This window comes from Streptomyces sp. NPDC014734, from assembly GCF_043083325.1.
Taxonomy (GTDB): Bacteria; Actinomycetota; Actinomycetes; order Streptomycetales; family Streptomycetaceae; genus Streptomyces.
Window position 1 is genome coordinate 1 of sequence record NZ_JBIBYN010000024.1, and the last position, 55,076, is coordinate 55,076.

Genomic DNA, 55,076 nt, shown 5'->3' on the forward strand with positions numbered 1-55,076 from the left:
GCCGATGGTACTGCAGGGGGGACCCTGTGGGAGAGTAGGTCGCCGCCGGACTCCTTTTGTGGGAAAGCCCCGTGCCCTTGTGGCACGGGGCTTTTCTGCGTTCTGAGCGTCTACTCTCGGACCATGCGCTACGAACTGGTCATCTTCGACAACGACGGTGTGCTCGTGGACAGCGAGCCGATCTCCAACACGATCCTGGCCGAGTACCTCACGGAGCTCGGTCACCCCACGTCGTATCAGGAAAGCCTGCGGGACTACATGGGGGCCGCCGTGCACCGGGTGCACGATCTCGTCGGGGAGCGGACCGGGGAGAAGCTGCCCGACGACTTCGACGAGACGCTGCACGCCCGGGTCTTCGCCGCGTTCCAGCAGGAGCTGGAGCCCGTTCCCGGCGTCACCGATGTGCTGGCGGAGCTGGTCGCCGACGGTGTGGCCTACTGCGTGGCCTCATCCGGCAGTCATGAACGGATCAGGGTCGGGCATCGCAAGACCGGGCTGGACCAGTGGTTCGAGGAGGACTGGATCTTCAGCGTGGACGACGTCGGGCGCGGCAAGCCGGCGCCCGACCTGTTCCTGTACGCGGCCGAACGGATGGGGGTCGCTCCCGAGCGGTGCGTCGTCATCGAGGACAGCCCGCTCGGGGTGGAGGCCGCCAGGGCCGCGGGAATGGATGTGTACGGGTTCACGTCGATGATGCCCGCGGACCGGCTCGCCGGGGTGAACGGGCACTTCTCGGACATGAACCAACTGCGTGAATTGCTCGCGTGATCCATCTACCCACGGGTAGAGACTGGCCTTACGCTCGCGGCCATGACAGTGGCCATGACAGACGCCCGGCTGCGGCACGGCAGGACCTCCCTCGCGCTGAGCTTCTTCGTGCAGGGAGTCACCTTCGCTCTGCTCGTGACACGGATACCCGCGATCCAGCACCGGTACGGGATATCCGGCGGGCTGCTGCCGGTGTTCCTGGCCGCGGTGCCGATCCTGGCCGGTGTGGGCAGCGTGGTCACCGAGAAGGTGGTCGCGCGGGTGCGGCCGGGCGTCGTACTGCGGTGGGCGCAGCCCGTGGTGATGCTCGCGCTGCTCGGTGCCGGGGCCGGTGACGCGCTGTGGGAGGCGGCGTTCGCGCTCGCGGTGTTCGGGCTCTCGGTCGGGGCGCTCGACGCGTCCATGAACATGATGGGAGTCAGCCTCCAGCGGGCCTACGGGCGTTCCATCATGCTGGGCTTCCACGCCGCGTACAGCCTGGGCGGGATCGCCGGGGCGTCCATGGCGTGGGCCGGGGTGCACTGGCACCTCTCGCTGCCGGCGTCGTACCTGCCGGCGGTGGTGGTGCTGCTGCCCGCCGCGTTCGTGGGCAGCCGGTGGTACACCGAGGGCGGGGTGCCGGGCGGGACCTCGACGCAGGAGCCGGGCAAGGGGGCCGCCGCGTCGGTGTCGTTCAAGCTGCTGATGCCGCTCTGTCTGGTGATGAGCTTCGCGTACATCGGGGATTCGACGGTCTCCAACTGGAGTGCCAAGTACCTCAAGGACGTGCTGGGCAGTTCGGAGCAGCTGTCGACCGTTCCGTACAACCTCTACATGGTGACGACGCTGCTGGGGCGGACTGTCGGGGACTTCGGGGTGCGGCGGTTCGGGGCGGTGGCCGTGGTGCGGTTCGGGAGCGTGCTGGCGGCCGCCGGGTTCGTGGTGGTGGCGGTGGCCGGCGGGGCGTGGGTCGGGATGCTCGGCTTCACGATGCTGGGGCTGGGGCTGTGCGTGATCGTGCCGCAGACCTTCGCCGCTGCGGGGCGGATGTTCCCGGGGGCGAGCGACACCGCCGTCGCGCGGCTCAACGTGTTCAACTACGTGGGATTCCTGGTCGGATCGCCGCTCGTGGGGGCGCTGGGGGACGCCTGGAGCTACCGCGGGGCGATGCTCGTGCCGATGGTGCTGGTGCTCGCGACGCTCGGGTACGCCAAGTCGTTCGGGGTGTCACCCGCCCGATACGGTGGCGGGCATGAGCGGCCGCGCACAGCTGATGTGGGATGACGCAGTAACGGGATACGACTTCGGGGAGAGCCACCCGATGGACCCGGTGAGGCTGGCCCTGACGATGGGGCTGGTGCGGGCGTTCGGTCTCGACCGGGTGGTCGACGTGGTGTCGGCCAGGCCCGCCGGGGAGTCCACGCTGCGGTTGGTGCACCGCGAGGACTACGTGGCCGCCGTGCGGGCCGCCTCTGCGGATCCGAGGCATGCCGACCAGAACTACGGTCTCGGGACGGTCGACGATCCGGCGTTCGCGGGGATGCACGAGGTGTCGGCGCTGATCGCCGGGCAGTCGGTGGCCGCCGCCGAGGCCGTGTGGCGCGGGGACACCACGCACGCCGTCAACTTCACGGGCGGGCTGCACCACGCCATGCCGGGTGGGGCCGCGGGGTTCTGCGTGTACAACGATCCGGCGCTCGCCATCGCGAGGATGCTGGAACTGGGTGCCGAGCGGATCGCGTACGTCGATGTCGACGTGCACCACGGCGACGGGGTGGAGGCGGCGTTCCGCGAGGACCCGAGGGTTCTCACCGTGTCGTTGCACGAGCACCCGCGGACGCTGTTCCCGCATACCGGCTGGCCGCAGGAGACCGGGGTGGGGGCGGGCGAGGGCAGTGCGGTGAACGTGGCGCTGCCGGCCGGTACGGGCGACGCGGGGTGGCTGCGGGCGTTCCACGCCGTGGTGCCCGAACTGCTCGCGGACTTCCGGCCGCAGGTGCTGGTCACGCAGCACGGGGCCGATACGCACTTCGAGGACCCGCTCGCCCATATCGCCGTGTCGCTGGACGCGCAGCGGGCGGTGATGGCGGCCTGCCACGACCTGGCCCACCAGTACGCGGAGGGCGGGCGCTGGGTCGCGCTCGGCGGCGGCGGTTACGCGGTGGTCGACGTGGTGCCGCGCTCCTGGACGCATCTGGTCGGGATCGCCGCGCACGCGCCGGTGGACCCCGGGACGGTGATCCCGTCGTCGTGGCGGGACGAGGTGTACGCCAGGACCCGGCAGCTCGGACCGGCCCGGATGACGGACGGTCGTACCCCCTCCTGGAAGCCCTGGGAGGAGGGGTACGACCCCGCGGACCGGCTGGACCAGGCGGTGCTGGCGACCAGGCGGGCGGCGTTCCCGCTGCGGGGACTGCTGGCCTGAGAAGGGCTCCGCCGGCCGGTACGGGCGGCGGGGGACGGCCGGTCGGCCCCGCTCCGTCGGGCAGTTGCCCACGGGCCCGTGTCCGCGTCGGGGAAACCGGTCCGCGACCCCGCCCGAGCCGGTGCCGTCCGGGACGGGGCACCGCACCGGGTGTCCTGTGTCTACGCAGTATCGGCAGACGCCTTGTCAGCGGCGGGCTGTGCCGTACTCAGCCCCACGCAGGGGCGATGTATCGACATACCGACCCGGTTCGGCGTACGTACGCGCCAGTTCGACTACGTACGGGGAGTCGCGATGGTGCGTGGGCGAGGCGCACGGGCTCCGGGTGGTCGCACCGGCGCACACGCCCACGCGCCACTGCCGGCACGAGGTGCCGCGGAGTCGGCCGCGGAGGGTTCCGGAGCCGGTGGCGGGGATCGTGGGTGGGCCTGCGGGCCAGGTCGGGCCGGGTGCCGGGGCGATCGGGCGGACGGGCAGGGGCGGCCCGGGGCCGTCCGTCGGGAAGCCGGGGGGCGGGTGCCGGTCGCCGTTTCGCCCGCGTCTCCATACCGTCCACGAGCCGACGGCCGCTCACTCGCTATGTACTCAATCGGGCGTGTCTGTCACAGTAGGCGGCCGATCATCTCTCCTCTTCCCCACTCGCATCACCCGCCCCTAACCTGGGGAGTGAGCGCACAACGACGAAGAGTCACCGGAGGGGAAGCCGGTGCGCGTCTCGTGCGAAAGGTACAGGTGAGTCATGGCTGCTGGCAGCGAGAGGCCTCTCAACGAGGTCAAGTTCCTGACCGTGGCGGAAGTCGCCGCGGTCATGAGGGTGTCGAAGATGACCGTGTACCGTTTGGTGCACAGCGGTCATCTGCCGGCGATCCGGGTGGGCAGGTCCTTCCGGGTTCCGGAGCAAGCGGTTCACGAGTATCTCCGCGAGTCCTTTGTAGGGGTGGAATCCGCCTGATATTCGCCTCGGATTACGTCCCTCACGCGGTGGCGGGTAGGCTAGGCCGACGTAGGTCGTGTGGGCCCAGACGCCCCGCACCAGTGAAGAGAAGTGAGCGAGGGTAGTCGTGGGCTCTGTTATCAAGAAGCGGCGCAAGCGGATGGCCAAGAAGAAGCACCGCAAGCTGCTCAAGCGCACGCGCGTTCAGCGTCGCAACAAGAAGTAGGCGAACGCAGTTCGTGAATCCGCAGCCCTCCCGCCGATGTGGCGGGAGGGCTGCGGTGCGTTGCGGCGGGGTGGGCCGTGGGGCCGGGTGCCCGCATTCGGGCCAAAGACTCGACGGCGGCCCGCCGAGAGGTCATCACAGGGCAACATCCACCCGCTACGGTGACGGCCAGGGGAAACCTTTCGACGGAGGGCGCTGATCTTGGGGAAGGTCGTGCTGGTCACGGGAGCGGCCCGGAAACTGGGCGGCCGGTTCGTGCGGCGCATCCAGCGTGATCCGGAGGTGGACCGGGTGATCGCCGTCGACGCGGTCGCGCCCGGTCATCGGTTGGGCGACGCCCGGTTCGTCGCGGCGGACATCCGCCAGCCCGCGATTGCCAGAGTCCTCGCGGAACACGCCGTCGACACGGTCGTCCACCTGGACGTCTCGGCGAAGACGGTCGGCACCGGGGGAGGCCGGACGACGGTCAAGGAGACCAACGTCATCGGAACCATGCAACTGCTCGGGGCCTGCCAGAAGGCGCCGAGCGTGCGGCGGCTGGTGGTCAAGTCCAGCACGAACGTGTACGGCTCCGCGCCCCGCGATCCGGCGGTCTTCACCGAGACCACCCCGCCCAAGTCGCTGCCCGGCGGAGGCTTCGCCAAGGACGTGGTGGAGGTCGAGGGGTATGTGCGGGGCTTCGCGCGCCGCAGGCCGGACGTCGCCGTGTGCGTGCTCAGGTTCGCGAACATCCTGGGGCCGGAAGCCGATTCGCCGCTCGCCGACTACCTTTCGCTGCCGGTGCTGCCGACGGTGTTCGGGTACGACCCCCGGCTCCAGTTCGTGCACGAGGACGATGTCGTCGACGTCCTGGGCATCGCCTCGCGCGAACCGAGGCGCGGGACGCTGAACAGCGGCACCTTCAACATCGCCGGGGACGGTGTGCTGCTGCTCTCGCAGTGCGCGCGGCGGCTGGGGCGGCCCACGATGCCGTTGCTGCTGCCCGCCGTCACCTGGGTCGGCCAGGCGCTGCGCAGGGTCGGCATGACGGACTTCTCGCCGGAGCAGATCCGGTTGCTGACCCACGGCCGGGTGGTCTCGACGGTCCAGATGCGCGAGACGCTGGGCTTCGACCCGGAGTTCAGCACCGCGGAGACGTTCGCGCAGTTCGCGCTCAGCCGGGGGGCCGGACTGCTGCCGCCGGAGGCCGTGGGCCGGGCGGTCGACCGGTTGGCCGCCGGGGTGGGCGCCGGGCCGTCCGGTGAGGTTGTGCGAACCACCGGGGCGGGCGACACGTCCCCGCCCCCCAGTGCCAGGTAGAGGAGCGCATCGACGATGGCGGACGCCAAGATCATCCCGTTCGACGACGACCGTTCGCGGCCGGGCGGTTCACCGCGTTCCGCGCGACGCCGCTCCCCCGCGCACTCCGCCGCCTCCGCGGTCGGTACCGCGGCCGTCAGCGCCCTTCCCGGGCAACTGGACGCCGAGCCGCCGGAGCAGGATCGCCCGGGTGCCGGAGAGGCCGACGGGACCGGGCCGGCCGGGGACGGCGGCTGGGAGCGGCGGATCGCCGGGGGACTCGCGTTCCTGCGGCGGCGGGTCACCGGTGAGTACGACGTCGACGAGTTCGGGTACGACGAGGAACTCACCGACCAGGTCCTGATGTCGATGCTGCGGCCGATGTACGAGAAGTACTTCCGGGTCGAGGTGAAGGGCATCGAGAACATCCCGTCCGAGGGCGGCGCGCTGATCGTGTCCAACCACTCCGGGACGCTTCCGCTCGACGGGCTGATGCTCCAGGTCGCCGTGCACGACAACCATCCGGCGGGGCGGCATCTGCGGCTGCTCGCCGCCGACCTGGTCTTCATGCTCCCGGTGGTCAACGAACTGGCCCGCAAGGCCGGGCACACGCTGGCGTGCACCGAGGACGCGGAACGGCTGCTGGGCCGGGGCGAGATCGTCGGGGTGATGCCGGAGGGCTTCAAGGGCATCGGCAAGCCGTTCGGCGAGCGGTACAAACTGCAGCGATTCGGCCGGGGCGGTTTCGTCTCCACGGCGCTGCGGGCCGGGGTACCGATCATTCCGTGCTCGATCGTGGGGGCGGAGGAGATCTACCCGATGATCGGCAACTCGAAGACCCTGGCCCGGCTGTTGGGCTTCCCGTACTTCCCGATCACCCCGACGTTCCCCTGGTTGGGGCCGTTGGGCGCGGTGCCGCTGCCGACGAAGTGGACGATTCAGTTCGGGGAGCCGATCTCCACGAGCGGGTACCCGCTGGAGGCGGCGGACGATCCGATGCTGATGTTCAACCTGACGGATCAGGTGCGGGAACAGATCCAGCACACGCTGTACAAGCTGTTGGTGCAGCGGAGGTCGGTGTTCTTCTGAGCCATGCGGTGCGTCGGCGCTCGACGATGCACGGGCCCCGATCGCCGGGCCGGCTCGGGGAGCCCGGCGATCGAGGAGCGATGTGATCGAGGTGCGACGTGTCAGTCGTTCAGGTTCTCGCTGTTGATTCCCAGACCGGGGAGCAGGCCGGGGAGGAGCGGGGGCAGGGTCACGTCCGGGGCCCCGGAAGGGCTGTTCCGGTCGCCGGCCGACGGGGCGGTGTCCGGGGGCGGGGTGCCGAGGAGGCCGTCCGCGCCGCCGGAGATCAGACCGTCGACCGGTGTGCTGCCGGATCCGGACGGGGCCGGAGCTGTGCTGTCGCCCGTACGGTCCTGCGACGGGTTCGGCGCCGAGGGGGCGGAGTGGCCCGTACGGGACGGCGTGCCGCGCCGGTCGCCGGTGTCCGACCGCTCCGCAGCGCTGCTGCTGCCCGGGGGCCTGGGCAGCAGCGATTGCAGTGGTCCGACCTCTTCGTCTATGGCGTCGAACACCGAGCTGACCTTCTCGCCGACATCGGTCAGCTGAAGGGGCAGCCGTTCGCGCAGACTGCTCCAGCTCTCGCGGTGCGAGCGGGAGAAGGATTCCAGGGTCTGGATGGGGCCGATGGCGCCGTCCCGCTGGTAGGCCGAATGGAGCAGGCGGTGGCCCTCGGTGGCGTCGTGCGTCATGCCGTTGAGCGCGCGCCGGATCTCGCCGAGCTGTTCGTGGTCGAGGTGGCCGGTACGGGCGCGTTCCATCAGGCGGCGGGCCTCGCTGAGCCGGGTCGAGGCCTGGTCGAGGTAGACCTCGCCGCGGTCGGCGTCGCCGCTGGCCATCCCGCGGTGGATGTCCTCCATGCCGCGCTTGAGCCCGTACAGCGAATCACCCGGGAGGGCGTCGGAACTGGCAGCGGCCACCCCGCCGAAGGCCCCCGCCGCGACACCGACGGTGAGCCCGCCGGCCGCGAGGCCCTTCGTCCAGCGCGAGCGCGGGCGCAGTTTCCGGAGCGGGGAGGCCCGGTGGGAGCCCTTCGTCCGCTGCTCGGGCACGGTAGGGCCCGCGGGCGCGCGGCCCTCGGCGAACATGGCTTCCATGGCGGCGACGAGCTGGGCTCGCTGCACCACTTTGACTTCGGGGTCCAACTCCGGTCGCGGTAGCTCACCGAGGCCGTTCGCCAGGGCCAACAGCGGTCCGTGGTCGGCCGGTTCGGCCGATTCCTCGGGCTGTGCGGACGCCGCACCGCGGGGCGGCGACTCCTCCAGGGCCTGGGCGAAGGCGTTCGCCCGCCGGTGTGCCGAAACGTTTGCGATCACTGGCGGCACCTCCTCTCGTCATGACGGTCGAGTCCCCTGGGGATCCGGAAGGTTGTACACCTTGAGCGCTTCCACACGAAAGAGTGAGTGTCGGCGGACATGGGTGACTACAGGGGGCCTGCAACCGACACAACGAGAGGCGCGGCACTTGGGTTACGCAAGAAGGGTGATCGGACTTTGCGTGAAGGCGGCGTCGCCGGGAGTGACACGTTCGGGTGTCGGGACGTGTGTTCGGGGCGTGTGTTCGGGGTGATCGGCCCGGGTGGTTGTCCGGGACGATCCGGGACGGGTGAGACGGGTGAGACGGTGGTGCGGGTGGTGCCGGGTGGAGGGGTCAGCGGGCGTCGTCCGGCAGGAGCCGGGCCAGGGTGCGGACGGCGCGGTATTGCAAGGTCTTGATCGCGCCTTCGTTCTTTCCCATGACGCGCGCGGTCTCGGCGACCGAGAGGCCCTGGAGGAAGCGCAGGGTGACGCACTCCTGCTGCTGGGGGTTGAGCCGCCGCACCGCTTGGAGGAGCGCGGCGTTGGAGAGGGATTCCAGAACGGAGTCCTCGGGGCTGCGCTCGACCTCGTTGGCGTCGAGCATCTCGCCGGTGGTCACCTCCAGCCGGAAGCGGCTTGACTTGAAATGGTCGGCGACGAGGTTGCGCGCGATCGTGACCAGCCAGGCACCGAAGTCACGGCCCTGCCAGGTGAAGGTCGAGATGCGGCGCAGGGCGCGCAGGAAGGTCTCGCTGGTGAGGTCCTCCGCCGTCGCCTTGCCGCCCACGCGGTAGTAGATGTAGCGGTAGACGGTGTCGCTGTACTGGTCGTAGAGGCGGCCGAAGGCTTCGGCCTCGCCGGCCTGCGCGCGCTCGACGAGCTCCATCATGCGCGCGCTGTCACTGTCGGCGGTGGGACGGCGGACGGTGGACGTGGTTGTTGCGCCGCGGTTGCTGCGTCTTCCGACCGCCGCACCGCGTTCGGCCATGGCGTAGCAGGGGCCGACTGGCGCAGGGGTGGCGAATGCGGGTACGGCGTACGCGGTGGGGACGAAGCCGCGCAAGCAGTCGGCGACCGTTGCGCGCAGCGTAGCCAGGCCCGAGGCGTCAACCCCGACGTGTGGGTACACGGGACTCCCAGAGGCAGAGCTTCCATCACGTTCAGTGGGGAAACCTCACTCGTCGTAGTGAGTGAGGGGTTTCGGAATGCGTCTGAGGAGAATAACGCTTCGTACAGGCAGTGCTACACCCAGTTGCACAAATCACCGATTACGTCGCTTCTGTAGCGAATAATCGATGCATCAAGTCGCACATCGTGACCGGTTATTGATCGGATTACTTCGTGATCTGTCGGTGGGGGCGACGGGTTGTGGCCGAGTGGGTGAAGGCCGACTGGCCGGAGCGGTCGGCGGGTATGGGGATCCGATCGGTGGCGGTGTCCGGGCGTGGCCGAGCGGCACCGGGCACCCGGGGGTGCGCGGCGCCGTTCGGTGAACAGGTGTGCGTCAGCGCCAGCGGCGGCGGTGCAGGGCGACGGCGGCGGCGGTGCCGCCCGCCAGGGCGCCGACGCCGGCCGCGGCCGGGATACCGACCTTGGCCGCCTTGCGGCCCGTCCGGTAGTCCCGCAGCCGCCAGTCGAGGGCGCGGGCGTGCTTGCGGAGCTTGGCGTCCGGGTTGATCGCGTACGGATGGCCGACCAGGGACAACATCGGGATGTCGTTGTGCGAGTCGCTGTACGCCGCGCAGCGGTCGAGGTCGAGGCCCTCGGCCGCCGCCAGGGCGCGGACCGCCTCGGCCTTCGCGGGGCCGTGCAGCGGCTCGCCCACCAGGCGGCCGGTGTAGACGCCGTCGACGGATTCGGCGACCGTGCCGAGCGCGCCGGTCAGGCCGAGGCGCCGGGCGATGATCGTCGCCGTCTCCACCGGGGCGGCGGTGACCAGCCAGACCCGTTGTCCGGCGTCCAGATGGGCCTGGGCCAGGGCGCGGGTGCCGGGCCAGATGCGGTCGGCCATGTACTCGTCGTAGATCTCTTCGCCGATCGCCATCAGTTCGGAGACGCGGTGGCCCCTGACGATCGACAGCGCGCTGTCGCGGGCGTCCTGCATGTGTTCCGGATCCTCGACGCCGGCCAGCCTGAACCACGCCTGCTGCCAGGCGAACCGGGTCAGCTCGCGGCGCTGGAAGAACTTCCGTTTGTACAGGCCGCGGCCGAAGTGGAAGAGCGCCGCGCCCTGCATCACTGTGTTGTCCAGGTCGAAGAAGGCGGCGGCCCGGTCGTCGCCGGCGACGGGGAAGGGGGGTTCCTCGGTCTCCTTCTCCTTGCCGGCCCGCTTCTCCGCCTGTTTCCCGGCCTTCTCCGCCTGCTTTCCGGCCTTCTCCGCCTGCTCGTCCGCGCCCGTTCGCGGCGCGGTGGCCTTCGCGGCCTTCGTCTTCTTCGTGCGGGCGGGGGCGGTGGGGTTCTCGGTGCTGGGGGACCGGTCGTCGGGGTGTTCGTTGCGCAGGGAGGCCTTCCGCGCTGCCTCAGCTGCGGCCTCGCCTGCCAGTACGCTCCGCGCTGTCGCGGGGCGCCTACGGGGTGTGAGCCATCCAAGAGCGGCCATGCCGTGAGCATAGCCACCCGGTCCGTTCCTTCCCGACCTGCCGGGATGCCGTGCCGTGAACTCTTGTGCGTGTGGTGTGCGCGTGCGTGTGGTGTGCGCGTGCGTGTGGTGGGTGTGCGGCGGGTGTGTGCGGGGCATTGTTGCGCCTCGGCGCAGAATGAAGGCATGAGCGCCTTGTTCCGACGTACGAAGAAGAACCCCGCCGACCGGATGGTGACGCTGGTCGGCAAGCCCGGGTGCCACCTCTGCGACGACGCCAGGGCCGTGGTCCGCGAGGTGTGTGCGCAGACCGGTGCGTCCTGGGAGGAGAGGGACATCACGCAGGACGAGGAGCTGCACCGGGCGTACTGGGAACAGATCCCGGTGGTGCTGATTGATAACGAACAGCACACGTTCTGGCGGGTGGACCCGGTGAGGCTGCGTGACGCACTGGGTTCGTGAGGAAAAGCCGGTTACCATCATGGGCGTTTTGAGTGGTCTCGGGGGAGCATCAGTGAGGAGTGTGTGCCGCTTTGTCCCCTTCGGGTCCGCAACGGGCCGATGCCGTCTTCGGTTCCGGAATTGCTCGACGAATGTGCGTGACCCCGGTCACGTTGACCGGACAAAACGGACACTATCTTTGTGCACGCGTTCACAAAGACATAGCCTGCATTCGACGGGGCGGTCATGTGACATACGGCCGCCTGCAGCCCCGCTCATCCCGCAGGAGCACCGTGGCAACTGGCCGAACTCACCGACCGGCGACCCGTAGCCGAGGAATTCCCGAGGCCACCGTCGCTCGGCTTCCGCTGTATCTGCGCGCGTTGACCGCGCTCTCCGAGCGATCGGTACCCACGGTCTCCTCCGAGGAACTCGCCGCGGCGGCGGGGGTCAACTCCGCCAAGCTCCGCAAGGATTTCAGCTACCTGGGCTCCTACGGGACGCGCGGGGTCGGGTACGACGTCGAGTATCTCGTCTACCAGATCTCCCGCGAGCTGGGGCTCACCCAGGACTGGCCGGTCGTGATCGTCGGTATCGGCAACCTCGGCGCCGCGCTCGCCAACTACGGCGGTTTCGCCTCCCGCGGTTTCCGGGTCGCCGCCCTGATCGACGCCGATCCCGCGATGGCCGGAACGCCCGTCGCCGGGATTCCCGTCCAGCACGCCGACGACCTGGAGGCGATCGTCCGCGACAACGGCGTGTCGATCGGCGTCATCTCGACCCCGGCCGGTGCCGCGCAGCAGGTCTGCGACCGGCTCGTCGCCGCGGGCGTCACCTCCATCCTGAACTTCGCGCCGACGGTGCTCTCCGTGCCCGACGGAGTCGACGTCCGCAAGGTCGACCTCTCCATCGAGCTCCAGATCCTCGCCTTCCACGAGCAGCGCAAGTCGGTCGAGGACACCTCCGAGGCGACCCCCGACCCGGCCGCGCCTCCCGCGCGCCCGGCTGTCGGCGACCGCAAGGGACCTGACGGGGACATGCCCGCCGTGATGCCGGCATGAGTCTTCTCGTCGTAGGGCTGAGTCACCGCAGCGCCCCCGTCTCCGTACTGGAGCGGGCCTCGCTGGCCGCCGAGACACAGGCCAAACTGCTTCAGGACACCCTCGCCGCGGAGCCCGCGGCCGAGGCCGCCGTGCTGGCCACCTGCAACCGCATCGAGCTGTACGCCGACGTGGACAAGTTCCACGCCGGCGTCGCCGAGCTGTCCACGCTCCTCGCCCAGCACAGCGGCGTCGGCCTGGACGAGCTCACTCCGTATCTCTATGTGCACTACGAGGACCGGGCCGTCCACCACCTCTTCTCGGTGGCCTGCGGGCTGGACTCGATGGTCGTCGGCGAGGGGCAGATCCTCGGCCAGATCAAGGACGCGCTGGCGCTGGGCCAGGAGCTCCACACCGCGGGACGGCTGCTGAACGACCTGTTCCAGCAGGCGCTGCGGGTCGGCAAGCGCGCCCACAGCGAGACCGGGATCGACCGGGCCGGGCAGTCGCTCGTCACCTTCGGCCTCGAACAGCTCGCGACCGGTGCGGACGTCGCCGACTGGGCGGGGGGCAAGCGCGCCCTGGTGATCGGTGCCGGATCGATGTCCTCGCTGGCCGCCGCCACCCTGGCCCGCGCCGGTGTCGCCGAGATCGCCGTCGCCAACCGGACCCGGGCCCGCGCCGACCGGCTCGTCGAGATCCTGGGTCAGCCCGGTGGCACCGGAGTGGTCGCCCGCGCCGTCGAGATGGCCGCGGTGCCCGATGAACTTACACGTGCCGACATCGTCGTCTCCTGCACCGGGGCCACCGGTCTGGTGCTGACCGCCGAGGCGGTCGCCGGGGCGCTCGGCCTGCCCTTCGATCCGGTGCGCGAGGCGCCCGTCGCGTCCGTCCCGGCGCCGCCCGCCGACCCCGACCGGCACGCGGCCTGGGTGGAGAACGGCTCCGACGGAACGGTCCGCCAGGCCGTGCGCCGGGCCATCGTGCCCGCTCAGAACGCCGGGCCCGTCCGCCTCGCCCTGCTCGACCTCGCCATGCCGCGCGACGTCGACGGCGACGCCGCCCGCCTCGACGGGGTGCGCCTCGTCGACATCGAGTCGCTCGCCGAGGCGTCCGCGGACGCCCCGATGGCCGCCGACGTGGACCGGGTGCGCACCATCGTCGCGGACGAGGTGGCCGCCTTCGGCGCCGCCCAGCGGGCCGCCCACATCACCCCGACCGTCGTCGCGCTGCGCACGATGGCCGCCGATGTGGTCGCGGGCGAGATCGCCCGGCTCGACGGACGCCTCCCCGGCCTCGACGAGAAGCAGCGCGCCGAGATCACCCAGACGGTGCGCCGCGTCGTCGACAAGCTCCTGCACGCGCCCACCGTGCGGGTCAAGCAGCTCGCCAGCGAGCCCGGCGGCGCCGGGTACGCCGACGCGCTGCGGGAACTCTTCGACCTCGACCCGCAGACGGTCGCCGCCGTCTCCCGGGCAGACCTGAACGACCCGAATCGAGGGCGGTCATGACCGACAACACACCCCTGGGCACGGATGCCGACCGGCCGCTGAGGCTCGGCACCCGGCGCAGCAAGCTCGCCATGGCGCAGTCCGGCCTCGTCGCCGACGCGGTCAGCGAGGTGACCGGGCGGGCCGTCGAGCTCGTGGAGGTCACCACGTACGGCGACATCTCCCGCGAGCACCTGGCGCAGATCGGCGGCACCGGCGTGTTCGTCGCCGCGCTGCGCGAGGCGCTGCTGCGCGGCGAGGTGGACTTCGCCGTCCACTCGCTCAAGGACTTGCCGACCGCCCAGCCCGAGGGCCTGGTCCTGGCCGCCGTACCGCAGCGCGAGGATCCGCGTGACGTACTGGTGGCGCGGGACGGGCTGACCCTCGCGCAACTGCCGTCCGGTGCCCGGATCGGCACCGGCTCGCCGCGTCGTATGGCGCAGCTCAACGCGTACGCCCGGAGCCACGGTCTCGACATCGAGACGGTGCCGATCCGGGGCAACGTCGATACGCGGATCGGATTTGTCCGAAGCGGGGAGCTGGACGCGGTGGTACTCGCCGCGGCCGGGCTCAGCCGCCTCGGCCGGACGGGCGAGGCGACCGACTTCCTGTCGTTCGACACCGTCCTGCCCGCTCCCGGCCAGGGAGCACTGGCGATCGAATGCGCTGAGACCAGCGCGGACCTCGCCGCCGCGCTCGGAGAGCTCGACGACCCGGTCACCCGGGCCGCCGTGACCGCCGAGCGTGCCCTGCTCGCCGCCCTGGAGGCCGGTTGCTCCGCACCTGTGGGTGCGCTGGCCGACCTCCTGGTCGACGGACAGGCTGTCAACGAACTGCGCCTGCGCGGTGTCGTCGGGTCCACCGACGGTTCCTCGCTGGTACAGATGTCCACCACCGGTCCCGTTCCCACGTCGCACGACGACGCGGCGGCGCTCGGTCGCGAACTCGCGGTCGAGATGCTTGCCAAGGGCGCGGCCGGTCTTATGGGGGAGCGAGCACTTTGAGCCCCACCGGCCCCGCCGCATCCGACTTTCCGGCCGTGTCCGCTTCAGGGCACGTCACCTTCCTGGGTGCCGGTCCCGGCGATCCGGGACTGCTGACCCTGCGCGCTGTCGAGGCGCTTGCGAGCGCGGACGTTCTTGTCGCCGAGCCGGACGTCCTCGGTGTCGTTCGCTGCCATGCGCGGGCGAGCGTGAGCGCACCCGAGCTGACGGTTGTTGACGCACAGTCAACAGCCGCCGGGGTCCCCGTTCTCAGGGATGCGGTCAATCTTGTCATGGAGGCAGCGAAGGGCGGCAGGCGGGTCGTCCGTGCGGTCTCGGGCGACCCGGGGCTGGACGGTGACGCCGGTGCCGAGATGCTCGCCTGCGCCGCCGCCGGGATTCCCTTCGAGGTCGTGCCGGGTGTCGCCAACGTCGTGGGCGTGCCCGCGTACGCCGGTGTGCCGCTGCGGGACGCGCAGGGCACCGACGTCCGGTTCGTCGACGCGCGTACCGCCTCGGACCGCTGCTGGACCGAGGTGGGCGCGAGCGATGCCACGGTCGTCGTCTCGACGACGTTGGACTCGGTGGCCGCCGCCTCCGGCGAGCTGGTCTCGGCGGGCCGCAAGCCCGACACCCCGCTGACCGTGACGGTGGCCGGTACGACGACCCGCCAGCGCACCTGGACGGCGACCCTCGGCACGATCGCGCAGATTCTGAAGCAGGCGAAGGTGCTGCCGTCGCCGGAGGGGCACCGGCCCGTCATAGCCGTGGTCGGTGAGCGCAGCTCCGCCGCCCAGCGCGACCAGCTCGCCTGGTTCGAGTCCAAGCCGCTGTTCGGCTGGAAGGTGCTCGTCCCGCGGACCAAGGAGCAGGCGGCGTCGCTCTCCGACCAGCTTCGTTCCTACGGTGCCGTGCCGCACGAGGTCCCGACGATCGCCGTCGAGCCGCCGCGCACTCCGCAGCAGATGGAGCGCGCGGTCAAGGGCCTGGTCACGGGTCGCTACGAGTGGATCGCGTTCACCAGCGTCAACGCGGTGAAGGCGGTCCGGGAGAAGTTCGAGGAGTACGGGCTCGATGCCCGTGCCTTCGCCGGGATCAAGGTCGCCGCCGTCGGTGAGCAGACCGCCGCCGCGCTCGTCGACTTCGGTGTGAAGCCGGACCTGGTGCCGTCCGGTGAGCAGTCCGCCGCCGGTCTGCTGGAGGACTGGCCGCCGTACGACCCGGTCTTCGACCCGATCGACCGGGTGTTCCTGCCGCGCGCCGACATCGCCACCGAGACGTTGGTGGCGGGGCTCATCGAGCTGGGCTGGGAGGTCGACGACGTCACCGCGTACCGCACGGTCCGCGCCTCGCCGCCGCCGGCCGAGACCCGCGAGGCGATCAAGGGCGGCGGGTTCGACGCGGTCCTCTTCACCTCGTCGTCGACGGTCCGGAACCTCGTCGGCATCGCGGGCAAGCCGCACAACGTGACGGTGATCGCGTGTATCGGCCCGGCGACGGCGAAGACCGCGGAGGAGCACGGGCTCCGTGTCGACGTGCTGTCGCCGGAACCCTCGGTGCACAAGCTCGCCGAGGCCCTCGCCGAGTTCGGCGCGCGACGCCGGGACGCGGCGAAGGAGGCCGGTGACCCGGTGACCCGGCCGAGCGAGCGGCGTCCGGGGGCGCGGAGGCGTCGTTCGACGACGTGATCCGCCCGCGAGGCGAATGAGGGGCCCGGTTGCTTCGGGGCGCCTGTCGGCCGGCAGTGTTCCTGCCGGCCGACGGTGTCCTCCGGCAGCCGGGCTCCTGTCCGTTTCGCTCGGTTTTTCCGGCACCGGTGTCGGTAAGTCGGTGATGTGTACGGGTCTAGTCTCGAAGCATGACTGTGTACGGAAACTTCCCCGGCTCCCGCCCCCGGCGGCTGCGGACGACCCCGGCGATGCGGCGCATGGTCGCCGAGACACGGCTCGACGCGGCGAACCTGATCCTGCCCGCGTTCGTACGCGAGGGCATCGATGCCCCCGTGCCCATCTCGGCCATGCCCGGCGTCCACCAGCACACCCTGGACACGCTGCGGAAGGCCGCCGTCGAGGCGGTGTCGGCGGGGGTTTCCGGGATCATGCTCTTCGGTGTCCCCACGGACGAGAAGAAGGACGCCCGGGGCACGGCGGGCACCGACCCGGACGGCATTCTCCAGGCGGGTCTGCGCGCGGTGCGCGAGGAGGTCGGTGACGACCTCGTCGTCATGTCGGACCTGTGCCTGGACGAGTACACCGACCACGGGCACTGCGGCGTGCTGACCGCCGACGGCCGGGTCGACAACGACGCCACGCTGGAGCGGTACGCGGAGATGGCGCAGGTCCAGGCCGACGCGGGCGCCCATGTGGTCGGCCCGAGCGGCATGATGGACGGCCAGGTCGGGGTGGTCCGGGACGCGCTGGACCAGACGGGCCACGAGGACGTGTCGATCCTCGCGTACACCGCGAAGTACTCCTCGGCGTTCTACGGCCCGTTCCGTGAGGCGGTCGGCTCGTCGCTGAAGGGCGACCGCAAGACGTACCAGCAGGACCCGGCGAACGCCCGCGAGTCGCTGCGCGAGCTGGCGCTCGACCTCGAAGAGGGCGCGGACATGGTCATGGTCAAGCCGGCCGGACCGTACCTGGACATCCTCGCGAAGGTCGCGGACGCGGTGGACGTGCCGGTCGCCGCGTACCAGATCAGCGGCGAGTACGCGATGATCGAGGCCGCCGCCGAGAAGGGCTGGATCGACCGGGAGGCGGCGATCCTGGAGAGCCTGACGGGCATCCGCAGGGCCGGTGCGCAGATGATCCTGACCTACTGGGCGACGGAGGTCGCGCAGCGGCTGGGCGGGCGCTGAGCCCGGCCCCGGTACGGGGGCCTTCGGACGGGGCGGCACGGGTGGAGTGGACGTGTGAGGCGTGCGGGTGCATGCCTCCGCGTTCGAGGTCACCACGTATCGCGCGGGGATCTGGGTGCTGCTCGCGGGGGTCGTCTCCCTGGTCACGGCGGCGGTGCTGTGGGTACGGGACCAGCTCGCGCCCCGGTGACGCGGCGGGCGGCCCCGGACGCGTCTCAGGCCGTGGGTCCTGCCGTGCGGCCCCAGGCGGTGAGGACGCGGGTCGCCGCGCGGCCGAGTTCGGGATCGTGGACCAGGGCGCGCAGGATGTCCGCGCGGGCGTCGTCCGGTCCCGCGCTCTCGACGGCGGCCAGGGCGTTGTGGCGGACCAGGACGTCTTCGTCCTCCGCCCGTACGACGGCGGCCAGCGCCTGGTGAACGGCGGGGTCGTCGGCGTACGGGCCGAGTGCCTCGGCGGCGTACTGGCGGACCAGGTCCTCGTCACGGTCGCCGAGCGCGGTCAGCAGGGCGCGGGCGACGGTACGGGCGGTGGCGGGGTCGGACGGGGGCCACAGGCGCAGGACCGTGGCGGCCTCGACCCGGGCCAGGTCGTACGCGTGCGGGTCGCCGACGACGGAGGCGAGGAAGGGCGCCGCGTCGACTGCGGTGTCGTCGGTGCCCAGTTCGGCGACGATCTCCCGGCGGCGGTCGTCGTCGGCGGGCAGGGCGCGGAACTCCTCGACGAGGCGGTGAAGGTCGTTCGGGGGCTGTGGCACGGGCGGTTTCCTTCTCCGGGGCTTCTGCGGGCTCCTGTCAGGGCCAGTCGACCATGCCCGTGAACAGCAACGCGGCGAGTACCACGATTGCGGGGGCGAGCACGGCCAGCCCGAGGCCGGCCGGTGGCCTGCGCCGCCACAATGCCCAGCTCGCCACCAGGGCGATCAGCGCCGACACCAGACCGCAGTTGAGCACCGTCCAGGCGGGCTCGAAGCTCGCGTCGAAGCGGTGGGCCGCGGCTTCCACGCAGGAGTCGCAGGCCATGGGCGAGAGCCCGGCGAAGAACAGCGTGAGGCACGACAGCGGAAGCGTCACGATCGTGGAGACCAGCGAGGCGATCCAGGCGCGTGGTGTACGGGCCGCGGTGCTCGTGGCGTTCCTGATGAGAGGGTCGGTCATGTGTGCGAGTCAACGCGGCTTATCTGACGGGTACATGAGTGCGCGTACCTATCGTTCTGCTGGTGGTCAGTCGGAGAAATGAAGCGCTCAGCGATCAGAGCCCGCGCCTCGACGGGGTGAGCACTGCGATGGGCCGGTAGGTTGACGATTCAGGTCGGCAGGGGGAAACGATGACTGGACCGGTACCGGACTTCAAGTTCATCGCGGAAGGCATGATCCGCGGGTCCATGGGACTTCTCGACACGATGCGGGGAGCTCGTGACACGGCCATCGCCTTGAGCCGTGAATTGGGACGGCAACACGGGATGGCCGGGGACGACGACGCAGGCCGGGCGTTCGCCAAGGTGTATGTATCGGCGGCCTCCACCACACTCGACAAGATGGGCTTCAGCTCGTACGTCCTGGGCGAGACGAGCAAGGGGTTGATGCGCAATGCCCGTGAGTTCATGGCCGAGGAGAGCCGATTGGCCGCCGCCTTCCTGGGGCGGCAGGCCGATCTCACTACAGGCATGGGAGACCCAGGGGCCGACTGCACGGAGAACTACCTTGGGCTGGGCCAGGAACTCCCCGAAGTGGTAGGGGAGACCGCATGGTACGACCAATACGCCCCCGTGGGGCGCGGTGATCGGTTTCGTGGCTCACCGGAGAAGATCCGGGACGTCGTCGGCTCCTGGCGTCATGCAGGCGTTCTCATGCAGCGCTTTCTGGAGGATGCCCAGACCTACGCTCTGACGGCGAGCAAGGCACACTCCGGTCAGGCCTCCAACGCTTTTCAGCAGTACGTCAAGTACTCCGTCGGCCTCACGTGCCCTCCGGCGAAGGCCCAGGACGATGAGCCGCTGGTGACCAACCTCGTGGCCGCCTGTACGCAGATCGCCAAGGCCTGCGACCGGTACGCCGACCATGTGTCCGAGGCGAAGGAGAAGATCACTCAGCACAAGACCGACCTCTTCGCGGTTGACATGCCCTGGGATCAGCCGATGTTCGGAGGCAACGGATACGACGGCGGACTGCTCGATGCCGTGCTCGGTGACTCCTGGATCAGGGACCTCGGCTCCGTGGGGCACGCGCTGGACTCCTCCGTCGCTCGCATCAAGCTCCCCAGCGCGGATGCGCCGTCGCCCGTCGTCCCGGGACTGCCGCTTCTGCCACCTCTCATACCCGTGCCCGCACCCATACCGGTTCCGGTTGTACTCGCGTCCTACGCAGGTCAGGTACCGGCCCTGGCACCAATGATCAACCCGGTCGACTCGACCATTCCCTTTGCTGACCCCATTCCGCCAGTTCCGGGTACGACCCATCTGCTCACGGCTCCGGAGCAGCGGCAATTCCGTGCGTGGATGAACGGCCTTCGGCCCGGTGGCCTCGCGGGCGGCGGTGGTCCTGGAGCTCCGGACAATGCATACCAGCTCCGAGTCGCCGGCTACCCCGAGAGGGAAGTGCCCTTGCTCGGGAGCAAGCGTGGACTGATGGTGGACGGCATACGCCCCCTCGACGGACACCTCGTCGAGGCCAAGCACGTGCGGGATCCGGATTGCACGAAGAAGAGCTTCCGCACTCTCGACCGCGTGGAGGAGACGCTGACCAAGCCCGTCAAGATCAACAAGCAGGGAGCGATCTCGTGGGACCCTGTCGTCGACTCCATGTACGCGGGAGACGAGAAAGAACTCGTCCGCTACAAGCAAGCCATGGCCAATCCCATGAACAGCGAGATAAGAGGACTGGAGATCGCGACCAACGGCAGGGACAACGCCGCCTACGGGCAGTCCATGATGGCGATGACGGGTACGCCTGGCTCGACACGCTATGTACCTTGAGAGCAAGGAAACCCATGGCCACCGAACGCAATATCCGGACGAATTTCGCTTTCTATCCCCCCGAGGGTGACGGCGGATCCTGGCACGCCACGCTTGAGTCCTTGGAAAGGGCTCTGCGAGGGGCGTTCCCCGAGCCGACCATTGGGTACCGGAGATCCGGCATTCACGGGATGAACGTGCTCGACTTCGAGATCGAATTGGCGTCCGACGTCTGGGTGGATGGGACCGCGGCGCTCACCGGTCCCGGATATGCCTACATCACCCTCACCGACGTGACCGCCGACGAGGCCGCCGTCTTCGCCCTCTGGCTCCGCGACTCCTTCGTCCCGGCACCACACGTCGTGCGCTTCGCGAGCAGCCTCGCCATGGCGAACGGGGAGGACACTCCTTCGCTGCTTCCCACTGACGGGGGCCGCGAGGCCATCAGCGGTCTGCTGCACCGACACCTTGCCGCCTTCGACTACTGACCGGTGTCCCCCTCCGGGCGGGCAGATCCGGTCGGAGGGGGGGGAAGAATCGTGTGAACCCGGGGGTCAGTCCCACCAGAAGGACCAGGTCGTCTGGTCGAGGATGGACTTCTCGGCGTAGTCGTCGAGGTCGTAGGGCGGGCTTTGGTTGATGTTGTCTGGGCAGAACGCGAAGTGTTCGGCGGCGAGCGCCCGTGCTTCGTCCATGGTGGTGGGCGGGCGGCCGACGGAGACCGTGAGGGTGTCGAAGCCGAGCATCAGGACGCGTATGCCGTAGCGGTCCTCCCAGGAGCGGAGGACGGCGCTGAGCTTGGCGGTGTCGTTCTCGTAGTTGAGCGGGCCGGACCAGCCGATGGCCGCCGGGATGTCCGCGCTGCGGCGGGCCGGGACGAGCGCCGCACGGACGGTGGGGAAGAAGCCCTCCGGGCCGGTGAACAGGGCGGCGAGTTCGGCGGCCTCGGCGTCGGGCGAGAGGGTGGAGCCGGTGTCGGCGACGGCCGGGGCCAGGCCGGGCCAGGCGGCGTGGGCGGCGTCGAGCTCCTCGGGGGCGCAGTCCGCCCAGTACTCGGCGAGGATTTCCTCGGCGTCGTGGTCGCCGGGGTAGGACATGTCCTCGGGGATGAGGTCCCAGTCGTCGGGCCACTGGTCGCGTCGTCCGCCGTCGATCAGCACGGGCAGCAGCCCGAGGGGCCGCCCTGCCGTGCGGAGCTGGTTCCAGGCGCCTGAGGTGGCGGGCGCGTCGGTGTACCAGAGCAGGGGTTCGTGCCAGGTGCCGTCGATGGTGGTGTCCACCAGGGAGCCGGGCGGGAGCTGGAGCCCTGAAGTGGCCAGGGACGGGAGCGGGTTCGGGAGCGTCGCCATGGTGGTGAGCGTACGGGCGGACACTGACATCGGGCTGTGCGCGGGGGTGGTGGGCCGGTCCCGTGGGCGGGTGGGGCCCGTGGGACCGGTTGCGCCGTTCAGTTGCCGACGTGGGTGGCGAAGGTCGTCCAGGTGGTGGGGGTGACGGTGAGGACGGGGCCGTCGGGGTTCTTGGAGTCGCGGATGTGGATGGCGGCGGGGTGGGCGGCGACCTCGACGCAGGCCCCGCCATCGTCGTTGCTGTGGCTCGACTTGTGCCAGTCGTAGGCGACTTCGAGGCACTGGCCGCCGTCGTCGCCGCTGTAGCTGGACTTGAACCACTCAAGTGTGCTGCTCATTGCTCTCCCAGCAGACGGTCCAACAGGCCCACGGTGTCTTCGGGGTTGAGGGCCTGAGCTCGCAGCATCGCATACCTCTGGGTGAGGATGCTCACCTCGTCGGGATCGGCGATGAGCTGGCTGCCGCGCTGGGTCTCGGAGTAGGCGAGGTGCTGGAAGTCCGGGGTCTCCAGGAGGGTGAAGGGGCCGTTGAGGCCCGCGTGGGTGCGGCTGTTCAGCGGGAGGACCTGGAGGCAGAGGCCGGGGAGTCCGGCGCAGGCCCGCAGATGCCGCAGTTGCTCGCGGCGCTTCCCGGCGTCGAGGAGCTGGAGCGTGAGGACCGGTTCCCAGATGACGAAGCTGGTGGTCGGGGGCGAGGGACGGTGCAGGATCTCCTGGCGCTGGACGCGGCTCGCGGTCTGGACCGCGATCTCCTCCTCGCTGTAGGCGGGGATGCGGTTGCGGAAGACCGCCTCGGCGTAGGCGGCGGTCTGGAGGAGCCCGGGGAGCACCTGGTTGTCGTACCAGGAGAGGGCGAGGGCCTCCTGTTCCAGGTCCAGGTAGCGCTCGACCCATGCGGGGATGAGGTCGACCTCCGGCATGTTGTCGACCGCCGTCTCCAACGCGCCCTGGGTGCGCAGGATTTCGTCCAGTCGCTGGGCCAGATCGAGCTTCAGGGGGCGTCGGCCCTGTTCGATGGAGGCGATGGTCTCCACCTGGTAGCCCACGAGTTGGGCGAGTTGGAGCTGGGTCAGTCCGTTCGCGATGCGGAACAGGGCGACCAACTTGCCCACGAGCTTCATTGCGGAGGCGTTCTTGCGCCTGCGCTTACCGGTGCTGGGGTGCATACGAATCGAACTCCCACCGATGCGCGTACGTCACGCGCGTATGACCCGTACAAGAGAACTGTACGTGTCACGGGCGCAGTTGGTGCGTCGTGTCGCTCCCCAGCCCGTTACTCAGCGGTCGACGGTCCATGACGCGTCCGGGGGCGGGGTGCCGTGGGCGAGGAGGTGGCGGATGATCCGGAACGCCTCGTCGAGCGGGACCGTGTCCTCGTCGGGGTACTCGTCGTTCTGGCCGTTCTCCAGGACGAAGCCCTCGCTCCAGTCCTCGGCCCCCGGGTCCGTCGCGTGTTCGCCGGGGTCGCCCACGTGGTCGAGGAGCATCACCATCGCCCGTTCGGTGTTCGTGACGACGGCGAGGCGCCGTCCCGCCGAGCTGGTCAGCCACGATTCGAGCTTTCCGGCGGCGATCCTGTCGGCGAGTTCGTCCACGGTTTCGGCTGCCGTCACCGTCACCGGCGCAGTGCCCTCGATGAAGGTCCACGTCTCGATCATGCGTACGACCTTCTCATGGGGACGTACAGGGGCAGGGCGGTGCCGCGTTCCGGAGATTCCGTGGGGTGCCGGAGATCGCCCGGAGTCCCGGAGAATTCGTGGGGTGCCGAGAACCCCGCTGGTTGGCTTCGTCCCGGAGCAGTACGTTGCGAAGCAGAGACGACGGAGGGGGTGGGCCGGTGCGCCCGACGCTGTTGGTGGATGTGGACGGGCCGCTCAATCCGTATGCCGCGAAGCCGTGCCGTCGGCCGCCGGGCTATGAGACGCACCGGTTGCTGACGCCTCGCTGGGTGGCCGCCGAGAGGCGACGGCTGATCGGGCGCGGGCTGCCGGACAAGCCGGTGAGGCCCCTGCGGGTGTGGCTCAATCCCGATCACGGGTCGGCGCTGACCGGGCTTCCCTTCGAGCTGGTCTGGGCGACGACATGGGAGGAAGAGGCCAACGTCTATGTCGCACCGGTTCTCGGGCTGCCGGAACTGCCCTACATAGCCTGGGATCCGGAGCGTCCCGAGCCGACGGCGGGCGGGGTGTTCTGGAAGACACCGCAGATCGTCGCGTGGGCGGAGGGACGCGTGTTCGCCTGGATCGACGACGAGATCACCGACGCGGACCGGGCCTGGGTGCGGGAGCACCACGACGGTCCGGCGCTGTTGCACCGGATCGACCCCCGGCGAGGACTCACCGTCGACGACTTCGACCTGCTGGGGGAGTGGGCCATGGGGCTGGGACGGAGGCTGGGGCGGGATCCTTGAGCGGATCCCGAACGGTGCGGCGAAGGTTCACGGCGCGGGCCGATCACCGGTCCCAGATCAGCCTGCCGTCCTGAACACGTCCAGGTGCGTCCCGCGCCCCCGCAGAAATCTGTTCCATGAGGACAACGGTCTCGCTGAACAGAACGGTCAGTGACTCGTGAACTCCGAAGGCCGGCGCATCTCCATCGCCGAATGAACCGATCTGACCGCTACGCGCATCCAGGAACTTGCCGTAACAAGCGTCATCGTCCGAGACGATCGGAATCCACTGCTCATGCCAGAAGGGAAACTCCGGATCGTCGGACGGGTCGTCGCGCTCGATCTCCATCTTGAAGTGGTACGTCCGCTCCATGGCCGCGAGTCCCAGCACATCGCGGTTGCCGGGCATGACCCCCTCCATGACGCCCTCGGGGTCCTTGTCGGCCCCGGACGCCTGGAGCCACGTCCGAAGCTCGGCCGGGAAGACGACGCACATGCGCTCCTCAGCCGCAGTGATCGCTGACGGCGGAGCGGGAGCAAGGATCGACGACGCAGTCTTCGGTGCATTCGTCTCCAGCCAGTCCACCAATCGCTGCCACGCCAACTGCACATCCCCCATGGTCGTTTCTTTCTCCGAAGGTCTGCCGCACGGCCTGCCGGTCCCGCACAGGAGGCGTATGCCTTGTGGGCGTGCACGCGATCAGGGCGGACACGTGGTCGTCCCGGCGGCGCGGACCTGTGCCCCTTGCCCTGCCTGGTTCGACCAGGACAGGAAGTCCGCCCAGAACGTTGCTGTGGCGTCAACGACCTGTCGTTTTGCCTCGGTTCCGCCCTGCGGGACGCCGAACTCCTGATGCACGTAATCGATGAGGTCGTATCCGTAGGGGATGACGTCGGCGCCGCGGATCGACAACACCGGGTGAGCAAAAGTTTCCCGACCGGCAGGCAGGTAGCGATGGGAGTAGACCGGAACCAGTTGCGGTACTGACGCCACATGCGCCCTCGCGCCCGCCACGGCGTCTGCCTGGCCGGCAGGGCGAGTACCCCAGGCCGGATACCAGAAGTCCGCCTCCGCCACCGCGAACAGTACGTCCTCCACCGGCCTGCCGAGCCAGGAACGGAGCAGGGCGGCATCGCCGTGGCGCCAGTCGGGCCACCCCTCTCCCGCGGGCAGGCCCACCACGAGGAAAGCGCGGTGGTCGTCGGCGAACGTGAACCCGAACCGCGCTTCGATGCCGGTCAACTCCGGCTCCGTCAGCCCTGGACGGATCTCGGTGCGCCCGAGCCGGGCCAACAGGCGCGCGGCCCCGGAGCCGAGTCGCACCCCGAACTCATTGACCATGTGTGCAGGCTACAACTCCATGATGTGCAACCAGGACCCACGGGCCGCGATCCCATCGACACGCAGAAGATGTACGACACCGCAGCGACTCAGCAGGACCACGCGTGTCCACCCTCGAACGGAACCGCTTCCGCTCGACGGCTGCGGCCGGGCGGTGATCACGTGCCGGTTGTCCGACCCGCCGTGCGGGCCCGCCCGATCACCTCCGTCGCCGGACGAACCCTGCCGCCAGTACGGCCAGGGCCGCGCCGAACGCGACGACGACCGGCCAGATGCTTCCGGTGAGCACGTACGCACCGATGCCGCCGACCACGACGAGAAGGCCCCACACCCAGCGCCCGGCGGTGGACCGCCCGGCGCTCCGACCGGATGACCGTCCACCCGCAGCGGTGGCGTACCGCTCGCGCAGCGCGGCGGTCGGCCATCCGTCGCCGATACCGGAGAGCAGCCAGACCGGGTCCGTGTGCTGCCACCGCCGGAAATCCGAGATCAGTCCCTCCACCCGTCCACCGGCCGCCGGGTCGTGACCGGCATCGAGGCGCTCGAAGTCGGCCAGGGTCTCCTCGAACAGCAGACGAACACCGCCTTCACCGCCATCGGCCAACGCCGCAGTCCGCAGCAGCACATAGGGGCCGAACCTGGCGTCGATGAGCGCGACGAACTCGTCGTAGAGAGGCGAGAACTGCGCGCCGAGCCGACCGACCAGTCCCTGCCGTCGGGCGCGCAGTCGTGACAGCGCCGTCCGCTGGTCGACCACCAGATACGGGTAGGTGGCGTCGCCCCACTCGCTCAGCAACTCCGCGTGCTCATGGGTACCGGCGTCCTCGGTGTCGGCGATCCGCGCCTCCAGGAGGTTTCCGGAGCCGAACATCGCCCACCACAGCAGCGGCGGCCAGTTCTTGGCCTCCAGTTCCATCGTCCCGTCGAGGAAATCGCCCCATTCACCCTTCGACCCGTCCGGCGTGCGGGGCTGCCGGACGCTGTCCAGATAGAGACGCAAACTCATGTCGGTTCCCGACCTTCACCTACGGATGTGCCGATACCCGCGTGTGCGCCGACATCCGCGTGTCTGCCGATATCCGCGTGTGCGCCGACCACGGAGCCGTGGTCCCTACAGCTTCTTGCCGCAGAGGACACGGTCGGCCTTCGAGAGGTTGGTGTCGAACATCGGCCTCTCGGTGAACACCGCGTCGGCCTTGTAGTCGCACGGGTCGTTGAAACCGCCCACCATCTGGTCCTTGAGTATGAGGATGATCCGGTGGGTGGCGCCGTTCTTCTTGCCCTTGGTCCGGCAGGCGACTTCCTCGACCACGTTGTTCTCCTTCCCGTCGCTGTGCACACAGTCGCCGACCTCGATGCGGGGGCCGCCGCCACCGCCGGGGTCGCCGGGGTGCGGCGGCTTCAGGTTGCGCATGCAGGCGTAGCCCTCGCCGGTCGGCCGGGTGTTCTCCAGGAGAGCGAGGCTGAGAGGCACGTCGATCACGAAGTCGGTGTGCTCGGCACAGACCGTCTCGGAGAAGGGCGTGGCGCTGCCGCTCTCCAGCCGGAGGGTGACCTGTGCGACGGCCTCGGGGCTCTTGCACGGGACCTCGCGGTAGGCGTCCTTCTGGCCCGGTTCGGGGGCAGCGCACTCGTGGTCGTCGAGGTACAGCGCGCCGTAGGACGGGTTCACGCTCGGGCTCGGCGGCGTGGCGGTCGGGGCGGCGGACTCCCCGCCCGAGGCGTCGTCGTGGTACCCGTTCGCCTTGCCGCAGCCGGTGAGGAGCGCCAGGGCGGCGACGGCGACGGCGGCGGCAGTGCCCGCTGCGGTGATGCGCGAACGTGGTGTCATCGGTCTGCCGTTCGTCCTCGTACGCACGCCGTTCCCCCTCGGGTCTCGATCCTTGGATCATAGGATCTACTGCCCTTGGGGGAACGGTGAGTTGTCATCCGGCCGCGCTTCCCGGTCTTCGGTCCGGCGCGCGTGCGGCGCTCGGCGGGTTCAGCGGGTTCAGCGGGTTCAGTAGGTGAGGGCGGCGTCCATCTCGCTCTGCCAGTAGGTGACGAAGCCGTTGTTGCCCCAGACGGTGTCGGCCGGGAGCTTCAGCTTCGTCGAGGAGCCCGTGGAACCCGTGTTGCTCTTCCCGGTGAAGAACACCTCCAGGTGCGTGCTCTTGTTCAGGTCCGTGCCGTCGGTCTCGCCGAACAGCCCGATCGCGGCGTAGGCGGACTGGCCCGGCTCAAGGGCGACCACGGCCTGCGGGATGCTGTCGCGGAGGACCGGGAAGGCGGCCTGGGCGTCGTCGAAGCGGAGCGACGGCGCGTGGTACGCGTAGCAGGCGCGGTTGCCCGTGTTGGTCGCGGTGAGCAACAGGTGGTTGATCGGGCGGCTCACCTTGGTGACGGTGACCTTGGTGTTGTCGCCGGTGCAGGTGACGGGGGTGCGGTCGGCGCTGCTGCCGCCGCTGCTCTTGCCGCCGTTGCCGTTGCCGGTGCTGCCGTTGCCGGAGCCGGAGCCGGAGCCGGAGCCGGAGCCCTTGGAGGTGCCTGCGGCGTTCTCGGCGGGGGCGTTGGGCTTGTCGCCGGAGTCCTTGGCGTCGTCGCTGCCCGTGGTCGTGCCGCTGTCCGTACCGGTGGTCGTGGACTGCTGGGCGCTGTTGCTCGCGGCCGGGGCGGCTCCTGCGGCGTCCTCGTCACCCGTGCAGGCGGTGAGGGACAGGGAGGCCAGGAGGGCGGTGGCGGCGAGGACGGCGGTGCGGATGCGGTTGCTGCGCATGGTGAAGGTACTCCCCGTGAAGTGATGTCGAGCGAAGTCGGGCTGAGGTCCGTGTGTGGGCTGAGGCCGTCTGCGGCGCGGTGGTGAGGCCGCTCAGTGACGGCAGCTCAGGTACACCACGATCGCGGTGGTCACGATCAGAACGCCGATGGCCACGGCATCGATGGGTTCGATGCGGAAGCGGGTTCGCATTGCGTCGTCCCGGTGGTTTCTGCGGTGTGGTCACAGATTGCGGGACGCCGGATTCCGGCCGCAACGCCGAACGGGCCATTGGGGAAGCTGGAATGCCTGCGCGTACGCTGACCTGGGCAGATTCCACGTCCCTGGAACGGTGTTCCGGGACGGACCAGGAGGGGGAACGCCGTAGTGGCGACGCCGGAGGCCGAAGATTTCGCGGCTCTGCTGAAGGAACTGAAGGGACGGTCGGGGCTCAGCTACGGGGTGCTCGCCGGAAGACTGCACGTCAGCACCTCGACGCTGCACCGGTACTGCAACGGCGACGCCGTGCCGAACGAGTACGCCCCGCTGGAGCGACTCGGGCGGCTGTGCGGGGCGAAGCCGGACGAGTTGGTCGAGCTGCACCGACGGTGGATCGTGGCCGACGCGGCGAGACGGCGTCCGACGCCGACGACGGGGGCCGAGTCCGCACCCGCACCCGAACCTACTTCTGCACCCGCACCCGCACCCGCACCCGTTTCCGCGCCTGCCGCTGCCTCCGCTTCCGCATCTGCTTCCGCTTCCGCTTCTGAACCCGTTTCCGTTTCTGGGCCGGTATCCGTGCCTGGGCCCGGTTCGGAGCCCGGTTCGGAGCACGGTTCGGAGGACGCTTCGGACGGCGATGTTCCGGACCGTGGCGCGACTCCGGCCGAGGGGCCCCGGAGGTTCCGGGCCTCGCCACGCATGCGCGTCCTGCTGGCGGCGGTGGCCGTCGTCGCGCTGACCGTGCCGACCACGATCATCGTCAGCAACCTCTCCGGCAGGGGCGACCCGGCGCTGACCAACGCACCCATGGTGGACGGGGTGGCGAACGACGACGCTGCCACCCGGTCCGGGGCGGCGGACGGGAAAGGGAGCGCGTCACCGGGTACCCCGAGCGCGTCGACGACGTCCGAGGCCTCGGGGAGCCCGTCCCCGGGGGCCGGACGGATGCCCTCCGGTTCCGCGTCGGCCGGGAGCGGCAAGGGCGGCGGGTCGGGTTCCGGCGGTCGGACGAGCAGCGGGGTGCCGGTGAGCGCCACCATCAGCTCGTACAACTGGGACGAGCCCTGCGGCAAGTACTACGTCCTGGACCAGAAGCCGGAGGACGTACCGCCGCCCCCCACCCCCCAGGTCACCCGGGGCTGGGCCAGGGCGCTCGGCGGGGTGGACGGCAAGGATCTGCTGCTCGAAGTGACCGTGCAGGGGAAGTCGGGCGAGGCCGTCGTGCTGAACGGGATGCACGTACGGGAGGTGTCCCGGAAGGCGCCGCTGCCCTGGACCGCGTACTCCATGGGGGAGGGCTGCGGCAGCGGCATCGTCCCGCAGTCCTTCGACGTCGACCTCGACGACGTGGCCCCGGCCCTGAAGCCCGTCGCGGGGCAGCAGGAGGACAAACGCGTGCCACCGAAGAACTTCCCGTTCCGGGTGTCGAGCACCGACGTGGAGGTGTTCGACCTGAACGTCCACGTCGAGGGCCACGACGTCAGCTGGTACCTGGAACTGGAGTGGAGCAGCGGCGGGCGCACCGGGACACTGCGCATCGACGACGGCGGGAAGCCGTTCCGTACGAGCGCCATCTCGGCACTGCCCCAGTACACGTACCGGTACGACACGGCTCAGTGGGTGCCCCACGACTGAACGGGCACGGCCGCCCACCAGATCGGTGGGCGGCCGTGGAGCCCGGGCCGTGGAGCTTCGGGCGTGGGCGATCCTCAGAGGCGCTCGGGCATCCTGATGCCGAGCAGCTCCATGCCCTGGCGCAGGGTGCGGGCGGTGAGGTCCGAGAGGAAGAGGCGGTTCTCCGCCACGTCCTGCGGGACATCGGACTTCAGCACCGGGCACTGGTCGTAGAACGTCGTGAACAGCGACGAGAGCTGGTAGAGGTACGCGGCCAGCCGGTGCGGCTCGTATGCGGCGGCGACCTCGGACACGACCTCGCCGAACTGGTCCAGGTGCAGGCCCAGGGCGCGCTCGGCAGGGGCCAGCGCCAGCTCCGGGTGCGCCTGCGCCTTCAGCTCGCCGGCCTTGCGCCGGATGGAGCAGGAACGGGCGTGCGCGTACTGGATGTACACGCTGGTGTCGCCGTTCAACGACACCATCTGGTCCAGGTCGAACTTGTAGTCGCGGGCCGCCGACGTCGACAGGTCCGCGTACTTCACCGCGCCGATGCCGACCTGCGTGCCGCGCTCGGTGATCTCCTCCTCCGTGAGGTCGTGCGCCTTCTCGCGCACGACGGCGGAGGCCCGGTCGATCGCCTCGTCCAGCAGGTCCACCAGCCGGACCGTCTCGCCCTCACGGGTCTTGAACGGCTTGCCGTCCTTGCCGAGCACCGTGCCGAAGGCGAGCTGCACCGCCTTGACCTCGTCGTTCAGCCAGCCGGCCCGCCGGGCCGTCTCGAAGACCATCCTGAAGTGCAGGGCCTGCCGCGCGTCCACCACGTACAGCAGGGTGGACGCCTTGAGGTTCTGGACGCGGTCGCGGATCGCGGAGAGGTCGGTGGCCGCGTAACCGAAACCGCCGTTGGACTTCTGCACGATCAGCGGCACCGGGTTGCCGTCCGGGCCCTTCACATCGTCGAAGAACACGCAGAGCGCGCCCTCGGAGCGGACGGCGACGCCCGACTCCTCAAGCAGTCGGCAGGTCTCGGCCAGCATGTCGTTGTAGCCGGACTCGCCGACGATGTCGGCGTCGCGGATCTCCATGTCGAGCTTGTTGAAGACCGAGTAGAAGTAGATCTTCGACTCGTCGACGAAGCGCTGCCACATGGCGAGCGTCTCCGCGTCACCGGCCTGGAGCGCGACGACCCGGTCCCGGGAGCGGGCCTTGAACTCCTCGTCGGAGTCGAAGAGTGCCCGCGACGCCTTGTAGAGCCGGTTCAGGGAGGACATGGCGGCCTCGCCCTCGGCCTCGGCACCCTCGCCACCGTGGCCGAGCTGGTCCGGGTGCTCGATCAGGTACTGGATGAGCATGCCGAACTGGGTGCCCCAGTCGCCGATGTGGTGCCTGCGGACCACGGTCTCGCCGGTGAACTCCAGGATCTGCGCCATCGCGTCGCCGATCACCGCGGAGCGGAGGTGGCCGACGTGCATCTCCTTGGCCACGTTCGGCTGCGCGTAGTCGATGACCGTGGTGCCCGCGGCGGCGTCGTACGGCACGCCGAGCCGGCCCTCGTCGTCGGCGTCCCGCGCCGCGAGGGTCTCGATGATCGACCGGTCGCTGAGCGTGATGTTCAGGAATCCGGGACCGGAGACCTCGATCTCCTGGATCGGCCCGCCCGCCGGGAGCGCGGCGGTGACCTGGGCGGCCAGCTCGCGCGGGTTGCCCTTGAGCTTCTTGGCCAGGGCGAGGATGCCGTTGGCCTGGAAGTCGGCCCGGTCGCTTCGTCGCAGCAGCGGGTCCGCGGTGCCGGCATCCGGCAGTGCTGCCGTCAGGGCGTTCGCGAGCTGCTGCTGGAGCGTGGAAGCGAGGGAATTGACCGAGGCCATGGGCTGGCTGCCGTTTCCGTAGGGGTGCAGGGGCATGATGACGCAGCGTGGAGGCTGCGAAGGATCACGCCCAGTATTCCATGGTGAGTAAAGCCAATATCGATTCCGCGGCGGAGCGCGGTGGAGCGCGGTGGGTCACGGCGGAGCTCGGCGGATCACGGCGGAGCTCGGTGGACAAAGCCGTTTTCGCGCTGCCGGTGGGACCTGGGAGAATGGGCGGAGCCCCGTTCGCCGGTGGACGGGGAGCGCCCCTCACCGGCTCAGGAGGGCTCCGAGGATCCCGACGGGGTTTCCCGCCCTACGAGTCCCACAAGAGAGAAGGACGTGCAGACCGTGGCTCAGAGTCAGAGCAGCACCGAGGCCGACTGGGTCTCCCGCTTCGCGGACGACGTGATCGCCGAGTCGGAGCGTCGTGCGCCTGGCAAACCGGTCGTCGTCGCGTCCGGTCTCTCCCCGTCGGGGCCGATCCACCTCGGCAACCTCCGCGAGGTCATGACCCCGCACCTGGTCGCCGACGAGATCCGCCGACGCGGGTACACCGTCCGGCACCTGATCTCCTGGGACGACTACGACCGTTACCGCAAGGTGCCGGGCGGCGTCCCCGGCGTCGACGAGTCCTGGGCCGAGCACATCGGCAAGCCGCTGACGTCGGTGCCCGCCCCGGCCGGTTCCGCGTACCCGAACTGGGCCGAGCACTTCAAGGCCGCCATGGTCGACGCGCTGGGCGAGCTGGGCGTCGAGTTCGACGGCATCAGCCAGACCGAGCAGTACACCTCGGGCGTGTACCGCGAGCAGGTCCTGCACGCCATGAAGCACCGGACCGACATCGACGCCGTGCTCGACCGGTACCGGACGAAGAAGGACCCGGCGGGAGCGGCAGGAGCCAAGGGTGCCAAGGGCGGCAAGAAGCCGCAGCAGCAGAAGAAGGTCGACGAGGCGGAGCTGGAGGCCGAGGAGGGTTCCGGTGCCGCCTCCGAGGACGACGGCAGCGGCGGCTCGGCCGGGTACTTCCCGTACAAGCCGTACTGCGGCAACTGCGAGAAGGACCTCACCACCGTCACGTCGTACGACGACGACAGCACCGAGCTGAACTACACCTGCACGGCCTGCGGCTTCGCCGAGACCGTCCGGCTGAACGAGTTCAACCGCGGCAAGCTGGTCTGGAAGGTCGACTGGCCGATGCGCTGGGCCTACGAAGGCGTGATCTTCGAGCCGAGCGGCGTCGACCACTCCTCCCCGGGCTCCTCGTTCGTCGTCGGCGGACAGATCGTCCGCGAGGTCTTCGACGGGGTGCAGCCGATCGGCCCGATGTACGCCTTCGTCGGCATCTCCGGCATGGCGAAGATGTCCTCCAGCAAGGGCGGCGTGCCGACCCCGGCCGACGCGCTGAAGATCATGGAGGCGCCGCTGCTGCGCTGGCTGTACGCGCGCCGCAGGCCCAACCAGTCCTTCAAGATCGCCTTCGACCAGGAGATCCAGCGCCTGTACGACGAGTGGGACTCGCTGGTCCGCAAGGTGTCCGACGGCTCGGTGCTGCCCGCCGACGCCGCCGCGTACGCGCGGGCCGTCGGCACGGCGGCCGGTGAGCTGCCGCGCACGCCGCGCCCGCTGCCGTACCGCACCCTCGCGTCGGTCGTCGACATCACCGGCGGGCACGACGAGCAGACGCTGCGCATCCTGAGCGAGCTGGACCCGGAGAACCCGCTGACCTCGCTGGACGAGGCCCGGCCGCGTCTCGACCGTGCCGAGAACTGGATCACCACCCAGGTTCCGGCCGAGGCCCGCACCATCGTCCGCGACGAGCCGGACAAGGAACTCCTCGGCTCGCTGGACGACCAGGGGCGCGAGTCACTGCGGCTGCTGCTGGAGGGACTGGACTCGCACTGGTCCCTGGACGGGCTCACCACGCTCGTCTACGGAGTGCCGAAGATCCTCGCGGGGCTGGAGCCCGACGCCAAGCCGACGCCCGAGCTGAAGGTCGCGCAGCGGTCGTTCTTCGCGCTGCTGTACCGGCTGCTGGTCGGCCGGGACACCGGGCCGCGGCTGCCGACGCTGCTGTTGGCCGTGGGCGCGGACCGGGTGCGGAGGCTGCTGGGGGCTTAGGGCCCCGGGCGTCCTGGGGCCGTAGGGCCCCGGCGTCCCCGAGTGACGTGATCGCCGGGTGGACCGTTCGTTCGGTCCGCCCGGCGATCTGTTCGGTGCGGCCGGCGAACTACTCGGTCCGGCCGGCGACCTTCCGGGGGCCTTGTTGTGCGCCGGGGATGCCCTGGTTCCGTGACGGTGCGGTTTCCATGACGGTGCGCCGGGGACGCGCATGTGTCCGTGACGGCGCGCCTCAGGCGATGTGGTTCTCCGCCATCTCGTTGTCGAAGCGCTGCTTGAAGCCGGGCAGCATGCGACGGAGCAGTGCCGCGCTGCGGGGGTGGCTGACGTTGTGCACGTCGGAGAGGTGTATGTCGAGGACCTCCGCACTCGGGTGGGCCTGGTGCGCATGGGTGTACTCGGCATAGACCTGGTAGGCGAACGTGCCGAACTCGGCCTCGGCCTCGGCCCACTCGGACGGGTCGGCCTCCTGCTGCCGTGCCGGCCGGGGTGCCCCCTCGGCCTCGTCCAGGGACTCGGGCCCGGGTTCCGGGGCCGGTTCCGGCTCGGGGCGGGGTCCCTGCTGGGGGTGTTGCTGCGGTTCCGGCCGGGGTTCCGCGGCGCGCGGGCCCGGAATGGTGCCGACCGTGCCCACGTTGCCCAGCGGGCGGGTCCGGCCGCCGGGGCCGAGCGGGACCATGACCGGTGTGGGCTCCAGGCCCTCGACGTACGTCGGGTCGTACGCGCTCTCGTACGCGTCGTTCGGCACCTGGGGAGCCGCGAACCAGGGACTCTCGTGCGAGCCGGGGCCCTCCTGGGGCAGTTGCTGGGCCGCCGCCGTTGCGGGGTCGGTCGGGCCGGCCGGCCCGGGATGGGTGTGCTGTTGCTCCTGGCCCTGTTGCCCCTGCTGGCCCTGTTGCCCCTGCTGAACCTGCTGGTTCTGCTGATTTGGTTGGGCCGGCTGAGTCTGTGGGTTCTGTTGTCCCTGGTGTTGCTGTTGGCCCTGCTGTTCGTCCTGGTGCTGCTGGGGGTGCGTCTGCGGGGCGGCATCGGCGTGCGGCAGCTCGGGCGGGAAGCCGTTCGTCTCCGCGGCGGACAGGGCGGGGACCGGGGGCAGCAGGGCCGGTTCGATGCCGGCGGCGGCGAGGCCCGCCCCGGCGGTTTCGGCGAGCGGGACGCCGTACTTCGCGAGGCGCAGCGGCATCAGGGCCTCGACGGGGGCCTTGCGGCGCCAGGCACGGCCGAAGCGGGCCTGGAGGCGGGCCTGGTAGATCAGCCGGTCCTGTTCGAGCTTGATGACCTGCTCGTACGAACGGAGTTCCCAGAGCTTCATCCGTCGCCAGAGCCGGAACGTCGGCACCGGGGAGAGCAGCCAGCGGGTGAGCCGCACGCCCTCCATGTGCTTGTCGGCCGTGATGTCGGCGATTCGCCCCACGGCGTGCCGGGCGGCCTCCACGGAGACCACGAACAGCACCGGGATGACCGCGTGCATGCCGACGCCGAGCGGGTCGGGCCAGGCGGCGGCGCCGTTGAAGGCGATTGTCGCGGCGGTCAGCATCCAGGCCGTCTGGCGCAGCAGCGGGAACGGGATGCGCAGCCAGGTCAGCAGCAGGTCCAGGGCGAGCAGGACGCAGATGCCGGCGTCGATGCCGATCGGGAAGACCAGCGAGAAGTCCCCGAAGCCCTTCTGCTCGGCGAGTTCGCGTACCGCCGCGTACGAACCCGCGAAACCGATCGCGGCGATGAGCACCGCACCGGCGACCACGAGTCCGATGAGTACTCGGTGGGTGCGTGTCAGCTGCATCGCGGCCACCCGCGTTCCCCTCCCGTTTCACGTATCCGACGCCTCGTCCGGCGTCCCGTTCCGACGCCGTGTTCGACGTGCTGCGCCGACTTCCGGCCGGGCACAGCCTGGCACATGGGGGTGGGGCGTGTTGCGTGGGGAGGGGCGGAAGCCCGGTACTCGGGGGAGTACCGGGCTTCCGGGAACGGCGCTTCGGAGAGGACGATCGGGGTGAAACCGCCTCCATGCCGGGCGGACCGGAGGCGTCGATCGGCCCGCCGGACTACTTCTTGTCGTCCGCGGCGGTCGTCTTGTCGGGCGTGGCGGTCTTGTCGGGGGCGGTGGTCCCGGCCGGTTTGGTGGGTTCGTCCGACGCGCTCTGCTGAGTGCCGCCCGAGGCGACCGAGGCGACGGTCTCCTTCACCGCCTTCTGGGCGCCCTTCAGGATGTCGTCGGCGGAAGGCGTCTTCGCTCCCGCGTAACCCGCGCCGTTGTAGGTGAGGGTGACGACGACGTTCGCCGTGCGGGTCACGATCGTCGCGTACTTGAAGTCCTCGCCCGTCTTGGTGAGGTCGTACGTGATCGTGGTGGCCTGGTCGCCGATGCCGGTGAGGGACGTCTCGGCGACCTTCTTCGCGCCCTCGGCAGCCTTGGCCTTGCCGACCTGCTTCGTGAAGTCCTGCTGGGCGCGCTCGGCGCCACTGCCCAGTGCCTGGTCCGACTCGAAACGGGTGAAACCGACGTCGAGCCAGCGGTACTGGGAGCCCTTCACGCCCTTGTCGTCGAGGCCGTTCCAGGAGCACCCGGCGCGGGCGCTGGTGTCACTGGACTTGGTCGGCGTACCTGCCTTGGCCTTCGCCTTGGGGACCAGGTCGGTGACCGTCTTGGCGCCGATCGCCTTGCACGGGTCGGGCAGCCGGGTGAACTTCGCCGGTTCGACGTCCGCCTCCGTCTTCTTCGCGTCCGGCGCGGCGGACGAGGAGGACGAGGCGGAGTCCTTCTTGTCCCCGTCGCCGGAGTCCGACGAGCAGCCGGCGACGACGAGCATCACCGGAACGGCGGCGCAGGCGAGTATGCGGGTGAGTCGCGGGGCTGAACGGTGCATGGTTCCTTCACTCGGGTGGCGCGGCGGGCGGGCCGACAGGGGCTCGGCCCGGTCCGCCGGGTGACCGGGCGCGGTCGGTCGACGGGTTCCGGGCGGGTGGTCCGGAGGGCCACGGTACGACGACCGGGGCTCGGGTGTTGTCCGGGCCGGACATCAGGGGAGCGCGGGGACCGTCGCTCCCGGGGCTGCGGTCGGGGCTATTCGGCGAACCTCTCGACCAGTTTCCGGGCCAGCGACCGGGCTCTGTCCTGCAGTTCCTTGCTGTCGGGAACGGTGGTGGGGACGGTCGGCTGCTCGGTGTACTCGATGGTGACGATGACGTTCGATGTGCGGAATACCACGCTCACCGTGCGGTTCTGCGCGGTCGAACCGGCGCGGACGAGCCGATCGTTCAGGAACGCGTTGTCGCCGAGGCCGTCGAGGGTGCGGGGCAGGAGGCTGCCGTCGGAGTCGGCATTGCCGTTTCCGTCGGTGTCGGGCTTGGTGTCGGTGTCGGCATCGCCGTTTCCGTCGGCGTGGGCGTCCTTGCCCGTGCTGCCGTTCGTGCTGTCGTTGGTGGCGACGTTCTTGCCCGTGCCGCTGTTCGCCGTCGCGTTTCCCGCCGTGCCCGCGCCCTCGGCGGGGGGTGTGTGCTTCTTCGTGTTGCCGGGCGTGGGGGTGGACGAGGTGAGCCCGGCGGCGGTCTGCTTCTTCGTGTACACCTCGCGGGCGCGGTCGTCGTCGCTCACCGAGGGGTCGTAGGACACGACGCGCTCGAAGTCGATGAAGAGGGCGTGCGAGGTGCCGGGGGTCTCCGCCTTCCAGCGGCAGCCGACCCGGCGGTCGGTGTCGTAGGTGACGGCGGCCGTGCCCCTGTATGCCTTCTTCTGCTGGTCCTCGGGAAGTTCGGCCGCGCCCGGCAGGAGGTTCTTCAGCGCTGCCGCGGGGACGGCGCGGCAGGCGTCGAGGAGGGTGCGGTACTTGCCGGGGGCAGCCGTGGTGACGGTCGCCTCACCGGCCTTGCCGTCAGCGGCGGAGCCGCCGGTTCCGGTGCCTGCGCTGCAGCCGACGACCAGCGCTGCCAGCAGTGCGGTGCCGGGTACGTACGCCATTCGCCGCACGATCCTGGGCTCCCTTCGTGCGAAAAGCGGTTGCCGCTCGACGGCGACCGGTGGAGACAATGTGTATCGCACGCGCCGCTGTGAATGCCGGTCGACCACCTCTTTTGCCGACCTTGGTACCGGTTTTGCGCTTTCAGAATTTTCGGGGGAATAGGGGAGTTATGTCGTACGTAGAGATGCCGGGCGCCAGGGTCCCGATCCGGATGTGGGCCGACCCTGCCTCGGTCGAGGACGCGGCGATGCAGCAGCTGCGCAACGTGGCCACCCTGCCCTGGATCAAGGGGCTCGCCGTCATGCCGGACGTCCACTTCGGCAAGGGGGCGACGGTCGGTTCGGTGATCGCGATGCACGGCGCGGTCTGCCCGGCCGCGGTGGGTGTGGACATCGGCTGCGGGATGTCCGCGGTGAAGACCTCCCTGACGGCCAACGACCTGCCGGGTGATCTGTCCCGGCTGCGATCGAAGATCGAGCAGGCCATTCCGGTGGGCCGCGGGATGCATGGCGACGCCGTGGACCCGGACAAGCTGTACGGGTTCCGCGCACCGGGCTGGAACGACTTCTGGGAGCGGTTCGGCGGCGTTGCCGAAGCGGTCCGGTTCCGTCAGGAACGTGCCACGAAGCAGATGGGGACGCTCGGATCGGGCAACCACTTCATCGAGTTCTGCCTCGATGAGTCGGGTTCGGTCTGGCTGATGCTGCACTCGGGGTCGCGGAACATCGGCAAGGAGCTCGCCGATTTCCACATCGGGCAGGCGCAGAAGCTGCCGCACAACCAGGACCTGATCGACCGCGACCTTGCGGTGTTCATCGCCGACACCCCGCAGATGGCGGCCTACCGGAACGATCTGTTCTGGGCGCAGGAATACGCGAAGCACAACCGCGCCATCATGATGGCCCTCTTCCAGAACGTGGTCCGCAAGGAGTTCAAGAAGGCCAAGGTGACCTTCGAACCGGTCATCTCCTGCCACCACAACTATGTGGCGGAGGAACGGTACGAGGGCATGGACCTGCTGGTCACCCGGAAGGGCGCCATTCGTGCGGGCTCCGGCGACTTCGGGATCATTCCGGGCTCGATGGGCACCGGTTCGTACATCGTGAAGGGCCTCGGGAACGAGAAGTCCTTCAACTCGGCCTCGCACGGCGCCGGACGGAGGATGAGCCGGAACGCCGCGAAGCGGCGCTTCTCGGCGCAGGACCTGGTGGACCAGACGCGGGGTGTGGAGTGCCGCAAGGACTCGGGTGTCGTGGACGAGATCCCGGCGGCGTACAAGCCGATCGAGCAGGTCATCGAGCAGCAGCGGGACCTGGTGCAGGTCGTCGCCAAGCTCAAGCAGGTGGTGTGCGTGAAGGGCTGAGCCCCGACGACACGCGGGAGGCCCGGCCGGGACGGGGGTTCGGCCGGGACGGGGGCCCGGCCGGGACGGGGGTTCGGCCGGGACGGGGGTCCGGCCGGGCGGCGGTGTGGTCGGCGTGGGGCTGTTGGCGGCGTGGTCGGTGTGGTTTCCGTGGGCGGTTGGCGCGGGGGATCATCCGGGCCGACCGCGGCGCTGTCCGGGGTCAGGCGGTGCGGTGGACCTTGGTGTTGGACGCCTGGGCGCGGGGGCGGACGACCAGAAGGTCGATGTTGACGTGGCTGGGGCGGGTGACGGCCCAGGTGATGGTGTCGGCCACGTCGTCGGCGGTGAGCGGTGCCTCGACACCCGCGTACACCGTGGCCGCCTTCTCGGTGTCGCCGCGGAAGCGGGTGGTGGCGAACTCCTCCGTCTTGACCATGCCGGGGGCCACCTCGATGACGCGGACCGGGGTACCGACGATCTCCAGGCGGAGCGTCTCGGCCAGGACGTGCTCGCCGTGCTTGGCGGCCACGTATCCGCCGCCGCCCTCGTAGGTGGAGTGGCCCGCGGTGGAGGAGAGGATGACGACCGTGCCGTCCCCGCTGCCGGTGAGGGCGGGAAGCAGGGCCTGGGTGACGTTGAGCGTGCCGATGACGTTCGTCTCGTACATCTGACGCCAGTCGGCGGGGTCACCGGTGGCGACGGGGTCGGCGCCGAGCGCGCCGCCCGCGTTGTTGACGAGGACGGCGAGGCTGCGGAACGCCGTGGCGAACTCGTCCACGGCGGCGCGGTCGGTCACGTCCAGGGCGTAGGCCGTCGCCTGATGGCCCGATTCGTTGATCTCGGCAGCGAGCGCCTCGACGCGGTCCTTGCGACGCGCGGTCAGGACCACGCGGTAACCGGCGGCGGCCAGCTGCCGGGCGGTCGCGGCGCCGATGCCGCTGCTCGCTCCGGTGATGACGGCGATCGGGGTGGCGGCCATGAAGGGCTCCTCGGGCAGCTGGTCGGTACCGGGTCAGGATAGGCAGGCGCGCCGTCAGTGGTTGCGGGGGGCGTACATGATCACGGCCATGCCGGCCAGGCAGATCAGGGCGCCGATCACATCCCATCGGTCGGGGCGGTAACCGTCGGCGACCATGCCCCAGGCGATCGAGCCCGCGACGAAGACGCCCCCGTACGCGGCGAGGATGCGGCCGAACTCGCCATCGGGCTGGAGCGTGGCGGCGAAGCCGTAGGCGCCGAGCGCGATGATGCCCGCCCCGATCCAGATCCAGCCCCGGTGCTCACGAACTCCCTGCCAGACGAGCCAGGCACCGCCGATCTCGAAGAGCGCGGCGATGACGAACAGGGCGATGGAGCGGGCGACAACCATGGGCGCAGCGTGTCACGGCGGGCCGGCAAGCGGCGGGCCGGGTGGGCGCTGGGCCGGGTAGGTACCGGGCCGGGTGGGTACCGGGCCGGGGAGGTGAGGTGCAGGGAGATGAGGGGCGAGGTGGCGAGGAGAGAGGCGCGCCGCACTGATGGGTAGAAGTGGATGATTCGGGGTGATCTGTATTTTTGGGGCATGGTAGCGACACGTAGAGCTGTGCCCGTGGTGTTTTCTGCGGCAACGGCTATGACCATGGCCGCGGCTGTGGTCGTGGTGCTGGGGGCGGGAGGCGCTGCCGGGACAGGGGGCGGGGCAGGGGCAAGGGCCGGCGGGGGGACAGGGGCGGGGACGGCGATGGTGGTGGCGTCGGTGGAGCCGGTGGCGTCGGTGCCGACGTCTGCGAACGGGCGGGGAGGTGGGGCGGCGGCCGGTGGGATCGCGCCGGAGGCCGATGTGTCGCACCACGGACACGTCTCGCTCTGGGGTGCGGTGCTCGGGGTCTGGGTGCGGAGCCGGAACCACGGTCCCTCGAACCTCGACGGCGTCACCGTGCGGGTGCGTACCTCGGTACGGCTCTCCGGACAGCAGGAACTGTCGGAGGGCTGTTTGCGGGCCGACCCGCAGACCGTGCTGTGCCGGACAGGGGCACTGCGCGCGGACGACGGCGAGGGACGGCAGCTGGCTCTCGAACTGCAGGTCGCGGGGCGGCCGGACGAGGTCGTCGTGCGCATCGACACACAGTGGAACGGAGGGGCGAGCGACCGGAATCCGCAGAACAACGAACACGAAGTCCTGGCCCTGGCCACCGGGGACGAGTACGTCTTCTGATTCGCCCCCGGTCGGCGTTCCGGGCCGAGGTTCGGGGCCGGGTCCGGGGCCGGGGCTCCGGTCGGATTCTCCTGCGTCGTCGGCCGTGGCCGTGGCCGTGACGCTGGCGGTGGCGCGCAGTGTGTGGTCATCGCGTGAGTGCGGCCCGCAGGGCCGCCGGGTCGGAGTGGTCTCCCGCCCAGGCGATGTAGCCGTCGGGGCGGACGAGCAGGGCGGTGGTGCGGTCGTTCCTCCAGTGGGCGCGCACCAGCGGGAAGGAAGGTGCCGGGATGTCGGTGTCGGTGCCGGCCGGGGTGATGAGGACGAACGCGCCGTCGCCGAGCAACGCGTACAGACGGCCCTCGCGAAGGTTCAGGTCGGGGGCGCGCTTCGCCGTCAGGGGGTGGGAGCCGCGCGGTGCCGTGTAGGCGATCGAGAGGCCGGAAACCATGCCGACGGCCTTGGCCGAGGCGGGGCGGAGCGTGGACAGCGCCGAGGTGATGAGTGCCCGGATCGTTCGTTGGAGCGGGGTGCTCGCCATGGCGAGGCGGACGAGTGCGCCACTGGAGCGAAGCACCTGTGTGCCGACCGGGTGGCGTTCCGCGTGGTAGCTGTCGAGCAGTGCTTCCGGGTCGGTCGTGTGCCCGTGCAGGACCGCGGCGAGCTTCCAGGAGAGGTTGGCCGCGTCCTGAAGGCCGGTGTTCATGCCCTGCCCGCCCGCGGGCGAGTGGACGTGGGCGGCGTCCCCGGCGAGGAAGACCCGCCCCGTGCGGTAGGCCGACACCTGGCGCTCGTCGCTGTGGAAGCGGGAGATCCAGCGCGCGTCGCGCATGCCGTAGTCGGTGCCGAGGGCCCGGCGGGTGATCCCGCGCAGCTCCGCGAGGTCGACGGGTTCGCTGTCGGCGGGCTGGTGCCTGCGGTCCCAGCCCATGACGCGGTACCAGCCGTCGCCGAAGGGGGCGACGAAGACGAAGGAGTTCTCTCTTCCGCTGACGGTGAGGAGAGCGGGAGGTTCCTCATCGAGCCGGACGTCCGCGAGGACCATCGAACGGATCACGGACACGCCGGGGAAGGGGAGGCCGAGTACTTCCCGCACCCGGCTGCGCACCCCGTCGGCGCCGATGAGGTAGCGGGCGGTGAGCGAGCTCGTGCCGCCGTCCGCCTCGTGCAGTTCGGCGGTGACGGTGTCCTGCGCGGCGTTCTGGTGGAGCGAGGCCAGCCGGGTCTCGTACCGGAAGCGGACGCCCGCGGCGCGCGCACGGCGCTCCAGCAGTCGTTCCACCTCGTACTGGGGGGTGATCAGAACGAAGGGGAAGCGGGTGTGTATCCCGGAGAGGTCGAGCGAGAGCTTGCCGAAGAAGCGCAGGGATGTGAGAGGGGTGCCCGTCGCGATGAGTTCGTCGGCGAGGCCGCGGGAGTCGAGCAGTTCGAGAGTGCGGGCGTGCACGGCGAAGGCGCGCGTCATGTTGCTGATCTCGTGCGGTCGGCGCTCCACGAGGGTGACCGAGAGGCCCTGGGCGGCCAGGTCGCCCGCGAGCAGCAGGCCGGTGGGGCCGGCGCCCACGACGAGCGCGTCGACGGTGTCGGGTGCGGTGCTCGGGGTGGTGGTCATGTCTGCCTCCTGGGCCCGTTCGTGAGCGGTCGCCTCGGCCCCGGCGCTTGCTGATCAACGCCTGTGGGCCAACATCTGTTGGTCAACGCTTGTTGGCAACGGTAGCCCCGTGCGGGCTGGTGTGTCAACGCTTGTTGGCCTACAGTTGTTGGCATGAATGCGAAGCCCGCCGCTCCCCGCCGCTCGGACACCACCAAGGCCGCGATTCTCGACGCCGCCCGCGAGCGGTTCGCCGCCGACGGCTACGAGCGCGCCACCATCCGGGCCATCGCTCGCGACGCGAACATCGACCCGTCGATGGTCATGCGCTACTACGGCAACAAGGAGGGGCTGTTCGTCGCCGCCTCCGCGATCGACCTGCGGCTGCCCGAGCTGGGAGCGCTGCCGGGCAAGCACATCGGGGCCGTGCTCGTCGAGCATTTCCTGGACCGGTGGGAGGGCGACGAGGTGCTCACGGCCATGCTCAGGGTCGGCGTGACCAACAGTGCCGGAGCCGAGCGGATGAGAGACGTCTTCGCCGGGCAGATCGGGACGATAACTGTCGGTGTCTGCCCGGATCCGGCCGATGCCCCGCGCCGGGCGGCTCTCGTCGCCTCACAGATACTGGGCATGGCCCTCGCGCGCTACGTCCTGCGGTTCGAACCCGCCGTCTCGATGCCGCGCGAGGAGGTGGTGGCATGGCTCGCGCCCACCGTCCAGCGCTATCTGACCGCCGAGCGGCCGTAACGGGGCGGGGGACGAGAACGGCCCGTCAGCCACCGGCCCCGGATGTTCCGGACGGGCTCGACGGAGCCGCGTCGTCGCCGTTCTCCCGGCCGCCGTCCGAGGGCGCTGTGGGTGCTGTGGGTGCTGTGGGTGCTGTGGGCGCGAAGTCGCGGAGCGCCTGCGCCACGATCGCGTCCAGGCGTGAGTGGTGCGCGCCGCGCCAGTAGACGCGGTCGCACTCCGTGCACTGCGCGAAGACGTCGTACGAGCTGCGGGTGCCGTGTTCCAGTCGGCCGCTGACGGTGTCCTTGTCGGCAGACTTCAACGGGCCGTTGCAGGCGGTGCACCTCGTCCAGGGCGCCAAGTGCGGTGCGAAGCGCCCCAGCACGTCACGCAGTTGGTCGTCCGGACGGTCGCTGTAGACGTACGCCCCGGCCCAGATCTCCCGCCGGTGCAGAAGCCCGCGATCCCGGGAGAGCAGCACCCTGCGCTCGTCGGCCGACCGGGTGGCCAGTGCGGCGTCGCCGATGTCCTCGCTCTCGTACGCCGCGTCGACCCCGAGGAGCCGCAGCCGCCGGGCGAGCGTGCCGAGGTGGACGTCGAGCAGGAACCGCAGGGGGGCTCCGGGCACGCGTTGCGGGCGTTCCACGGCGCGTACCTGAACGAGTTCGTCGGCGCCCGGGACGTGGGAGACGGACACGGGTCGACCGTCGACCAGGAGCTGTCCGGCCTCGGTGAGCGGGATTCCGAGCGATTCCACGACATGACCGAGGGTGGAGGAGCCGTCGGTGGCCACGACCGAACGGCCCCGGCGACGAGCATGGGCGACGAAGATGCGCAGCTCAGGGGCGACTTCGAATTGGATCTCGGGTCCGTTCACCTCGCCAGCATGTCACCGGGCGGGGCGGGGAGACCAGGCAATTCGGCGCCGGAGGGCCGGTCATGTGGCCCTGTTCGCCCCACCGGGAGCGGGCGCGTGCGAGGGGCGTGCCCTTCCGTCCCGCGAGCCGCCCGTGCCCGGTCGAGTCGGCGCACGCGTCCTGCGGGTTCGTGGTCAGTGCGGGGCGAAGGCTGTGGGGGAGACGCCGACCGTCGCGGTGAAATCCCTGATCAGGTGGGCCTGGTCGCTGTATCCGAGTTCGGCGGCGAGCGCCGCCCAGTTCACTTCCGGGTCCGCCTCGGCGCGCTCCAGGGCCTCGTGGATGCGGTAGCGGAGGATGACCCACTTGGGGCCCACACCGACATACGTGGCGAAGAGCCGTTGCAGCGAGCGGGGCGACAGCCCTTCCGCGCGGGCGAGTTCGTCGACCCGGCGCAGCGTACGGTCCGTGCGCACGAGATCGACCAGGGCCATCGCGCGGTCCGCCTGAGGGTCCGGATCCGGGCCGAGCGCCAGCAGGTAGGCGTCGAGCGCCGCGATCCGGGCGTCCTCGTCGCCCGGGTCCAGGACGGCCGAGGGCTGCGCGGGCGGGGCGAACACCTCGTCGGCGGGAAGCCGTCGGCCGGTCCACGCGGAGACCGGCCAGTCCGGGGCGAACGGACGGAATCCGCCGGGCCGGAACTGTACGCCGCAGACCCGGCCCCGGCCCTCCAGCTTCTGCGTGAAGAGTTCCAGGCCGATGCCCGAGACCTCCGCGAACCCGGTGCCGTGCACGGTCGCCGGACACGCCTCGTACCGCTGGAAGACGAGGTTCACGGACGGATGCGGCACCAGGTGGGAGGCGTACGGCTGCGTGAGGTCCCAGTCGATGAGCCAGTAGTGCTCCAGGTAGGGCCGCAGCACGGGGGCGGGCTCGCGGCGGCGGAAACGCACCTGTGCGAAGAGTTCCGGGGCGTCGACGATGCCTCTCGTGTCACGCCGGGGGCCCGCCGTGTCGACCTCGGTGCCGGGGGAACGCGGGGTACGGGATCGGGCGGTCGCGTGTTTCCTCAAGCGCCGGACCGCCTCGGCGCGCGGGTTCGAGCGGTTCGTGACGGGCTGCCGCTCTCCGAAGTGGGTTCGCAGCGCCGTCGGTTACGCCGTCGGTTCCGTCGGAGGCTTCGCTCACGGCCCAGCGGTGCGGCGAGCGTGGCGGCAGGACGTGCGGCGACGTCGGCCATGGGCCGGTCCTCCCCTCGTACGTACAGCTGTGCGCCGGTACGAGAAGAACCGTATGGCCGGGGTCTGACATCGATACGCGTAGCGGGTTCCGGTGGTCGTGGCCCAGAAGCCCCGTGAACGCCGATGCTCCGGGTCCGGGCCTCGCAGACCGGCGTTCCCTCGCGCCAGGTACCACGTAGCATCCCGTTCGTGGACCGTGACCAGGAGCCAGTCTTCGTACGGAGCAAATGGGGAACAAGTCGCTACGTCTACAACGCCCGGAATCCGGTCGGGCTCGCGCTGATCGTGCTGACCGTGCTGTTCGTGGCCGTGGCGATGATCCTCATGACGGCGCGGGCGGGGCCCTTCGCGCCGCCCGCGCCCGAGCCCGAACCGTCGGGCGTCTCGCCGACGTATGCGCACTGGTGGTCGCACTCGTACGATCCCGACTCCGACCTCGATTCCAATTCCAATTCCAATTCCGACTCCGACTCCGACTCCGATCTCGATTCCGGCACCTACCCCGATGCCGACGGGCTCGATCCCGGGTCGGCGGCGGATGCGGTGGGCGGTGGGGCGGGGTAGCCGGGTTCGGGGATCAGGCGTCGTACGTGTCGGGGACGACGGCGACCGGGCAGGGCGCGTAGTGCAGCATCGCGTGGTTCACCGGGCCCAGGTGGTGCCCGTGTCGGCCGCGGGACCGGCCGGTGCCGACGACGAGGAGTTCCGCGTCCGCCGCTGCCTCGATCAGCTTCTGGTGCGTCGGCCCCCTCACCACGGACCGGTGGATCACGACGCCGGAGGAGGCGTTCCGGTCCAGTTGCGCCAGTACGTCTTCGAGGTGTTCCTCGGCCTGCCGGTGGTGGGCGGTCGCGGGTGATCCTGCGAGCAGCGGATGGCTCATGGCCTCGTGGGCGGGGGAGCGCCAGGCCCGTACGGCGACGAGTTCACCGTGGCGGGCCGCCGCCCGGGCGAGCGCGAAGACGGTGGCGGGCGTCGGCGTCGCGGCGTCGCTGACACCGACGACGACGCGGCCGGACCGCGGTGGTGTGCTCGGCTCCCGGGCCGGCACCACCACGACCGGGCAGTGCGAGCGGTTGGCGAGCGCCAGGCTGACGGACCCCACGAGCATTCCGGCGATCCGGCCGTGGCCGCGGGAGCCGACGACCACCATGGCCGCCTCGTGGCTCTCCCCGACGAGCGAGGCCACCGGATCCTCGGGCTGGACGTCGGCCGTCACCGTCACCTCGGGGCCGAGCCGACGCGCACGGTCCCGGGCCTCGGCGACGAGATGCTCGGCCAGCACCTCCTCGGTGGGCCGCTCGGCGTCGGCGGGGTGCAGGCCCTCGTAGCGTTCCCAGAGCGAGGCGTGCACGACGCGCAGGGGCAGCCGGGAGCGTGACGCTTCCGTCGCGGCCCAGTCCAGGGCGCGGAAGCTTCCCTCCGATCCGTCCACCCCGACGACTACGGGGAGTCGCATCGCTCCCACCGCCTTCCGGCCCCTCTCACTTCTACGGTTCGATCGTCAGTACCTGGTGCATGGGGCGGCGCGGTGTGTGCGGCCCCTTGGGTCCGTATCCCAGACGGACGATCATCTGCGCGTGTCCCGTGCCGAAGACCGGGTCGCGCAGGAGCCAGCGCAGGTCCGGCCATTCGACGGGCTGGGTCGCGAAGGACGTGGACACGTCGTGGAGCGTGGCCACGAGCAGTACACGTTCAAGAGCCTGACCGGCACGCAGCCAGTCGAGGGAGTGGTCGCCCGGTGTGGTCAGCAGGGCCAGTTGCGGCCGTTCCTCGAACATGAGGCGTGTCCGGCCGGGCAGTACGCCGGTTCCCGCGAAGTCACGGTTGGTGCCTCGCTCCGAGGCGTCCTGGGGGCCCAGGGCATAGTCCGGGATTCCGTCGACGGGCGCGTCGGTCCTCGTGTCCCGGATCCAGTGGCGCTGCTCCGCCTCCCGTCCCGGGTCGCTGCGGTCGTATCCCTCGGCGTCCCGGATCAGGTCCAGAACGGTCTCCAGATGAGGCGAGGCCAGGAAGGCGAAGGCCGCCCCCTCGACGCGGGCGGCCTCGGAGAGGAGCGCACGGACGTCGTTCGGGACCGGTTGGTCGTCGAAGGGGTAGCGGCTGGTGTGCCGTTCCCGGATCGCGGGGTGGAGCGCGGCGAGCCCTTCGTTCTCGTGCCCTTCGCTCTCATGCGCTTGGTTCTCATGCGCTTGGTCCTCATGCGGTTCGTGCCCATGCGGTTCGTGCCCATGTGCTTCGTTCGCGGGAGCGGGAGCGGGTGACGCGGAAGCCGGAGCCTGGGCCGGATGGGCGTCGGTGTGGACGCCGAGCCGGACAGTGGCCAGTACCGCGGGCGCGGACGGGTCGGGCAGGAGCGTGGTGACCGCGTCCAGGCCGTGGTGGGCGGCGGAAACCCGCAGGTTGAGCAGGGCCGCGCCGCAGCCCACGTGCAGCGCGCGGGTGGCCGGATCGGCCTCGGGCATCGCGCGGTCGAGGTCCGCGAGAAGGGTGAGGGTCCGGCCCGCGCGGGTGTAGAGGAACTGCCACGGCTGGGCATTGTGCATGGACGGGGCGGCAGTGGCATCGGCGACGAGGTCGGTCAGTGTCGTGTCGTCGAGTGACCTGGGCATCGGGACTCCCGGATATCCGGAACGGTCGCTGGTCTTCTCAGCATGCAACACATGCCGAGTGGGTGGTATGGGCTCTTTGTCCGTTCCCTCTGTTTGCACTGTCCCACGCCCCGCGCGCCTCCACGCTCCGGAACGCTTTCCCGTCCAAACCTTTTCGCACCCAAACCTTCTCGCCCCGGTCCCGTTCGGTCCCGGCCCCTCCCGGCGCACGCCGTACCGGGCCTCCTCCCGGACCACGCCGTGCCCGTGCACCGGAACCGTGGTGCCATGGGAGAAGCCCCCCGACGAAGGGACCGCCCGCTCATGGCAGCCGTACCGTCCCCGCCGTCGGGCCTGCGCTCCGTACGGGCCGTCGTCCTCGACACCGACGGAGTGATCACCGACTCCGCCGGGAGCCACGCCGCGGCGTGGAAGAAGGCGTTCGACGCGTATCTGGCGAGTGTCGGGGGACAACCGCCCTTCGACGCCGTGGACGACTATCTGCGCCACGTCGACGGCAGGTCACGAAGGGACGGGGCCGCGGCGTTCCTGGCCTCGCGGGGCCTGGACCTGCCGGAAGGAAGCCCCGACGATCCGCCGGGCACCTCGACGGTGTGGGCGGTCGCCGCCCGCAAGGACGAACTGTTCACGCAGGCCCTGCGCACCGAACCGGTCCGCGTCTGGCCGGGCACGGTCCGGCTGCTCGACGCGCTGCGCGGGCGGGGGATTCCGTGCGCCGCAGTCTCCGCGTCCCGGCACGCGACGGAGCTGCTGACGAGGGCGGGGCTCATCGACAGGTTCGACGCCGTCGTCGACGGGAACGAGGCGAGTCGGCTGCGGCTGCCGGGAAAGCCGGACCCGGCGCTCTTCGTCGAAGCGGCGCGGCGGCTGCGGGCCCCGGTCGGGGACACGGCCGTGTTGGAGGACGCGCTGGCAGGGGTCGAGGCCGGTCGGCGCGGCGGCTTCGGACTCGTGATCGGCGTGAATCGCGCGGGCGGCCCCGACAATGCCGCCGCCCTGCGCCGACACGGTGCCGACCTCGTGGTGTCGGACCCCGGGGACCTTCTGACGACCGTTCGCACGTCTCCCGGGGGCGACCGATGAACCACCTGTGGACCTGGTCGTACGAGGGGTACGACCCGCGGGAGGAACGGCTCCGCGAGGCGCTGTGCACGCTCGGCAACGGCTACTTCGCCACCCGTGGCGCAGCGGCCGAGAGGCCCGAGGGGCCCGCGCACTACCCCGGCACCTACGCGGCGGGCTGCTACAACCGGCTGACGTCCACCGTGCGGGGCCGCACGGTGGAGAACGAGGACCTGGTCAACCTGCCCAACTGGCTGCCGCTGCGCTACCGCATCCGCCCCGGGGGTGCCGCACCGGGTCCGTGGCTCGCCCCGGACCACGAGCAGCTCGTGGAGCACTCCCGGTCGCTCGACCTGCGCGGCGCCACCCTGACCAGCCGGTCCGTGTACGAGGACGGGGCGGGCCGACGACTGGACGTGGAGGAGTGCCGCCTGGTGCACATGGGCGATCCGCACCTCGCCGCCGTACGCACGGTGTTCCGGGCCCGGGGATGGACGGGTGTCGTCGAGGTGGAGGCCGGGATCGACGGCGATGTCCGCAATTCCGGAGTCGCGCGGTACCGGGATCTGGCCGACCGGCACCTCACCGGATGGGTGACGGGCAGGGGGGAGGACGGTGTGCTGTCGCTGAGGTGCCACACGGTGGAGTCGGAGATCGGGATCGCCCTGGCGGCCCGCATCCGGGCCGGGCCCGGGCATGGGGACGGCCCCGGGGACGGGGAGCGGGCACGGCGACCGGTTCCCTGCACCGCCACCGCCACCGCCACCGCCACCGCCCCCGCTCCGGGAGCCGGCCCGGGTGCCGTCATGTCCTGCGTCCCGGGAGCCGACCCGGCCCCCGTCATGCCCGATGCCCCGGGAGCCGGCCCGGGCCCCGACACGCCTCCCGTCCCGTATGTCCGGCGGGCGGCGAAGGCGGTCCATCGACGACTGATGCTGCCGCTCGGACCCGGGGCCGATGCCGTCGTGGACAAGACGGTGGCCCTCCACACCACACGCGATGCGGCGATCGGCAGCCCGATGCGGGCCGCGGTGGCCGAGGTCCGAAGGGCCCCGGACTTCCCACGGCTGCTGGACTCGCACCGGCTGGCCTGGGCCGATCTGTGGGGGCAGGTCCGGCTGGAGGTACCCGGTGAGGCGGGGCGCATCCTGCGGCTGCACCTCTTCCACCTGCTCCAGACGCTCTCCCCGCACACCGCCGAACTCGACGCGGGGGTTCCGGCCAGAGGACTGCACGGCGAGGCGTACCGGGGCCATGTCTTCTGGGACGAGCTGTTCGTGCTGCCGTTCCTGAACCTGCACCTCCCGGAGGTCTCCCGGGGCCTGCTCGACTACCGTCACCGGCGGCTGCCCGCCGCCTGCCGGGCGGCGCGCGAGGCGGGCCGGGCCGGGGCGATGTATCCCTGGCAGAGCGCCGACACGGGGCGCGAGGAGACCCAGGAACTCCACCTCAACCCGCACTCCGGGCGCTGGCTCCCCGACCACTCCCGGCTCCAGCACCACGTCGGCTCGGCCGTCGCGTACAACGTGTGGCAGTACTGCCAGGCCACCGGCGACACCGAGTACCTGCACTCCAGGGGCGCGGAGATGCTGATGCAGATCGCCAGGTTCTGGGCGTCCTGCGCCGCATGGGACGACGGACTCGCCAGATATCGCATCCGCGGCGTGGTCGGCCCGGACGAGTACCACGACGCCTACCCGGACAGCGCGGTGGCGGGCCTCGACGACAACACGTACACGAACGTGACGGCTGCCTGGGTCCTGACGCGTTCGGCCGAGCTGTACCGCGACCTCTCCGCGGGCCGCCGCGGCCGTCTGCTCGACCGGATCGGGCTCGAACACGACGAACCGGAACGCTGGGAGGACATCTCCCGCCGCCTGCACGTGCCGTACCACCGGGGCGTCATCAGCCAGTTCGCCGGATACGGAGAACTCGCCGAGCTGGACTGGGAGGGATACCGGAAGCGATACGGGGACATCCGTCGGCTGGACCGGATCCTGGAGGCGGAGGACGACACCGTCAACCGGTACCAGGCGTCCAAGCAGGCCGATGTGCTCATGCTCGGCTACCTCTTCTCGCCCGAGGAACTGGCCGGACTCTTCCGGCGGCTGGGGCAGCCGCTGGACGACGACCTCTGGCGGGCCACCGTCGACCACTACCTCGCGCGCACCAGCCACGGGTCCACGCTCAGTTCACTCGTCCACGCCTGGGTGCTGGCCCGGGCACGCCGCGACGAGGCGTGGGCGTACTGCGAGGAGGCACTGCTCGGCGATGTCGCCGACATCCAGGGCGGCACCACCGAGGAAGGCATTCACCTGGGGGCCATGGCGGGCACCCTCGACTTCGTGCAGCGGGGGATGACCGGACTGGAGACCCGGGACGACGCCCTGTGGCTCGACCCCGCCCCACTGCCCCAGCTCTCGAAGTTCGGCGTGCGCGTCCGGTTCCGCCGCCACTGGGACGTGGAGTTGCGCATCCGGGTGGGGCGCATCCGGATCGCCGTACCGGACTCGCACCACACGGCGGTCCGGATCGTCCTGGACGGCCACACCCACGTGGTCGCGCCCGGGACGGCCCGATGGCTGGATCTTCCCCCCGGCTCCCGGGTGCCACATGCCGGGCGACTGCACCGGCTCGTCGGCGTTCCCGGTCGTGGCCGGGAACGCGCCTCCGGCCAGGGGATCAGGGCCACACCAGGCAGTACGCCTGATGTCCCGCGTCATGCAGGCGGTGGCTGAAGTCCTGCCACTCGTGCAGCAGTCGGTAGACGTTGAACGCGTCGCGCGGTCCGCCCCGGTCGGGGACCGTCGACCAGATGAAGGCCGCGGCGCCCACCGACTCCTCGCCGACGTCGCGCAGCGGGTCGACGACCGTCATCGGGAGCTTGACCACCGCGTAGTCGGGGTGGAGCACCACCAGCTCCAGCGGGGGAACCCGGTGCAGGGGTATGCCCTGGATGCCGGTGAGGACCATCGCCGCCACCGTCTCCGGCTTGATCTTGGTGAACATGCCGCCCATGCCCAGCTCGTCGCCCCCGAGCTCCTCGGGACGCATCGAGATCGGCACCCGCGCCGCGGTCGCCCCGTCCGGGGCGCCGAAGTACTTGTATGTCACCCCCACCCGGCCACCACTCCTGCTTCCGGCTTCGTCAGCCTGTGCACCCTCGGGCCGCGCGGCCCGGCCGCGCCCCTCCTCACGCCGCCGGTGCCGACCCCGCCGGGCAGGTTCGGGCCCCAGGTCGTCGGTCCCTTCGCCCACTCCGCCACCGCGATGCATATTTCATCCACCCGACTACTACTTAGGAGACACAGCCCCGCCGTGCAACCCGATCATCGTGTCAGTGACCTCCCCCGCGGGCGTGTGGTGAAACACCTGTCCGCAAGACCGTCCGCGCCTCTGACACCATGGCTTGTGTGAGCCTTCCCCATCACGCCCCAGTTTCGCAGACGCGAGGGGGCTGAGCCCTTCCCTCACACGAGGAGAACACGTTCCCCGCTCACCGCGGCCAAGATTTCCGGCCCGGCCCGCCGACCCCCGAATCGCAGATCAGGACCAAAGTGGCGTATTCATATCAAGCCCCCGTTTCGCAGACGCTCTTCGACCGCGCGTCCCTCGTGACGCCCGGTGGCGTGAACTCTCCCGTGCGTGCCTTCCGGGCCGTGGGCGGTACGCCCCGTTTCATGGTGTCCGGCAGCGGTCCGTACCTCACGGATGCCGACGGTCGTGAGTACGTCGACCTCGTGTGCTCGTGGGGGCCGATGATTCTCGGTCACTCCCACCCCGAGGTGATCGCCGCGGTGCAGGAGGCAGTCGCGCGCGGCACCTCGTTCGGTACGCCGGGCGAGGGCGAGGTCGCGCTCGCCGAGGAGATCGTCGCCCGGGTCGAGCCCGTGGAGCAGGTACGGCTGGTGTCGTCCGGCACCGAGGCGACCATGTCCGCGATCCGTCTCGCCCGCGGTTTCACCGGCCGTGCCAAGGTGGTGAAGTTCGCAGGCTGCTACCACGGCCACGTCGACGCGCTGCTCGCCGCCGCCGGTTCCGGGGTCGCCACCTTCGGGCTCCCGGACACCCCGGGGGTCACCGGTGCGCAGGCCGGCGACACGATCGTGCTGCCGTACAACGACCTGGACGCGGTGCGGGCGGCGTTCGCCGCGCACCCCGGTGAGATCGCCTGCGTGATCACCGAGGCGTCGCCGGGCAACATGGGTGTCGTGCCGCCGCTGGACGGTTTCAACGCCGGGCTCAAGGAGGCCTGCGCCGCGAACGGCGCCCTCTACATCTCCGACGAGGTCATGACCGGCTTCCGCACCTCGAAGGCCGGCTGGTTCGGCGTCGACGGGGTTCGGCCCGACCTGATGACGTTCGGCAAGGTCATGGGCGGCGGCTTCCCGGCCGCGGCCTTCGGCGGCCGGGCGGACGTGATGGCCCACCTCGCCCCGGCCGGCCCCGTCTACCAGGCGGGCACCCTCTCCGGGAACCCGATCGCGACCGCCGCCGGGCTCGCCCAGCTGCAGCTGCTGGACGACGCGGCGTACGCGAAGGTCGACGCGGTCTCCGCGGAGATCCGCGGCCTTGTCGGCGACGCGCTCACCAAGGAGGGCGTCGCGCACACCGTGCAGGCCGCGAGCAACATGTTCTCCGTCTTCTTCACCGACCGGCCGGTGCGGAACTACGAGGACGCCAAGCAGCAGGAAGCCTTCCGCTTCACCGCCTTCTTCCACTCGCTGCTGTCGCAGGGCGTCTACCTGCCGCCGTCCGCCTTCGAGTCGTGGTTCGTCTCCACCGCCCACGACACGCAGGCCGTCGAGCGCATCGCCGCCGCCCTGCCCGCCGCCGCCCGCGCCGCATCGGAGGCCACCGCATGACCGAGCAGAGCCGGGACGAGCAGGACCGGAACGAGCAGAGCCGGGACGAGCAGGACCGGAACGAGCAGGACCGGAACGAGCGGGACCGGGACGTCACCGTCGTCCACCTGATGCGGCACGGAGAGGTGCACAACCCGGAGGGCGTGCTGTACGGGCGCCGCCCCGGATACCACCTCTCCGAGCTCGGCCGGAAGATGGCCGACCGGGTCGCCGAGCACCTGGAGGGACGCGACATCACCCATGTCGTGGCCTCCCCGCTGGAGCGCGCGCAGGAGACGGCGGCGCCGATCGCCGCGTCGCACGGTCTGGAGACGGCCACCGACGAACGGCTCATCGAGGCCGCCAACGTCTTCGAGGGCAAGACCTTCGGCGTCGGCGACGGGGCGCTGCGCAAGCCGGACAACTGGAAGCACCTGACGAATCCGTTCCGGCCGTCGTGGGGCGAGCCGTACATCGAGCAGGTCGTACGGATGATGCGGGCGCTGGACGCCGCGCGGGACGCGGCGCGCGGGCACGAGGCGGTCTGCGTCAGTCATCAGCTGCCGATCTGGATCGTGCGGAGCTTCGTGGAGCGCCGACGGCTGTGGCACGACCCGCGCAGGCGCCAGTGCACGCTCGCGTCGCTGACCAGCTTCACCTACCAGGGCGACAAGATCGTGTCGGTCGGGTACTCCGAGCCGGCGCGGGACCTGGTGCCGGTGCACCTGCG

Annotated in this window: 53 protein-coding genes and 2 pseudogenes (1 of these 55 running past the window's edge); 29 read left to right on the forward strand and 26 right to left on the reverse strand. The window is 70.5% G+C overall.

Features of this window, described 5'->3' with window-relative positions; genetic code table 11:
- Positions 1-123 precede the first annotated feature (123 nt).
- The 8 genes and pseudogenes from ACF1CT_RS29995 (at position 124) to ACF1CT_RS30030 (ending at position 6,699) form a co-directional block, all read left to right on the forward strand.
- Positions 124-768, forward strand: coding sequence for an HAD family hydrolase (locus ACF1CT_RS29995; RefSeq protein ID WP_391787122.1), 645 nt, complete (start codon positions 124-126; stop codon positions 766-768).
- A 54-nt stretch (positions 769-822) separates the two neighbouring features.
- Positions 823-2,031: an MFS transporter gene (locus ACF1CT_RS30000; RefSeq protein ID WP_391787234.1), complete on the forward strand. Its 1,209-nt coding sequence runs from the start codon at positions 823-825 to the stop codon at positions 2,029-2,031.
- Positions 2,000-3,172 carry an acetoin utilization protein AcuC gene (locus ACF1CT_RS30005; RefSeq protein WP_391787123.1) on the forward strand — a complete coding sequence of 391 codons (1,173 nt, stop codon included), beginning with the start codon at positions 2,000-2,002 and terminating at the stop codon, positions 3,170-3,172. The genes ACF1CT_RS30000 and ACF1CT_RS30005 overlap by 32 nt, the downstream gene beginning before the upstream one ends.
- Positions 3,173-3,322: 150 nt before the next feature.
- Positions 3,323-3,646, forward strand: a pseudogene (locus tag ACF1CT_RS30010) (phosphatase); the annotation flags it as partial.
- Between the two features lie 265 nt (positions 3,647-3,911).
- Entirely contained in the window at positions 3,912-4,124 is a 213-nt protein-coding gene (locus tag ACF1CT_RS30015; RefSeq protein WP_335937133.1) for a helix-turn-helix domain-containing protein, read from the forward strand.
- A gap of 109 nt (positions 4,125-4,233) precedes the next feature.
- Positions 4,234-4,332, forward strand: coding sequence for a 30S ribosomal protein bS22 (locus ACF1CT_RS30020; protein WP_003948845.1), 99 nt, complete (start codon positions 4,234-4,236; stop codon positions 4,330-4,332).
- Between the two features lie 201 nt (positions 4,333-4,533).
- A complete protein-coding gene (locus ACF1CT_RS30025; protein ID WP_391787124.1) occupies positions 4,534-5,631 on the forward strand; it encodes an NAD-dependent epimerase/dehydratase family protein in 1,098 nt (365 codons plus the stop codon).
- A 15-nt stretch (positions 5,632-5,646) separates the two neighbouring features.
- Positions 5,647-6,699 (forward strand): 1-acyl-sn-glycerol-3-phosphate acyltransferase, encoded by a 1,053-nt coding sequence (locus ACF1CT_RS30030; RefSeq protein WP_391787125.1) that lies wholly within the window; start codon positions 5,647-5,649, stop codon positions 6,697-6,699.
- A 101-nt stretch (positions 6,700-6,800) separates the two neighbouring features.
- Here the strand turns inward: ACF1CT_RS30030 and ACF1CT_RS30035 are convergent, their stop codons facing one another.
- From ACF1CT_RS30035 to ACF1CT_RS30045, 3 genes are all read right to left on the reverse strand, one after another.
- Positions 6,801-7,991 carry a DUF5667 domain-containing protein gene (locus ACF1CT_RS30035; protein ID WP_391787126.1) on the reverse strand — a complete coding sequence of 397 codons (1,191 nt, stop codon included), beginning with the start codon at positions 7,989-7,991 and terminating at the stop codon, positions 6,801-6,803.
- Between the two features lie 334 nt (positions 7,992-8,325).
- Positions 8,326-9,102 (reverse strand): ECF subfamily RNA polymerase sigma factor, BldN family, encoded by a 777-nt coding sequence (locus ACF1CT_RS30040; protein WP_391787127.1) that lies wholly within the window; start codon positions 9,100-9,102, stop codon positions 8,326-8,328.
- A 375-nt stretch (positions 9,103-9,477) separates the two neighbouring features.
- Positions 9,478-10,572 (reverse strand): HAD family hydrolase, encoded by a 1,095-nt coding sequence (locus ACF1CT_RS30045; protein ID WP_391787128.1) that lies wholly within the window; start codon positions 10,570-10,572, stop codon positions 9,478-9,480.
- A gap of 165 nt (positions 10,573-10,737) precedes the next feature.
- Between ACF1CT_RS30045 and ACF1CT_RS30050 the strand changes: the two genes are divergently transcribed.
- The 7 genes from ACF1CT_RS30050 to ACF1CT_RS30080 all read left to right on the forward strand — a co-directional run bounded on the left by ACF1CT_RS30050 (position 10,738) and on the right by ACF1CT_RS30080 (position 17,552).
- On the forward strand, positions 10,738-11,013 hold the full coding sequence (locus tag ACF1CT_RS30050; RefSeq protein ID WP_391787129.1) for a glutaredoxin family protein: 276 nt from the start codon (positions 10,738-10,740) through the stop codon (positions 11,011-11,013).
- Positions 11,014-11,285: 272 nt separating this feature from the next.
- Positions 11,286-12,053, forward strand: a complete 768-nt coding sequence (locus tag ACF1CT_RS30055; RefSeq protein WP_391787130.1) for a redox-sensing transcriptional repressor Rex — start codon at positions 11,286-11,288, stop codon at positions 12,051-12,053.
- Positions 12,050-13,543 (forward strand): glutamyl-tRNA reductase, encoded by a 1,494-nt coding sequence (locus ACF1CT_RS30060; protein WP_391787131.1) that lies wholly within the window; start codon positions 12,050-12,052, stop codon positions 13,541-13,543. Before ACF1CT_RS30055 ends, ACF1CT_RS30060 begins: the two co-directional genes overlap by 4 nt.
- Complete coding sequence (hemC, locus tag ACF1CT_RS30065) at positions 13,540-14,526, forward strand: hydroxymethylbilane synthase (RefSeq protein WP_391787132.1); 987 nt, start codon at positions 13,540-13,542, stop codon at positions 14,524-14,526. The genes ACF1CT_RS30060 and hemC overlap by 4 nt, the downstream gene beginning before the upstream one ends.
- Entirely contained in the window at positions 14,523-16,193 is a 1,671-nt protein-coding gene (locus ACF1CT_RS30070; RefSeq protein ID WP_391787133.1) for a uroporphyrinogen-III synthase, read from the forward strand. The genes hemC and ACF1CT_RS30070 overlap by 4 nt, the downstream gene beginning before the upstream one ends.
- A gap of 170 nt (positions 16,194-16,363) precedes the next feature.
- On the forward strand, positions 16,364-17,362 hold the full coding sequence (hemB, locus tag ACF1CT_RS30075) for a porphobilinogen synthase (RefSeq protein ID WP_391787134.1): 999 nt from the start codon (positions 16,364-16,366) through the stop codon (positions 17,360-17,362).
- A gap of 61 nt (positions 17,363-17,423) precedes the next feature.
- Positions 17,424-17,552: a hypothetical protein gene (locus tag ACF1CT_RS30080; RefSeq protein ID WP_391787135.1), complete on the forward strand. Its 129-nt coding sequence runs from the start codon at positions 17,424-17,426 to the stop codon at positions 17,550-17,552.
- Between the two features lie 25 nt (positions 17,553-17,577).
- Here the strand turns inward: ACF1CT_RS30080 and ACF1CT_RS30085 are convergent, their stop codons facing one another.
- A complete protein-coding gene (locus ACF1CT_RS30085; protein ID WP_391787136.1) occupies positions 17,578-18,117 on the reverse strand; it encodes a hypothetical protein in 540 nt (179 codons plus the stop codon).
- A gap of 37 nt (positions 18,118-18,154) precedes the next feature.
- On the reverse strand, positions 18,155-18,517 hold the full coding sequence (locus ACF1CT_RS30090; RefSeq protein WP_391787137.1) for a hypothetical protein: 363 nt from the start codon (positions 18,515-18,517) through the stop codon (positions 18,155-18,157).
- A gap of 170 nt (positions 18,518-18,687) precedes the next feature.
- On the opposite strand from ACF1CT_RS30090, the gene ACF1CT_RS30095 reads away from it, so the two are divergent.
- Both ACF1CT_RS30095 and ACF1CT_RS30100 read left to right on the forward strand, forming a co-directional pair.
- Positions 18,688-20,334 (forward strand): restriction endonuclease fold toxin-2 domain-containing protein, encoded by a 1,647-nt coding sequence (locus ACF1CT_RS30095; RefSeq protein WP_391787138.1) that lies wholly within the window; start codon positions 18,688-18,690, stop codon positions 20,332-20,334.
- Positions 20,335-20,504: 170 nt separating this feature from the next.
- A complete protein-coding gene (locus ACF1CT_RS30100; RefSeq protein ID WP_391787139.1) occupies positions 20,505-20,801 on the forward strand; it encodes a hypothetical protein in 297 nt (98 codons plus the stop codon).
- 66 nt (positions 20,802-20,867) lie between these two features.
- Here ACF1CT_RS30100 and ACF1CT_RS30105 read toward each other — a convergent pair whose 3' ends face one another.
- The 4 genes from ACF1CT_RS30105 to ACF1CT_RS30120 all read right to left on the reverse strand — a co-directional run bounded on the left by ACF1CT_RS30105 (position 20,868) and on the right by ACF1CT_RS30120 (position 23,319).
- Positions 20,868-21,662: a DUF4253 domain-containing protein gene (locus ACF1CT_RS30105; protein WP_391787140.1), complete on the reverse strand. Its 795-nt coding sequence runs from the start codon at positions 21,660-21,662 to the stop codon at positions 20,868-20,870.
- A gap of 98 nt (positions 21,663-21,760) precedes the next feature.
- A complete protein-coding gene (locus ACF1CT_RS30110) occupies positions 21,761-22,000 on the reverse strand; it encodes a DUF397 domain-containing protein (protein WP_391787141.1) in 240 nt (79 codons plus the stop codon).
- Entirely contained in the window at positions 21,997-22,782 is a 786-nt protein-coding gene (locus ACF1CT_RS30115) for a Scr1 family TA system antitoxin-like transcriptional regulator (protein WP_391787235.1), read from the reverse strand. Before ACF1CT_RS30115 ends, ACF1CT_RS30110 begins: the two co-directional genes overlap by 4 nt.
- A 156-nt stretch (positions 22,783-22,938) precedes the next feature.
- Complete coding sequence (locus tag ACF1CT_RS30120; RefSeq protein ID WP_391787142.1) at positions 22,939-23,319, reverse strand: Imm1 family immunity protein; 381 nt, start codon at positions 23,317-23,319, stop codon at positions 22,939-22,941.
- Between the two features lie 179 nt (positions 23,320-23,498).
- On the opposite strand from ACF1CT_RS30120, the gene ACF1CT_RS30125 reads away from it, so the two are divergent.
- The gene (locus ACF1CT_RS30125; RefSeq protein ID WP_391787143.1) at positions 23,499-24,071 is read left to right on the forward strand and encodes a hypothetical protein; all 573 of its coding nucleotides are present in this window, start codon (positions 23,499-23,501) and stop codon (positions 24,069-24,071) included.
- Between the two features lie 43 nt (positions 24,072-24,114).
- On the opposite strand, the gene ACF1CT_RS30130 is transcribed toward ACF1CT_RS30125, so the two are convergent.
- The 5 genes from ACF1CT_RS30130 to ACF1CT_RS30150 form a co-directional block, all read right to left on the reverse strand.
- Positions 24,115-24,669, reverse strand: coding sequence for an SMI1/KNR4 family protein (locus ACF1CT_RS30130; RefSeq protein ID WP_391787144.1), 555 nt, complete (start codon positions 24,667-24,669; stop codon positions 24,115-24,117).
- 81 nt (positions 24,670-24,750) lie between these two features.
- Positions 24,751-25,392 (reverse strand): hypothetical protein, encoded by a 642-nt coding sequence (locus ACF1CT_RS30135; protein ID WP_391787145.1) that lies wholly within the window; start codon positions 25,390-25,392, stop codon positions 24,751-24,753.
- A gap of 199 nt (positions 25,393-25,591) precedes the next feature.
- Positions 25,592-26,398 carry a hypothetical protein gene (locus ACF1CT_RS30140; RefSeq protein ID WP_391787146.1) on the reverse strand — a complete coding sequence of 269 codons (807 nt, stop codon included), beginning with the start codon at positions 26,396-26,398 and terminating at the stop codon, positions 25,592-25,594.
- Positions 26,399-26,503: 105 nt separating this feature from the next.
- Positions 26,504-27,223, reverse strand: coding sequence for a hypothetical protein (locus ACF1CT_RS30145; RefSeq protein WP_391787147.1), 720 nt, complete (start codon positions 27,221-27,223; stop codon positions 26,504-26,506).
- 168 nt (positions 27,224-27,391) lie between these two features.
- The gene (locus tag ACF1CT_RS30150) at positions 27,392-28,147 is read right to left on the reverse strand and encodes a DUF4232 domain-containing protein (RefSeq protein ID WP_391787148.1); all 756 of its coding nucleotides are present in this window, start codon (positions 28,145-28,147) and stop codon (positions 27,392-27,394) included.
- 441 nt (positions 28,148-28,588) lie between these two features.
- Between ACF1CT_RS30150 and ACF1CT_RS30155 the strand changes: the two are divergent.
- Positions 28,589-28,666, forward strand: a pseudogene (locus ACF1CT_RS30155) (hypothetical protein); the annotation flags it as partial.
- 381 nt (positions 28,667-29,047) lie between these two features.
- Entirely contained in the window at positions 29,048-29,983 is a 936-nt protein-coding gene (locus ACF1CT_RS30160; RefSeq protein WP_391787242.1) for a transcriptional regulator, read from the forward strand.
- Positions 29,984-30,057: 74 nt separating this feature from the next.
- Here the strand turns inward: ACF1CT_RS30160 and argS are convergent, their stop codons facing one another.
- On the reverse strand, positions 30,058-31,830 hold the full coding sequence (argS, locus tag ACF1CT_RS30165; protein ID WP_391787236.1) for an arginine--tRNA ligase: 1,773 nt from the start codon (positions 31,828-31,830) through the stop codon (positions 30,058-30,060).
- A 324-nt stretch (positions 31,831-32,154) separates the two neighbouring features.
- On the opposite strand from argS, the gene lysS reads away from it, so the two are divergent.
- Positions 32,155-33,933 (forward strand): lysine--tRNA ligase, encoded by a 1,779-nt coding sequence (gene lysS, locus ACF1CT_RS30170; RefSeq protein ID WP_391787149.1) that lies wholly within the window; start codon positions 32,155-32,157, stop codon positions 33,931-33,933.
- Between the two features lie 232 nt (positions 33,934-34,165).
- On the opposite strand, the gene ACF1CT_RS30175 is transcribed toward lysS, so the two are convergent.
- The 3 genes from ACF1CT_RS30175 to ACF1CT_RS30185 form a co-directional block, all read right to left on the reverse strand.
- The gene (locus ACF1CT_RS30175) at positions 34,166-35,725 is read right to left on the reverse strand and encodes a DUF2637 domain-containing protein (RefSeq protein WP_391787150.1); all 1,560 of its coding nucleotides are present in this window, start codon (positions 35,723-35,725) and stop codon (positions 34,166-34,168) included.
- A 253-nt stretch (positions 35,726-35,978) separates the two neighbouring features.
- Complete coding sequence (locus ACF1CT_RS30180) at positions 35,979-36,800, reverse strand: DUF3558 domain-containing protein (protein ID WP_391787151.1); 822 nt, start codon at positions 36,798-36,800, stop codon at positions 35,979-35,981.
- A gap of 197 nt (positions 36,801-36,997) precedes the next feature.
- Positions 36,998-37,891 (reverse strand): DUF3558 domain-containing protein, encoded by an 894-nt coding sequence (locus ACF1CT_RS30185; RefSeq protein ID WP_391787152.1) that lies wholly within the window; start codon positions 37,889-37,891, stop codon positions 36,998-37,000.
- Between the two features lie 170 nt (positions 37,892-38,061).
- Here ACF1CT_RS30185 and ACF1CT_RS30190 point away from each other — a divergent pair, with 170 nt between their 5' ends.
- The gene (locus ACF1CT_RS30190; RefSeq protein ID WP_391787153.1) at positions 38,062-39,255 is read left to right on the forward strand and encodes an RtcB family protein; all 1,194 of its coding nucleotides are present in this window, start codon (positions 38,062-38,064) and stop codon (positions 39,253-39,255) included.
- A gap of 202 nt (positions 39,256-39,457) precedes the next feature.
- On the opposite strand, the gene ACF1CT_RS30195 is transcribed toward ACF1CT_RS30190, so the two are convergent.
- Together ACF1CT_RS30195 and ACF1CT_RS30200 are read right to left on the reverse strand one after the other, a co-directional pair.
- Complete coding sequence (locus tag ACF1CT_RS30195; protein WP_391787154.1) at positions 39,458-40,216, reverse strand: SDR family NAD(P)-dependent oxidoreductase; 759 nt, start codon at positions 40,214-40,216, stop codon at positions 39,458-39,460.
- A 54-nt stretch (positions 40,217-40,270) separates the two neighbouring features.
- Positions 40,271-40,606, reverse strand: a complete 336-nt coding sequence (locus tag ACF1CT_RS30200; protein ID WP_391787155.1) for a YnfA family protein — start codon at positions 40,604-40,606, stop codon at positions 40,271-40,273.
- A 450-nt stretch (positions 40,607-41,056) separates the two neighbouring features.
- Here ACF1CT_RS30200 and ACF1CT_RS30205 point away from each other — a divergent pair, with 450 nt between their 5' ends.
- A complete protein-coding gene (locus ACF1CT_RS30205) occupies positions 41,057-41,431 on the forward strand; it encodes a hypothetical protein (protein ID WP_391787156.1) in 375 nt (124 codons plus the stop codon).
- Positions 41,432-41,558: 127 nt separating this feature from the next.
- Here the strand turns inward: ACF1CT_RS30205 and ACF1CT_RS30210 are convergent, their stop codons facing one another.
- A complete protein-coding gene (locus ACF1CT_RS30210) occupies positions 41,559-43,022 on the reverse strand; it encodes an FAD-dependent monooxygenase (RefSeq protein WP_391787157.1) in 1,464 nt (487 codons plus the stop codon).
- A 153-nt stretch (positions 43,023-43,175) separates the two neighbouring features.
- Between ACF1CT_RS30210 and ACF1CT_RS30215 the strand changes: the two genes are divergently transcribed.
- Positions 43,176-43,748: a TetR family transcriptional regulator gene (locus ACF1CT_RS30215; RefSeq protein WP_391787158.1), complete on the forward strand. Its 573-nt coding sequence runs from the start codon at positions 43,176-43,178 to the stop codon at positions 43,746-43,748.
- A 25-nt stretch (positions 43,749-43,773) separates the two neighbouring features.
- Here the strand turns inward: ACF1CT_RS30215 and ACF1CT_RS30220 are convergent, their stop codons facing one another.
- Positions 43,774-44,607, reverse strand: a complete 834-nt coding sequence (locus ACF1CT_RS30220; protein WP_391787159.1) for a Mut7-C RNAse domain-containing protein — start codon at positions 44,605-44,607, stop codon at positions 43,774-43,776.
- A gap of 174 nt (positions 44,608-44,781) precedes the next feature.
- On the reverse strand, positions 44,782-45,570 hold the full coding sequence (locus ACF1CT_RS30225; RefSeq protein ID WP_391787237.1) for a DUF6597 domain-containing transcriptional factor: 789 nt from the start codon (positions 45,568-45,570) through the stop codon (positions 44,782-44,784).
- Between the two features lie 447 nt (positions 45,571-46,017).
- Between ACF1CT_RS30225 and ACF1CT_RS30230 the strand changes: the two genes are divergently transcribed.
- The gene (locus tag ACF1CT_RS30230; RefSeq protein WP_391787160.1) at positions 46,018-46,392 is read left to right on the forward strand and encodes a hypothetical protein; all 375 of its coding nucleotides are present in this window, start codon (positions 46,018-46,020) and stop codon (positions 46,390-46,392) included.
- A 13-nt stretch (positions 46,393-46,405) separates the two neighbouring features.
- Here ACF1CT_RS30230 and ACF1CT_RS30235 read toward each other — a convergent pair whose 3' ends face one another.
- Together ACF1CT_RS30235 and ACF1CT_RS30240 are read right to left on the reverse strand one after the other, a co-directional pair.
- Positions 46,406-47,287: a universal stress protein gene (locus tag ACF1CT_RS30235; RefSeq protein ID WP_391787161.1), complete on the reverse strand. Its 882-nt coding sequence runs from the start codon at positions 47,285-47,287 to the stop codon at positions 46,406-46,408.
- Positions 47,288-47,318: 31 nt separating this feature from the next.
- Entirely contained in the window at positions 47,319-48,440 is a 1,122-nt protein-coding gene (locus ACF1CT_RS30240; protein WP_391787162.1) for an Acg family FMN-binding oxidoreductase, read from the reverse strand.
- Between the two features lie 303 nt (positions 48,441-48,743).
- Between ACF1CT_RS30240 and ACF1CT_RS30245 the strand changes: the two genes are divergently transcribed.
- Positions 48,744-49,523, forward strand: coding sequence for an HAD family hydrolase (locus tag ACF1CT_RS30245; RefSeq protein WP_391787163.1), 780 nt, complete (start codon positions 48,744-48,746; stop codon positions 49,521-49,523).
- Positions 49,520-52,240: a glycoside hydrolase family 65 protein gene (locus ACF1CT_RS30250; protein WP_391787164.1), complete on the forward strand. Its 2,721-nt coding sequence runs from the start codon at positions 49,520-49,522 to the stop codon at positions 52,238-52,240. Before ACF1CT_RS30245 ends, ACF1CT_RS30250 begins: the two co-directional genes overlap by 4 nt.
- Here ACF1CT_RS30250 and ACF1CT_RS30255 read toward each other — a convergent pair.
- A complete protein-coding gene (locus tag ACF1CT_RS30255) occupies positions 52,185-52,778 on the reverse strand; it encodes a hypothetical protein (protein ID WP_391787165.1) in 594 nt (197 codons plus the stop codon). The two genes, ACF1CT_RS30250 and ACF1CT_RS30255, sit on opposite strands and share 56 nt — an antisense overlap.
- Positions 52,779-53,059: 281 nt before the next feature.
- Here ACF1CT_RS30255 and hemL point away from each other — a divergent pair, with 281 nt between their 5' ends.
- Positions 53,060-54,367, forward strand: coding sequence for a glutamate-1-semialdehyde 2,1-aminomutase (hemL, locus tag ACF1CT_RS30260; RefSeq protein WP_391787166.1), 1,308 nt, complete (start codon positions 53,060-53,062; stop codon positions 54,365-54,367).
- A 110-nt stretch (positions 54,368-54,477) separates the two neighbouring features.
- Positions 54,478-55,076, forward strand: the 5' portion of a protein-coding gene (locus ACF1CT_RS30265) for a histidine phosphatase family protein (protein ID WP_391787238.1). 49 nt of this gene lie beyond the right edge of the window; 599 of the gene's 648 nt are visible here — the first part of the coding sequence; the start codon lies at positions 54,478-54,480; its stop codon lies beyond the right edge, outside the window.

Excerpts from the sequence above, each read along its gene's own strand:
- ACF1CT_RS30090 (WP_391787137.1), bottom strand. The coding sequence starts at position 18,517 with ATGACCGACCCTCTCATCAGGAACGCCACGAGCACCGCGGCCCGTACA.
- ACF1CT_RS30235 (WP_391787161.1), bottom strand. The coding sequence starts at position 47,287 with ATGCGACTCCCCGTAGTCGTCGGGGTGGACGGATCGGAGGGAAGCTTC.
- ACF1CT_RS30145 (WP_391787147.1), bottom strand. The coding sequence starts at position 27,223 with ATGACACCACGTTCGCGCATCACCGCAGCGGGCACTGCCGCCGCCGTC.
- ACF1CT_RS30095 (WP_391787138.1), top strand. The coding sequence starts at position 18,688 with ATGACTGGACCGGTACCGGACTTCAAGTTCATCGCGGAAGGCATGATC.
- ACF1CT_RS30140 (WP_391787146.1), bottom strand. The coding sequence starts at position 26,398 with ATGAGTTTGCGTCTCTATCTGGACAGCGTCCGGCAGCCCCGCACGCCG.
- ACF1CT_RS30050 (WP_391787129.1), top strand. The coding sequence starts at position 10,738 with ATGAGCGCCTTGTTCCGACGTACGAAGAAGAACCCCGCCGACCGGATG.
- argS (WP_391787236.1), bottom strand. The coding sequence starts at position 31,830 with ATGGCCTCGGTCAATTCCCTCGCTTCCACGCTCCAGCAGCAGCTCGCG.
- ACF1CT_RS30255 (WP_391787165.1), bottom strand. The coding sequence starts at position 52,778 with ATGCATCGCGGTGGCGGAGTGGGCGAAGGGACCGACGACCTGGGGCCC.
- ACF1CT_RS29995 (WP_391787122.1), top strand. The coding sequence starts at position 124 with ATGCGCTACGAACTGGTCATCTTCGACAACGACGGTGTGCTCGTGGAC.
- ACF1CT_RS30045 (WP_391787128.1), bottom strand. The coding sequence starts at position 10,572 with ATGGCCGCTCTTGGATGGCTCACACCCCGTAGGCGCCCCGCGACAGCG.
- ACF1CT_RS30245 (WP_391787163.1), top strand. The coding sequence starts at position 48,744 with ATGGCAGCCGTACCGTCCCCGCCGTCGGGCCTGCGCTCCGTACGGGCC.
- ACF1CT_RS30120 (WP_391787142.1), bottom strand. The coding sequence starts at position 23,319 with ATGATCGAGACGTGGACCTTCATCGAGGGCACTGCGCCGGTGACGGTG.
- ACF1CT_RS30130 (WP_391787144.1), bottom strand. The coding sequence starts at position 24,669 with ATGGGGGATGTGCAGTTGGCGTGGCAGCGATTGGTGGACTGGCTGGAG.
- ACF1CT_RS30060 (WP_391787131.1), top strand. The coding sequence starts at position 12,050 with ATGAGTCTTCTCGTCGTAGGGCTGAGTCACCGCAGCGCCCCCGTCTCC.
- ACF1CT_RS30015 (WP_335937133.1), top strand. The coding sequence starts at position 3,912 with ATGGCTGCTGGCAGCGAGAGGCCTCTCAACGAGGTCAAGTTCCTGACC.
- ACF1CT_RS30215 (WP_391787158.1), top strand. The coding sequence starts at position 43,176 with ATGAATGCGAAGCCCGCCGCTCCCCGCCGCTCGGACACCACCAAGGCC.
- ACF1CT_RS30185 (WP_391787152.1), bottom strand. The coding sequence starts at position 37,891 with ATGGCGTACGTACCCGGCACCGCACTGCTGGCAGCGCTGGTCGTCGGC.
- hemB (WP_391787134.1), top strand. The coding sequence starts at position 16,364 with ATGACTGTGTACGGAAACTTCCCCGGCTCCCGCCCCCGGCGGCTGCGG.
- ACF1CT_RS30005 (WP_391787123.1), top strand. The coding sequence starts at position 2,000 with ATGAGCGGCCGCGCACAGCTGATGTGGGATGACGCAGTAACGGGATAC.
- ACF1CT_RS30000 (WP_391787234.1), top strand. The coding sequence starts at position 823 with ATGACAGACGCCCGGCTGCGGCACGGCAGGACCTCCCTCGCGCTGAGC.
- ACF1CT_RS30210 (WP_391787157.1), bottom strand. The coding sequence starts at position 43,022 with ATGACCACCACCCCGAGCACCGCACCCGACACCGTCGACGCGCTCGTC.
- ACF1CT_RS30240 (WP_391787162.1), bottom strand. The coding sequence starts at position 48,440 with ATGCCCAGGTCACTCGACGACACGACACTGACCGACCTCGTCGCCGAT.
- ACF1CT_RS30105 (WP_391787140.1), bottom strand. The coding sequence starts at position 21,662 with ATGGCGACGCTCCCGAACCCGCTCCCGTCCCTGGCCACTTCAGGGCTC.
- ACF1CT_RS30160 (WP_391787242.1), top strand. The coding sequence starts at position 29,048 with ATGCGCGTCCTGCTGGCGGCGGTGGCCGTCGTCGCGCTGACCGTGCCG.
- ACF1CT_RS30195 (WP_391787154.1), bottom strand. The coding sequence starts at position 40,216 with ATGGCCGCCACCCCGATCGCCGTCATCACCGGAGCGAGCAGCGGCATC.
- ACF1CT_RS30250 (WP_391787164.1), top strand. The coding sequence starts at position 49,520 with ATGAACCACCTGTGGACCTGGTCGTACGAGGGGTACGACCCGCGGGAG.
- ACF1CT_RS30115 (WP_391787235.1), bottom strand. The coding sequence starts at position 22,782 with ATGAAGCTCGTGGGCAAGTTGGTCGCCCTGTTCCGCATCGCGAACGGA.
- ACF1CT_RS30100 (WP_391787139.1), top strand. The coding sequence starts at position 20,505 with ATGAACGTGCTCGACTTCGAGATCGAATTGGCGTCCGACGTCTGGGTG.
- ACF1CT_RS30190 (WP_391787153.1), top strand. The coding sequence starts at position 38,062 with ATGTCGTACGTAGAGATGCCGGGCGCCAGGGTCCCGATCCGGATGTGG.
- ACF1CT_RS30180 (WP_391787151.1), bottom strand. The coding sequence starts at position 36,800 with ATGCACCGTTCAGCCCCGCGACTCACCCGCATACTCGCCTGCGCCGCC.
- ACF1CT_RS30110 (WP_391787141.1), bottom strand. The coding sequence starts at position 22,000 with ATGAGCAGCACACTTGAGTGGTTCAAGTCCAGCTACAGCGGCGACGAC.
- hemC (WP_391787132.1), top strand. The coding sequence starts at position 13,540 with ATGACCGACAACACACCCCTGGGCACGGATGCCGACCGGCCGCTGAGG.
- ACF1CT_RS30200 (WP_391787155.1), bottom strand. The coding sequence starts at position 40,606 with ATGGTTGTCGCCCGCTCCATCGCCCTGTTCGTCATCGCCGCGCTCTTC.
- ACF1CT_RS30150 (WP_391787148.1), bottom strand. The coding sequence starts at position 28,147 with ATGCGCAGCAACCGCATCCGCACCGCCGTCCTCGCCGCCACCGCCCTC.
- ACF1CT_RS30135 (WP_391787145.1), bottom strand. The coding sequence starts at position 25,392 with ATGGTCAATGAGTTCGGGGTGCGACTCGGCTCCGGGGCCGCGCGCCTG.
- ACF1CT_RS30030 (WP_391787125.1), top strand. The coding sequence starts at position 5,647 with ATGGCGGACGCCAAGATCATCCCGTTCGACGACGACCGTTCGCGGCCG.